The sequence below is a fragment of the Agarivorans gilvus genome, from assembly GCF_001420915.1.
In the GTDB taxonomy this organism is placed as follows: Bacteria; Pseudomonadota; Gammaproteobacteria; order Enterobacterales; family Celerinatantimonadaceae; genus Agarivorans; species Agarivorans gilvus.
In genome coordinates, this window is record NZ_CP013021.1 from 2,965,001 (window position 1) to 3,022,671 (window position 57,671).

48 protein-coding genes and 5 pseudogenes (1 of these 53 cut by a window edge) are annotated in these 57,671 nt (G+C 46.9%); 30 read left to right on the plus strand and 23 right to left on the minus strand.

Annotation, left to right across the window (positions count from 1 at the left end):
- Window positions 1-394: 394 nt before the first annotated feature.
- A complete protein-coding gene (locus tag AR383_RS13930) occupies window positions 395-2,008 on the minus strand; it encodes a methyl-accepting chemotaxis protein (RefSeq protein ID WP_055733679.1) in 1,614 nt (537 codons plus the stop codon).
- 908 nt (window positions 2,009-2,916) lie between these two features.
- Here AR383_RS13930 and AR383_RS13935 point away from each other — a divergent pair.
- The 9 genes and pseudogenes from AR383_RS13935 (at window position 2,917) to AR383_RS13975 (ending at window position 13,252) form a co-directional block, all read left to right on the plus strand.
- The gene (locus AR383_RS13935; RefSeq protein WP_055733680.1) at window positions 2,917-3,198 is read left to right on the plus strand and encodes a flagellar basal body L-ring protein FlgH; all 282 of its coding nucleotides are present in this window, start codon (window positions 2,917-2,919) and stop codon (window positions 3,196-3,198) included.
- Between the two features lie 13 nt (window positions 3,199-3,211).
- Complete coding sequence (locus tag AR383_RS13940) at window positions 3,212-3,442, plus strand: hypothetical protein (RefSeq protein WP_055733681.1); 231 nt, start codon at window positions 3,212-3,214, stop codon at window positions 3,440-3,442.
- A gap of 144 nt (window positions 3,443-3,586) precedes the next feature.
- The gene (locus AR383_RS13945) at window positions 3,587-6,133 is read left to right on the plus strand and encodes a S8 family serine peptidase (protein ID WP_055733682.1); all 2,547 of its coding nucleotides are present in this window, start codon (window positions 3,587-3,589) and stop codon (window positions 6,131-6,133) included.
- 403 nt (window positions 6,134-6,536) lie between these two features.
- A complete protein-coding gene (locus tag AR383_RS13950) occupies window positions 6,537-8,216 on the plus strand; it encodes a DUF342 domain-containing protein (RefSeq protein WP_055733683.1) in 1,680 nt (559 codons plus the stop codon).
- A gap of 42 nt (window positions 8,217-8,258) precedes the next feature.
- Window positions 8,259-9,236, plus strand: a complete 978-nt coding sequence (locus AR383_RS13955) for a D-cysteine desulfhydrase family protein (RefSeq protein WP_055733684.1) — start codon at window positions 8,259-8,261, stop codon at window positions 9,234-9,236.
- Between the two features lie 50 nt (window positions 9,237-9,286).
- On the plus strand, window positions 9,287-9,517 hold the full coding sequence (locus AR383_RS13960; protein WP_055733685.1) for a DUF2789 family protein: 231 nt from the start codon (window positions 9,287-9,289) through the stop codon (window positions 9,515-9,517).
- Window positions 9,518-10,289: 772 nt separating this feature from the next.
- Window positions 10,290-11,361 (plus strand): annotated as a pseudogene (locus AR383_RS13965) (TRAP transporter substrate-binding protein).
- A gap of 72 nt (window positions 11,362-11,433) precedes the next feature.
- Window positions 11,434-11,823 carry a TRAP transporter small permease subunit gene (locus tag AR383_RS13970; RefSeq protein WP_335338340.1) on the plus strand — a complete coding sequence of 130 codons (390 nt, stop codon included), beginning with the start codon at window positions 11,434-11,436 and terminating at the stop codon, window positions 11,821-11,823.
- Window positions 11,824-11,959: 136 nt separating this feature from the next.
- The gene (locus AR383_RS13975) at window positions 11,960-13,252 is read left to right on the plus strand and encodes a TRAP transporter large permease (protein ID WP_055733686.1); all 1,293 of its coding nucleotides are present in this window, start codon (window positions 11,960-11,962) and stop codon (window positions 13,250-13,252) included.
- Window positions 13,253-13,527: 275 nt separating this feature from the next.
- Here AR383_RS13975 and AR383_RS13980 read toward each other — a convergent pair whose 3' ends face one another.
- From AR383_RS13980 to AR383_RS13990, 3 genes are read right to left on the minus strand one after another with little or no spacing between them, the layout of a single operon-like run.
- Window positions 13,528-14,163 carry a tRNA-uridine aminocarboxypropyltransferase gene (locus tag AR383_RS13980; RefSeq protein ID WP_055733687.1) on the minus strand — a complete coding sequence of 212 codons (636 nt, stop codon included), beginning with the start codon at window positions 14,161-14,163 and terminating at the stop codon, window positions 13,528-13,530.
- A gap of 49 nt (window positions 14,164-14,212) precedes the next feature.
- Window positions 14,213-15,001, minus strand: a complete 789-nt coding sequence (locus AR383_RS13985; protein WP_055733688.1) for a LysR family transcriptional regulator — start codon at window positions 14,999-15,001, stop codon at window positions 14,213-14,215.
- On the minus strand, window positions 14,991-15,842 hold the full coding sequence (locus AR383_RS13990) for a LysR family transcriptional regulator (protein ID WP_055733689.1): 852 nt from the start codon (window positions 15,840-15,842) through the stop codon (window positions 14,991-14,993). The genes AR383_RS13985 and AR383_RS13990 overlap by 11 nt, the downstream gene beginning before the upstream one ends.
- A gap of 292 nt (window positions 15,843-16,134) precedes the next feature.
- Here AR383_RS13990 and AR383_RS13995 point away from each other — a divergent pair, with 292 nt between their 5' ends.
- A complete protein-coding gene (locus AR383_RS13995; RefSeq protein ID WP_055733690.1) occupies window positions 16,135-16,344 on the plus strand; it encodes a hypothetical protein in 210 nt (69 codons plus the stop codon).
- On the opposite strand, the gene menE is transcribed toward AR383_RS13995, so the two are convergent.
- The 10 genes and pseudogenes from menE to AR383_RS14045 form a co-directional block, all read right to left on the minus strand.
- Window positions 16,314-17,717: an o-succinylbenzoate--CoA ligase gene (gene menE, locus AR383_RS14000; RefSeq protein ID WP_055733691.1), complete on the minus strand. Its 1,404-nt coding sequence runs from the start codon at window positions 17,715-17,717 to the stop codon at window positions 16,314-16,316. The two genes, AR383_RS13995 and menE, sit on opposite strands and share 31 nt — an antisense overlap.
- A gap of 72 nt (window positions 17,718-17,789) precedes the next feature.
- On the minus strand, window positions 17,790-18,353 hold the full coding sequence (locus AR383_RS14005) for a HupE/UreJ family protein (protein ID WP_055733692.1): 564 nt from the start codon (window positions 18,351-18,353) through the stop codon (window positions 17,790-17,792).
- A 24-nt stretch (window positions 18,354-18,377) separates the two neighbouring features.
- Window positions 18,378-19,013 carry an urease accessory protein UreG gene (gene ureG / locus AR383_RS14010; protein WP_198150154.1) on the minus strand — a complete coding sequence of 212 codons (636 nt, stop codon included), beginning with the start codon at window positions 19,011-19,013 and terminating at the stop codon, window positions 18,378-18,380.
- Between the two features lie 24 nt (window positions 19,014-19,037).
- Window positions 19,038-19,697 carry an urease accessory protein UreF gene (locus AR383_RS14015; protein ID WP_188407580.1) on the minus strand — a complete coding sequence of 220 codons (660 nt, stop codon included), beginning with the start codon at window positions 19,695-19,697 and terminating at the stop codon, window positions 19,038-19,040.
- Window positions 19,698-19,705: 8 nt separating this feature from the next.
- Complete coding sequence (ureE, locus tag AR383_RS14020) at window positions 19,706-20,152, minus strand: urease accessory protein UreE (RefSeq protein WP_055733695.1); 447 nt, start codon at window positions 20,150-20,152, stop codon at window positions 19,706-19,708.
- An 11-nt stretch (window positions 20,153-20,163) separates the two neighbouring features.
- Window positions 20,164-21,869, minus strand: a pseudogene (ureC, locus tag AR383_RS14025) (urease subunit alpha).
- On the minus strand, window positions 21,866-22,189 hold the full coding sequence (locus tag AR383_RS14030; RefSeq protein WP_055733696.1) for an urease subunit beta: 324 nt from the start codon (window positions 22,187-22,189) through the stop codon (window positions 21,866-21,868). The pseudogene ureC and the gene AR383_RS14030 overlap by 4 nt, the downstream one beginning before the upstream one ends.
- Before the next feature lie 22 nt (window positions 22,190-22,211).
- Complete coding sequence (gene ureA / locus AR383_RS14035; protein WP_055733697.1) at window positions 22,212-22,514, minus strand: urease subunit gamma; 303 nt, start codon at window positions 22,512-22,514, stop codon at window positions 22,212-22,214.
- Between the two features lie 23 nt (window positions 22,515-22,537).
- Complete coding sequence (locus tag AR383_RS14040) at window positions 22,538-23,182, minus strand: urease accessory protein UreD (protein ID WP_055733698.1); 645 nt, start codon at window positions 23,180-23,182, stop codon at window positions 22,538-22,540.
- A gap of 20 nt (window positions 23,183-23,202) precedes the next feature.
- On the minus strand, window positions 23,203-23,421 hold the full coding sequence (locus AR383_RS14045) for an urease accessory UreD/UreH family protein (RefSeq protein ID WP_055733699.1): 219 nt from the start codon (window positions 23,419-23,421) through the stop codon (window positions 23,203-23,205).
- 384 nt (window positions 23,422-23,805) lie between these two features.
- Between AR383_RS14045 and urtA the strand changes: the two genes are divergently transcribed.
- From urtA to AR383_RS14080, 6 genes and pseudogenes are all read left to right on the plus strand, one after another.
- A complete protein-coding gene (gene urtA / locus AR383_RS14055; RefSeq protein WP_055733701.1) occupies window positions 23,806-25,101 on the plus strand; it encodes an urea ABC transporter substrate-binding protein in 1,296 nt (431 codons plus the stop codon).
- A 109-nt stretch (window positions 25,102-25,210) separates the two neighbouring features.
- Window positions 25,211-26,821: an urea ABC transporter permease subunit UrtB gene (urtB, locus tag AR383_RS14060; protein WP_055733702.1), complete on the plus strand. Its 1,611-nt coding sequence runs from the start codon at window positions 25,211-25,213 to the stop codon at window positions 26,819-26,821.
- 3 nt (window positions 26,822-26,824) lie between these two features.
- Window positions 26,825-28,030, plus strand: coding sequence for an urea ABC transporter permease subunit UrtC (urtC, locus tag AR383_RS14065; protein ID WP_055733703.1), 1,206 nt, complete (start codon window positions 26,825-26,827; stop codon window positions 28,028-28,030).
- Window positions 28,023-28,781, plus strand: coding sequence for an urea ABC transporter ATP-binding protein UrtD (gene urtD / locus AR383_RS14070; RefSeq protein WP_055733704.1), 759 nt, complete (start codon window positions 28,023-28,025; stop codon window positions 28,779-28,781). Before urtC ends, urtD begins: the two co-directional genes overlap by 8 nt.
- Window positions 28,782-28,789: 8 nt before the next feature.
- Window positions 28,790-29,485, plus strand: a complete 696-nt coding sequence (urtE, locus tag AR383_RS14075) for an urea ABC transporter ATP-binding subunit UrtE (protein WP_055733705.1) — start codon at window positions 28,790-28,792, stop codon at window positions 29,483-29,485.
- A 109-nt stretch (window positions 29,486-29,594) separates the two neighbouring features.
- Window positions 29,595-30,628 (plus strand): annotated as a pseudogene (locus tag AR383_RS14080) (IS110 family RNA-guided transposase).
- Between the two features lie 259 nt (window positions 30,629-30,887).
- Here AR383_RS14080 and AR383_RS14085 read toward each other — a convergent pair.
- Together AR383_RS14085 and AR383_RS14090 are read right to left on the minus strand one after the other, a co-directional pair.
- Window positions 30,888-32,039 carry a lipase family protein gene (locus AR383_RS14085; protein WP_055733706.1) on the minus strand — a complete coding sequence of 384 codons (1,152 nt, stop codon included), beginning with the start codon at window positions 32,037-32,039 and terminating at the stop codon, window positions 30,888-30,890.
- A 10-nt stretch (window positions 32,040-32,049) separates the two neighbouring features.
- Complete coding sequence (locus AR383_RS14090; protein WP_055733707.1) at window positions 32,050-32,682, minus strand: DUF6795 domain-containing protein; 633 nt, start codon at window positions 32,680-32,682, stop codon at window positions 32,050-32,052.
- 320 nt (window positions 32,683-33,002) lie between these two features.
- On the opposite strand from AR383_RS14090, the pseudogene AR383_RS14095 reads away from it, so the two are divergent.
- Window positions 33,003-34,036 (plus strand): annotated as a pseudogene (locus AR383_RS14095) (IS110 family RNA-guided transposase).
- Window positions 34,037-34,295: 259 nt separating this feature from the next.
- Here AR383_RS14095 and AR383_RS14100 read toward each other — a convergent pair.
- Both AR383_RS14100 and AR383_RS14105 read right to left on the minus strand, forming a co-directional pair.
- Window positions 34,296-35,450, minus strand: a complete 1,155-nt coding sequence (locus tag AR383_RS14100; RefSeq protein ID WP_055733708.1) for a lipase family protein — start codon at window positions 35,448-35,450, stop codon at window positions 34,296-34,298.
- A gap of 15 nt (window positions 35,451-35,465) precedes the next feature.
- Entirely contained in the window at window positions 35,466-36,062 is a 597-nt protein-coding gene (locus AR383_RS14105; RefSeq protein ID WP_055733709.1) for a DUF6795 domain-containing protein, read from the minus strand.
- Window positions 36,063-36,478: 416 nt separating this feature from the next.
- Between AR383_RS14105 and AR383_RS14110 the strand changes: the two genes are divergently transcribed.
- From AR383_RS14110 to AR383_RS14125, 3 genes are all read left to right on the plus strand, one after another.
- Window positions 36,479-38,362, plus strand: coding sequence for a methyl-accepting chemotaxis protein (locus AR383_RS14110; protein WP_055733710.1), 1,884 nt, complete (start codon window positions 36,479-36,481; stop codon window positions 38,360-38,362).
- Between the two features lie 893 nt (window positions 38,363-39,255).
- Window positions 39,256-39,876, plus strand: a complete 621-nt coding sequence (locus AR383_RS14120) for a hypothetical protein (RefSeq protein WP_055733712.1) — start codon at window positions 39,256-39,258, stop codon at window positions 39,874-39,876.
- 10 nt (window positions 39,877-39,886) lie between these two features.
- Window positions 39,887-40,579: a hypothetical protein gene (locus AR383_RS14125; RefSeq protein WP_055733713.1), complete on the plus strand. Its 693-nt coding sequence runs from the start codon at window positions 39,887-39,889 to the stop codon at window positions 40,577-40,579.
- Between the two features lie 198 nt (window positions 40,580-40,777).
- Here AR383_RS14125 and AR383_RS14130 read toward each other — a convergent pair whose 3' ends face one another.
- Both AR383_RS14130 and AR383_RS14135 read right to left on the minus strand, forming a co-directional pair.
- Complete coding sequence (locus AR383_RS14130; RefSeq protein ID WP_229711219.1) at window positions 40,778-41,602, minus strand: ion transporter; 825 nt, start codon at window positions 41,600-41,602, stop codon at window positions 40,778-40,780.
- Between the two features lie 150 nt (window positions 41,603-41,752).
- Window positions 41,753-42,937, minus strand: coding sequence for an HIT family protein (locus AR383_RS14135; RefSeq protein ID WP_055733714.1), 1,185 nt, complete (start codon window positions 42,935-42,937; stop codon window positions 41,753-41,755).
- A 197-nt stretch (window positions 42,938-43,134) separates the two neighbouring features.
- On the opposite strand from AR383_RS14135, the gene trhA reads away from it, so the two are divergent.
- On the plus strand, window positions 43,135-43,776 hold the full coding sequence (gene trhA, locus AR383_RS14140) for a PAQR family membrane homeostasis protein TrhA (RefSeq protein ID WP_055733715.1): 642 nt from the start codon (window positions 43,135-43,137) through the stop codon (window positions 43,774-43,776).
- Here the strand turns inward: trhA and AR383_RS14145 are convergent.
- Both AR383_RS14145 and AR383_RS14150 read right to left on the minus strand, forming a co-directional pair.
- A complete protein-coding gene (locus tag AR383_RS14145) occupies window positions 43,768-45,201 on the minus strand; it encodes an MBL fold metallo-hydrolase RNA specificity domain-containing protein (RefSeq protein WP_055733716.1) in 1,434 nt (477 codons plus the stop codon). The genes trhA and AR383_RS14145 overlap by 9 nt on opposite strands.
- 158 nt (window positions 45,202-45,359) lie before the next feature.
- Window positions 45,360-46,607 carry a methyl-accepting chemotaxis protein gene (locus AR383_RS14150; RefSeq protein WP_055733717.1) on the minus strand — a complete coding sequence of 416 codons (1,248 nt, stop codon included), beginning with the start codon at window positions 46,605-46,607 and terminating at the stop codon, window positions 45,360-45,362.
- A gap of 199 nt (window positions 46,608-46,806) precedes the next feature.
- Here AR383_RS14150 and AR383_RS14155 point away from each other — a divergent pair, with 199 nt between their 5' ends.
- Window positions 46,807-47,994: a potassium/proton antiporter gene (locus AR383_RS14155; protein WP_055735058.1), complete on the plus strand. Its 1,188-nt coding sequence runs from the start codon at window positions 46,807-46,809 to the stop codon at window positions 47,992-47,994.
- A 6-nt stretch (window positions 47,995-48,000) separates the two neighbouring features.
- On the opposite strand, the gene AR383_RS14160 is transcribed toward AR383_RS14155, so the two are convergent.
- A complete protein-coding gene (locus AR383_RS14160; protein WP_055733718.1) occupies window positions 48,001-48,930 on the minus strand; it encodes a LysR family transcriptional regulator in 930 nt (309 codons plus the stop codon).
- Between the two features lie 93 nt (window positions 48,931-49,023).
- On the opposite strand from AR383_RS14160, the gene AR383_RS14165 reads away from it, so the two are divergent.
- The 8 genes and pseudogenes from AR383_RS14165 to AR383_RS14205 form a co-directional block, all read left to right on the plus strand.
- Window positions 49,024-50,202, plus strand: coding sequence for a multidrug effflux MFS transporter (locus AR383_RS14165; protein ID WP_055733719.1), 1,179 nt, complete (start codon window positions 49,024-49,026; stop codon window positions 50,200-50,202).
- A 218-nt stretch (window positions 50,203-50,420) separates the two neighbouring features.
- A complete protein-coding gene (locus AR383_RS14170; RefSeq protein WP_229711217.1) occupies window positions 50,421-51,380 on the plus strand; it encodes an ABC transporter substrate-binding protein in 960 nt (319 codons plus the stop codon).
- A gap of 686 nt (window positions 51,381-52,066) precedes the next feature.
- Window positions 52,067-53,217: pseudogene (locus tag AR383_RS22155) on the plus strand (sensor domain-containing diguanylate cyclase).
- A gap of 105 nt (window positions 53,218-53,322) precedes the next feature.
- Entirely contained in the window at window positions 53,323-53,835 is a 513-nt protein-coding gene (locus AR383_RS14185; protein ID WP_157051749.1) for a hypothetical protein, read from the plus strand.
- 178 nt (window positions 53,836-54,013) lie between these two features.
- A complete protein-coding gene (locus tag AR383_RS14190; RefSeq protein WP_055733723.1) occupies window positions 54,014-55,435 on the plus strand; it encodes an ATP-binding cassette domain-containing protein in 1,422 nt (473 codons plus the stop codon).
- On the plus strand, window positions 55,435-56,259 hold the full coding sequence (locus AR383_RS14195; protein WP_055733724.1) for a CLCA_X family protein: 825 nt from the start codon (window positions 55,435-55,437) through the stop codon (window positions 56,257-56,259). The genes AR383_RS14190 and AR383_RS14195 overlap by 1 nt, the downstream gene beginning before the upstream one ends.
- A gap of 193 nt (window positions 56,260-56,452) precedes the next feature.
- Window positions 56,453-57,454, plus strand: a complete 1,002-nt coding sequence (locus AR383_RS14200; protein ID WP_229711216.1) for an extracellular solute-binding protein — start codon at window positions 56,453-56,455, stop codon at window positions 57,452-57,454.
- On the plus strand, window positions 57,454-57,671 hold the start of the coding sequence (locus tag AR383_RS14205) for a diguanylate cyclase domain-containing protein (protein ID WP_055733726.1). Its footprint extends 1,510 nt past the window's final position; only the first 218 of its 1,728 coding nucleotides appear in the window; the start codon lies at window positions 57,454-57,456; its stop codon lies off the right edge, out of view. The genes AR383_RS14200 and AR383_RS14205 overlap by 1 nt, the downstream gene beginning before the upstream one ends.

Sequence of the window (57,671 nt, forward strand, 5' to 3'; positions counted from 1 at the left end):
CGCCAGGTTTCCAATACTAAGCCCCGCTCTTTGAGCGGGGCTTTTTTATTATCTGCGGTCCGTTAAATATCTCTAGAATAAAGCGCGGCTTATCAGGGCGAAGCACAAGTAGTTGTTCCTCCGTAGGCTTTCAATACTAAGGCCCGCTTTAACATGGCCGATTTTCCTCAGCTCAACGAGCGTGGCGTTATTGTATTGGCAGTTGTGTCTATATCACCCACTTGGCCTCTTGTTGTAAAAGCTAGCACTTTACTTGGAAGGCGATGGAGAGACTGTGCTTAAGTGCTTATTACATCAACTTAAGCGCTTGTCGCGAAGAGTGAATAAAGAAGGGATGTTATAGAGGCTGTATAATAGGCTCGAAGCATGCGCATCGAGCCTTTGCATTTTAGGCTTATTGTAAAGTAAAGCGCTGTAGTTTTTCATCTAGTTGATGTGACATTACCGCGAGAGTTTCACTTTCTTGGGCAAGGAAAGAGGAGGCTTCACGCATTTCTTGGGTTGCATCACTAATACCAGAGACATTGCGATTCATGTCTTCAGCTACTGCACTTTGCTCTTCTGTGGCCGTCGCAATTTGCGTGGATTGATCGGCAACATTTTGAATATGAGCCACTATGTCTTGTAAGTCTTGGCCACAATGCTCAGCCGATTGTACGCTGCTATCAGCAAGGCTGGTGCTTTTTTCCATCATATTAGCCGTGTCGATGGCCAGTTTTTGTAAGCGGTTAATTGTGGTTTGGATCTCTTCAGTGGACTGGTTGGTACGCCCAGCTAGGCTTCGTACTTCATCGGCTACTACCGCAAAACCTCGGCCTTGTTCACCGGCGCGAGCCGCTTCAATGGCCGCGTTTAATGCGAGTAAATTGGTTTGCTCAGAGATGCTACTAATAACATTGGTGACATCGCTAATTTCAATGACACCTTCTTTTAACTTTTCTACCTGTAATGAAGCTTGCTTCAACTCACTGGACAAGTTTTTAATGCCAGTCACACTGTCGCTAACATCTTTATTCCCTTTACCCACTTCGGTATTGGCATTCATGGTATTACTGGCGGTTGACTCGGTATAAGTGGCAACTTCGGCAATGCTGGCAGACATTTGATTCATGGCTGTGGCTAGTTGATTTAACTGATCGTGCTGGGCGGTGATAGCTTGACTGGTTTCCTCAGCAGAGGATGCAATACGTGAGGCGGCTTTTGCTAGCTCTTTAGCAGAGCTTACTGATTCATTTAATGCTTCGCGTATTGAAGCGATACTCTCGTTAATGCGTTGTCCTACTAGGCCGATTTCGTCTTTACCAAACGTAGGAACGGTGACAGTTAAGTTTCCTTTGCTGATAGCGAGCATCACATCTTTGATGGAGTTTAGCGGGCTGGTGATAGCGCGGGTAATGACAAAGCCTAAGGCTGCCATGATGAGAATAATCACTAAGGTAGCTAAGGCCATTTTGGTGGTTTGTTGCTGTACCGCACTATCAATATCATTGATTAACATGCCTGAGCCCACGATCCAGTCCCAGCTATTTATATTGTTTAAGTAGGCTATTTTATCTGCGGGTTGGCCCTGCTCATCATGCCAAGGATAGATGACTAAGCCACCTTGTGGCTGCTTACCTGCATCAACCATCTGATACCAGAAAGCTTGGTCGGAATTTCTACCGGCATTGCCCATTTGTTTGCCTTCTAATTCCGGCTGAGTGGGGTGAACAAGAATGTGCCGAGAGCTGTCCATTACATAGATGTAGTTGTTGTTGTCGAAGCGGATGGATTTAATGACCTCGATGGCTCGTTGCTTGGCTTGTTCAGGGGACAGTTGCTGATTAAGTGTGTTGATCTGTGACAATGTTGCATTTACTACCGCGTTGAGTTGGGCTTCGCGTTCGTTGAGAAGGTTGTGCTTTAGGGTATTGGCGGATATTAGCAGCATGCTAATAAAGCCAAGTATGGCGATACCGATGAGCAGTGATAACTTGTGTTTTACTTTAATGTTCTTAAGTTTCAGCATTATTGTTCCTTTGCATAACTAATACTAAACCAAGCAACTTATATTGATTGAGGCGGCTGTCATTGAAGCCTTACACTGATGCGTTGAACGGTGAGATTCATCGCGATAAATAAGACCTTAGTGACAAGGTTAGTATTAATTGGTCGGCTTGCAAATCATACCTATAGTTGAGTGTAGATTTTAACTCAACGAAGATATGCCATTTTTATTTTTTTGTATGATGTTAAATATATTCATATTAAGAGTAGCTGCAATCACTAGGTTGTCGTAGGGAACTGTCAATGTTGACAGTCGCGAGGATGACTAGATCATCAGCAGTCTGCGCATTAGTTAGCTTTCTAGCTATAGCTTATTCGATTTAAAGTGAATATTTTTTGATTTCTACGAAAAAGTAGGTGGATAATCTATTTAATTATTGATTATTCATATGCTTATTAATAATTTATGTTTTGGTGATGTTTTTCTTTATTTTATTGTTGGTGGTTTGTGTTTATATATTTTGAATAAATAACTGCAATTGATTTCTTAGGCGGTGTTTTGTTTGTATCTTGGTTGCTGTAACTCAATAAATCGAAGACATGATGGATTTTTTGTCGTTTGAGTGAGTAATTGTCGAGTCGTTTTTCGTAAGGGCATGTTTCTACTTGTTTTAAAATGTTTTTACTTCATAAATGACAGTGTTAACTCAATTTTATGTTTAAATCGAATAAATTTGAGTTTTATAGTTGGGGTAAATGCTGAAATGTGACTAAACATTCACGTTAGTAGGAATAGACGAATGACATGCAGATTATCGCCGTTGATGATGGTTTCACTGTTATCAGCATGCTCAACCATTGCCGATAGCCTAAGAGAAAGTCGCTGACGATGGGCAGCAACCCCAAGACCGCCAACAACGGCTGGTAACAGTGAGTAGTAATAACTGTTCTCCGGTTCCTGATGACCCGTTTTATGCTCCGATTGAACTCTGCCCCACCGTGGATCCCGTGATTGTGACAGGCTCCGTGTTTAACAGCCAAACATCGCGCTGTTTGTATAGTTACACCCCGCCGTTTGCCTTGGGCGATACCATCACTGTTTTGCTAGAAGAAGAGGCGACAGCGACCAAGTCGGCCAGTTCTAATTTAGCCAAGGAAAATAGCTATCAACTCGATCCTCTTAAGGTACGCAGAGGCAAGCGCTGCACCTGAAGTAAGCTAAACGGTGTCTGATGTTGCCTCCAGCGCCGTTGAATTTGGCTGGGGCTTAGCTACTGCTGATGAGTTGGCGGTTCAAGCGGCTGCGGCGAGTGCCGATATTGTATCGAATAGCAGTAAACAAGTGGCGGCTTTAGGTGATACAACAGCGAGTTATTGGCAAGACATCCGCGGAGAACAAGGGAGCCCAACCAAGGAAACGATATTAAGTCCATCGTGGCTCATAGCGAGTGAGTAACGCGGGCTTAAGGTGTTTCATCTCAATTTTCACAAATTTGTCACTAATCGTGCGCAAGTCATGGCTTTCATGATAAAAATTAAGTCAAATGGTTTTGCTTATGGTATTGAGTAAAGCAAGCTTGTTAGTGAATAAAGGAAAGATATGAAAACAGGGATAGTATTAGTTTTACTGAGTGTTTTGGTGGCCTGCGGTGGTGGTGGAGGCGGTACAGTTGACCAAGTTGAGACTTATTCGCTAAGTGGTGATGCCTATGTATTGGATAATACGGTGGTGGATAGCGATATTAATGATCCTAACGCTTACTACAGCAGTAACAATAGCCCCGCTACGGCTCAATATCTTCCCCCTATAGCAGTGGTTAGTGGTTACTTAACTAGCCATGCCACGGGGATCAGTGGCGACCAATTTGAATTTAATAATGATGAGCTTGATATCTACCGGGTCGATTTAGAAGCCGGGCAGCGCCTATTTCTTGAAATTGCCGATTGGGAAGCGGCTGGAGAGCGTGCCGATTTTGATTTGAGCCTCTTTACGGTAGACGCACAAATTGAGGTAGCCAGCTCCGCAGGGGTGGATAAGACAGAGCTTCTAACGGTGGAGACATCGGGTAGTTATTACTTGGTGGTTAGTGCGCATACTGGAACTAACCAAGCCCTCTCTGCAGGAAATTATACCCTGCGCTTGATTGCGCAAAATGACGCTAGCCATTTAGTTAGCCACCATTTTAGTACTCAACAAGATTTTGTTGCAGATGAAATGATTATTAATCATTCGCAAGCGGCGGCTCGTTCTATTGATGTAAATGCTTATGGTTTATCCGTTTTGAGTAGCGGCCCAACAATGAGCTTGTATCGAGATGATGGCTCGGTTTTAAGCTCCAGCGCCAATGCCAGAGCTTCGATGCTCGGGGCACCGCAATCTACAAAGTATGCGCAAAAGCGCCGAACTTTGATGAAAATTAAGCAGATGGCACATCGGTTTGGGCCTAAAAATGTCTCACCTAACTTTATTTACCATGCTAGTGCGCTCTCCAATGATCCCTTAGTTGAGCGCCAATGGCATTACAAGCAAATTAACCTTGGCGCAGCGTGGCAAGCGATGGCAGGGCAAATTCAAAACGAGGTGGTGGTAGCAGTATTGGATACCGGTATCTACCAGAGCCATCCCGATCTGGCTGCGCAGTTAACTGATGATGGCATTGATTTTATTTCTGATACGAGAATCTCCCTTGATGGTGATGGCATTGATTACGACCCTGAAGATCCCGGTGACCAAAATGGACCCAATGGTAGCTCTTCATGGCATGGTACTCATGTTGCCGGCACTATTGCGGCATACACTAATAATCAACTGGGTGTGGCAGGTATTGCGCCAAATGCCAAGATTATGAATTTACGAGTGCTTGGCTACGAAGGTGGCACTACCTACGACATTGCTCAAGCGATTTTATATGCGGCAGGCCTTGGTAATGACTCCGGTCGCCTTCCCGATAAAGTCGCTAGTGTGATTAATATGAGTTTGGGCGGTGAAAGTTATGACTACGTTTTTGACCAAGCAGTACAACAGGCGATTGCTCAAGGAGTGATTGTTGTTGCCGCAGCGGGCAACGAGAGTACCTCCGCATTATCGTACCCAGCGGCCTTTGCTAATGTTATTGGGGTGAGTGCGGTCGATGCAGATAAGCAGTTAACCAGCTATTCAAATTTTGGAAGTTATATCGATATTGCCGCCCCCGGAGGAGACAGTCGTGTTGACCTCGATGGTGATGGTTATGGGGACGGTGTTTATAGTACCTATGTCAACGAAAATGGTGGTAGTTTGAGTGCGGATTATCAATACCTAAATGGCACCAGCATGGCTTCCCCCCATGTCGCAGGTGTGGTTGCGCTGATGAAACAGCTTAATCCGAATTTAGATACTGATGACTTTGAAAGCCTATTGGTGGCAGGGCGTTTGAGTGATGATTTAGGCAGTAGCGGTTGGGATAGGTCATATGGTTACGGCTTGTTGAATGCAGAAAAAGCGGTGCAGAGTCAAATTGGTATTGATGACCCCGAGCGAAGTTATCTTAGCTTAAGCACCGGCCAAATTAGTTTAAATGCCAACCAAGCCGAAGCCAGCTTTGAGCTAAGTTCAGTGGGTTTGACTCAGCTGTCGGTTATCAGTGTGCAAGAGAATGCGGCTTGGTTAGTGTTAGATGCTAGTGCCACCGATGGCAATGGTTTGGGGACTTATCATATTCAGGTTGACCGCAGTGGTTTAAGTGATGGTACTTACAGTACCGTTATTACCTTAAACGGTTCCGATGGCAGCAGCCTCTTAGTATCGGTGTCGATGATGGTGACAACCCAGCAAGCGGGAGACAGTGGGCTGGTTTATACCTTGTTGGTTGACCCCTTTAGTAATGAGGTACAGTACACTCAGGCAGTTGCAATGGAAAACGGCCAATTTAGCTTTAATTTTGCGGAAGTTGCTGAGGGTCAATACCGTCTTTATGTTGGCACCGACAATGATAATGACTATTTTTTGTGTGATAACGGTGAGTTGTGTGGCGCCTACCCCGTGCGCAACGATATTAGCTTGATCGATGTAAAGCAAAATATAGCGGGCTTAAGTTTGAGCATTGAGCCGATCACCACCGAGGAACTTAGCGCGTTAGCCACAAGTCTTCGTTTAAATGTTAAATAACTGCTATCAGCCACAGCTTAAGTGAGAGCTTAAGCTGTGTCGCTGAATGCGAGTTTATTCATCATGGGTCTTGCCTATTTTAGTCTGCCGCTTCGGGTTTTATATCGCCCGCTGCTTATTTGTCTTTGCGTGGTTTGTGGTGGCAAATAAGACGCAAATAGCGGCAAAATCACGCATTTTATTGATTTTTATGTTTATAGCGGGGCTGATTCTTCCTTCTACGTCCTCTAAGCTAGAGTGTTTTGGGGCTTGTCTATAACGAAAGGCAGATCCAGTTCAATTAGTTGAAAACTAAAGCACCAACTAATCTTGGTTAAGATCTTGTAACAGGGCATAATCGATTTACAAGGCCTATTAGATGTTTAGGTATGATTTAGGTGAAGCGTGTAACTAAGGGGAGTCAATGCTGGATTTAAGTTGTTTACGTTTATCTCAAGATAAGCTGGCGGCATTGATTGAGATCACCCCTCAGGAACAATATGTTAGTAGCACCGATATTACGGCCTTAATTCTTCGTTCTGAATTTAGTCATTATCTTATCGACGACACTGCCATCGAGGAGGCCGTTGCTAAATTCGCAGAGTTACGAGAGAACCCAGAGTTACATGCTCAATGGGGCGATACTTTTGTAAAGCTAGCGTCTATTCGTAATGCCGAAATAGAAATCGACATCTCCGACGATAAGATGGTGGCGCGAGCCACTATCACCGCCGCCTTTGGTGGAAGCCCAATTACTCAAAGTGACTTGGTCACCGCCATGCAGGATGCCGGGGTGTGCTTTGGTTTGCAAAAACAACGCGCTTTGAATTTGTTAAATCTAGCGAAACAAGCTGAGCCCGGAACCAAAATCAAAAAAGTCGTGGCCTTAGGCAGAAAGTCAGAAGATGGCCAAGATAGCCGATTTGAACGTTTTGTTGCTACCCCAACAGAACGCTTGCTCAAGCCTAAAGAAACCGATGATGGTCGCGTTGATATGCGAGACTTAGGTAGTTTAGATACCGTTGAACCGAATACTGAATTAATGCGCCGTCATCCACATACCTTGGGGCGGGCGGGTAAAAACGTTTGTGGTGAGGAATTGCCCTATAAACAGGGACGAGATATCGACATCGTAGTGGGCGAAGGCACTAAATTGTCTGCCAAAGACGCCAACCTATTGCTGGCTGATCGTACTGGTCTTCCCTTAGAAATCGAACACGGCATGAAGGTAGATGATGTTCTATCTTTGAAAAATGTGGATGTGAGCAATGGTCATGTGGATTTTGCCGGTAGTGTATTAATCTCTGGTAACGTAGGCGAAGGCATGAAGGTGAACGCCTCAGGGGATGTGCATATCAACGGTTTTGCCGAGTCGGCTGATATTTCTGCTGGTGGTGATGTGGTAATTGGGAAAGGGGTGATTGGTCACCGTTTAGCCGAAGGCGCTAGCAACTATTCTTGCACGGTAACGGCGGCAGGCGCACTACACGCCACTTTTGTTCAATACTCTCATCTTAAAGCGGGTAAAGATGTCACCGTAACTAGCCAACTATTACATAGTAAAGTCGAATGTGATGGCAAATTGCTGGTGAGTGATGCTAGCGGTTTAAGAGGAACCCTTGTCGGCGGTTCAGTTAACGCTGGCAGTAGTATTACCGCTGTGGTACTTGGCGCCACCGCCGGCACCGCTACCGATTTACGTATTGCGGGTGAGTTTGAAGAGATTCAAGAAGAGCGGCGCAGCCTAAATAACATCAAGAAAAATTTACATAATAAGCTGGGCAAGGTGCTGGATGCGCAAATGAAGCTGAGTTCGGCCAAACCCGAAGAAAGGGAAGAAGGCTTGGCGGAAAAACTGGCCGCTACCCTACACCATACACGCCAAGAGTTAGTGCAGTTAGACTTTGCCTTAGATGCCAATCAGCAGCATGAAGACAATTTCTTCACCAATGCTAAGTTAACGGTGAGAAAAGAGCTTCATCCCAATGTTCGTTTGGATATTGTAGGGCAAAAGCTGTTTACCAACCGTGAATATGGTCCAACTGAAACTCAATATGAAGACGGAAAAATCACTTTTACTCCTCTCGGCGCGGGTAAAAAGTAAGCTGTTTGGCCATATAGCCGTTCACTTTCAAAGGAAGAGCGCATGATTTGGCAGCAAGCTCCAAGACAAGCTTTGGGCATTTTCCCCACTCCTCTGCACCCACTAGATAACCTTACGGCTCGTTTGGCTGGCCCACAAATTTATATCAAACGCGATGATTTGAGTGGCTTAGCCCTGGGCGGAAACAAAGTCCGAAAGTTGGAGTTTTTGCTGGGTGAAGCGCTGCAACAACACGCCGACTGCATTATTACCGCAGGGGCAATTCAGTCTAATCATTGCCGACAGACCGCTGCCGCCGCAGCCAAACTAAACTTACTTTGTTACCTATTGTTAGGTGGCGAAGCGCCGCCACTAGCGCAGGGAAATTTATTACTTGATCAGCTGTTTGGTGCCAAGATTATTTGGAGTGGAGAGCAGCGTAAAGGCGAGGGTATAGAGGCTTTAGTGGCCAGCCTTCGTGAGCAAGGGAAACGCCCCTATGTGATTCCCTATGGTGGCTCGGATCCGCTGGGTTGCTTAGGTTTTGCTGCAGCCTTGGCCGAATTGCAGCAGCAAGGGCCGGTCTTTGATGAAATTATTTTTGCTTCCAGCTCAGGTGCTACGCAGGCCGGTTTAATGTTGGCTAAAGCCGCCTTAAAGCTTGATACCCAGCTGCGGGGGATCCATATCGATAAGGCCAATCATCAGCCCCAACACTTCACTAAGAGCATTGCCGAATTAGCTAATGCAGCTGCCGAGCGCTTTGCTTTAGCGACTCGCTTTAGTGCTGAGCAAGTCTGTTTAGACGATGATTACTTGGGTGAGGGTTATGCTATTTTAGGAGAGGCGGAGCGAGAGGCTATGCACTTGTTGGCGACAAGCGAAGCAATATTGCTGGACCCTGTGTATACCGCAAAAGCGATGGCTGGGCTGATTGCTAGAGTGCGTCAAGGTCATTACTCACCTCAGCAACGCATACTGTTTTGGCACACTGGTGGAACACCTGCGGTGTTTGCCTATGCGCAAGCCTTACAGAGTTAATTTTGGTTGCATGCTATGCTTAAGCTTAGGTACATAAAAGGACCGTCATTATGGAACTTGAAATTCATACCCTGAGCGATTTGTTTGAGCAATTGGGTTTAGACCCGTCAATTGAGGCGATTAGTCAGTTTGTCGCAGAGCATGGGCCAATACCTAGCGAGCAACGCTTACATGAAGCGGCGTTTTGGAGTCCTACTCAAGCCGCCTTCTTACAAGATGCCATACAGCAAGATGCCGATTGGGCTGAACTCGTCGATCAGTTAGATAGTATGCTGCGTTAGCCGTTATTTTTCAGTGAAGCCGCTGTGTTCAATGCAGTGAAAGGCTTGTTCGAGGGTGGCGCTAAAATCACAATCGAGAGAGTTTAGTTGTTGAGCTTGGCAGCTGCCGCTGACAAAACGCACCTGCTGCTTGGGTTTTGGCTTGCTTTGTTGAGGGGGATTTGTTCCACTGGTTTTACTGCCAATGCGTCATCCATAACAAACATCTCGCTCTGGTCATGCTTTATCGCATAATTAATTAACCTACTAGGCTTTAGCCTAGCTATCTACGTTTGCCGCTTTGATAACTTACAGCGCCTTCCCCTATCCTATCAAACTTATCAATTTAAATAGCCTATCACCTTCAAATTACTGACAATATTTGCTTTTCAGTACTATTGGAGGTGTAGCTCCACTTTGCTTGTTTGCTCAAGTGTAAGAGCTTGGATGAAATGGCTTGCTAGTGGAGTCATGGGCCTTGTTTATCTACTGTCAAGCGCGCCCATTTAGCCTTAACTAGGCCAGGCTTGATTCTTGTCAGCTTGCTACTTAGTCGTGAGTTATTATAAATACCATGTTAATCATATGTTTTGTTTTTGTTTTTATTAAATGGTGATCCAGCTCAATCTTATACCAAAGTCTAGCTATTATTAGGCTTTATCTAGTGAAAACAGTGGTTTTGAGAATAGTTATAAACTTAACAATTCGATAACATTGTTCCGACCGTTAAGCAATTGGTTTAAATAATAAACATTGAGCAACAATGGAATACAACATTTAAAGGGAGAACATTATGCTTAAGTCCCTCTGCAGCAAAACCCTGCTGGCTTCGGCATTAATCGCGTTGAGTTCAACGGCGATGGCCGCGGATAAAGTATATCGATTGAAGTTAGCCGAAACCTGGGGGCCAAATTTCCCGGTGTTTGGTGACGCGGTTAAAAACATGGTGAAGATGGCTGAAGAGATGTCTGATGGCCGTTTACAAATTCGAGTGGATTCGGCCAATAAACATAAAGCCCCATTTGGCGTGTTTGATTTAGTCAAAAGTGGCCAATACGACCTTGGTCATAGTGCGTCTTATTACTATAAAGGCAAACTGCCCACCACCATGTATTTCACTACCATGCCCTTTGGTATGAATGCCCCGAACAATACGCTTGGTTCCAATATGGCGGTGGTCAGGAATTAATGGATGAAGTGTATGCCGAGCATAACTTGGTGCCTTTTCCCGGCGGTAATACCGGGGTACAAATGGGCGGTTGGTTCCGTAAGGAAATTAATTCGGTGGATGACCTAGCCAACTTAAAGATGCGCATTCCCGGTTTTGCGGGTGAAGTATTGGCTAAATTGGGGGCGACTCCGGTTAATATTCCCCCGGTGAGCTATATACCGCCTTAGAACGCAATACCATCGATGCTTTGGAGTGGGTGGGGCCTTCTTTAGATTTACGAATGGGCTTTCATAAAATCGCGCCCTATTACTACATGGGCTGGCATGAACCTGCCACCGAGTTGATGTTTATCGCTAACAAGAAAAAGTTAGAGAGCCTACCTAAAGATTTGCAAGCGATCCTGACTACCTCAATGCGTAAAGCGGCTTACGATATGTTTATTCATTCCTACGCCGAAAGCGCTAAAAACTGGCAAACCATGTTGCAAGAATTTCCCAATATTCAGGTAAAAACTTTCCCTGCTGAGGTAATGGCGGCAATGAAAAAGGCCACCGATGACCTAGTGAAGGAGAAGGCTGAAACGGATCCGATGGCGGCGAGAATAATTCAGTCTCAGCAACAGTATATGAAGTTAATTCGTGCCTATACCGCGATTTCAGAACAGGGTTATTTAAACAGTACCGAAGATTTGTAGTCGCTCCAGCGGCTAGCTTATTAGCTAGTCGCTGCTTTTGCTGAGGCAAACAAAGCTATAGGGAGGTTAATCATGTTGCGTTGGCAACAAGCGGTGGATCGGTTTTCTAAGGGAATAGCAGTACTGACAGCGATATTAATGTTGTTAATGCTGGTGAATATTTTTTATGACGTGGTGATGCGTTATTTCTTTCGTTCCAGTTCTATTGGTATGCAGGAGTTAGAGTGGCATTTGTTTGCCGCGATGTTTTTATTAGGCATCGCCTCTACCCTTCAAGCCGAAGGGCATGTGCGAGTAGACATTATTTATGACAAGTTATCGGCGCGTGCTCAGGCTTGGATAGACAGTTTGGGGGTGGTGTTTTTTCTGTGGCCATTTTGTGCCTTGGTGGCTTGGTATGGTTATGATTTTGCGTTGGAATCTTATCATTTGGGAGAAACCAGCGGCGATCCGGGGGCTTAAGCCACCGCTGGATTATTAAATCGATGATCCCCATTTCTGCAGTTTGTCTGGCCGTTAGTGGTTTAGGTATGTTACTTAAAAATCTCATTCAGCTACGAAATAAGGCCTAGCTGCTACTCATTAAAAGGATGTTGTCATGATCGGGATTATCATGTTTTTTGTGGCCTTAGTGATGCTGCTCACTGGCTTTCCTGTGGCCTTTGTATTTGGTGGAGTGGCCTTGGTTTTTGGGGTCTTGTCGGAAGGTTTCGAGCTGTTCGCCTTCATGCCTTACCGCATCATGAGCATCATGCAAAACTCGGTTTTGATGGCGGTACCCTTATTTATCTTCATGGGCATTGTATTGCAAAAGACCCGCCTCGCAGAACAATTACTTGAAGCCATGGGCCAGCTATTTGGCCGAGTGCGCGGTGGCCTAGCGGTGTCCACCATTTTGGTGGGGGCCTTGCTGGCCGCGTCAACTGGGGTAGTGGGCGCATCGGTAGTTGCCATGGGGGTGATCTCCTTGCCGGTGATGCTGAAATATAAATATGATAAGCGCTTGGCTACTGGGGTCATTTGTGCCTCCGGTACCCTTGGGCAGATTATTCCGCCGTCGATCATTTTGATTATTCTGGGTGATGTGATGGGTGTGCCGGTGGGTGACTTGTTTAAAGCGGCTCTCCTTCCTGGAGCCGTGCTGGTGGGTGCCTTTATTATTTATGTCTTGGCGGTGTCCTTTTTTAAACCTAGCTCGGCACCTGCATTACCGGCTAACGAAGCCGCTGGGCATGGCGTACAGCCTTGTTGGAATGCTTTTAAGGCCATTGCCCCTCCCTTAAGCTTAATGGTAGCGGTGTTGGGCTCGATTTTTTACGGAATTGCCACGCCAACCGAGTCATCGGCGATTGGTGGGGTGGGCGCCATCTTATTGTCGATCATCTATCGTCAATTCTCTTGGTCGATTATCTACGAAGCGGCGCTAGAAACGGTGAAGGTGACCGCCATGGTATTTGCTATTTTCATCGGTGCCACGGCGTTTTCAATGGTGTTTTCTTACACCGGTGGTGAAGAGGTCATTGAAGAAGTCATGACTAGCCTTCCCGGTGAAAAGTGGGGATTTTTGATCCTTACCATGCTGGTGATTTTGGTATTGGGTTTCTTCATCGATTTTGTAGAGATCTCATTTATCGTGGTGCCAATGTTATATCCAGTAGCCGATATACTGGGCATTGATCTCGCCTGGTTTGCCATTTTAATTGCGATGAACTTACAGACCTCTTTCCTCACTCCGCCCTTTGGTTTTAGTTTGTTTTATCTAAAAGGGGTGGCACCGCCGCAAGTGCAGACTATGGACATTTACAAGGGGGTGATTCCCTTTATTAGCCTGCAAATACTGGTATTAATATCGATTTTACTCTTCCCCGAGTTTTATGGGTTCACGCCTTAAGTAAGCGGCTGCGAGCTCAGCGCCTTGGTTCACTATTCACTAAGGCGCTGGGTTAAAGTCATAGCACTGAGCCTTTAATTAAAAAGAGGTTTTGCAGGGGAAAGGAGATGAGGAAAATACCAGCAATTAGAAACGGCGCAGCCGGCACCGCTAGCAGAGTGGAAAGGCGTAGCACCCACATTGGGGTGTTGCTGCCAAACATCTAAAAGCGACAACCGGCTTACTATAAGCATGGTTGCCGCCGTCAATTAGGTCAAGTTAATGTTTTAAAAATGTTAACCGGATGTTGCTTTTTGTTTGTTGTAACGATGCCGATAAGCTTCAGGAATGGCCGCTAATTGTTGTTGTTTTAAGGCCGCTAGCGCCTTGAGTAAGGGTTGAGAGTCTAGATTTTCTAACACTTGTAGACTGTAGGCGATGGCTTCAATGGTTGATAGGCCTTTATCTATGGAGGTTTTTCTTATCACATACTGGCCTTCTGGTGGCGCTGCAAAATGAAACTGAGTGATGTGCTGCAACCAAGGGTTAAGGTGCCATAGTTTTTTGGCTTTACGCCAAGTGCCGTCAAGAAAAATCAATTGTAGCGGCTTATTAGCGCTTAGCGCTTTATTCAAGCGGGTTACTTGGTTTTCTATGGCTTGGCTAAGCGGACTCGGGTAGATGAGGGCGAAGGCCTCGGGTTGGCTAAGCACTCGCTGTTTTAGCTGCTGGAAGTCGTCTGGGCTTTCACCAATAATTAATTCGGCCTTGGCTAGCGCCTGATAAGCCAGTAGGGCGGTGCCCTTAGCATGTTGTTGCTCGCTGCTGTGCTGCATAATCAGCACTGGATGTTGATTGTGACAAGGCTGAATATGCGCACAAAGACAGTGGCTTTGCGGGCGTAAGCAGTGGCTGCAGCTGGGACGACTCATTTTTTCTCTTGGTTAATGGCAATGGCTCATTATAACGGCTTGTTGGTGTTTATTCATCGCCACTGGTTTGTTGTAGCAGCCAAGCGTGAATATCTTGCGGACAGTGTTTCGACAAATGTAAGTAGCTGGCCAGTTCGCCAAAAGGCTCGGGCCACGCCTTAAGTTGTCCTTCTGCCAGTCTCGATTCAACACTGATTTCTGGCAATATTGCCCAGCCGAGGCCGGCTTCTAAGGCATCCAGTAACAAGGTTTCGCCAACAAACAATTTATTTTGCTGGTTCTCCCTAATATCGAATAGCTTTAAATAATCATCAAAGGCGTGTCGGTGGTTGGCCAACCTCGGATGGGCCACTTTGATTAGCTTGGCTTTACGCCACGGATACACTTGATAGTCTTGATGATGGGCGCGCGCCGAGAAGCTGAAATGGATGTTGTGTTGTTGGCTATTAGAGAACTGTAATTCTAATAAAGGCTCAAAGCTTTGTAGGTGACAGGCTAATAAGGTTAACCAAGGGCTGGGAAACCAGTGTTGATAGCTAATATTCACGCTAAGGCTTTTCCCCAGTTGTAGATAACGACAATGCTGAGTGAGCTCTTGATAGCGAGCCAATATTAGTTCGGCTTGTTCAATAAGTGCTAATCCGTCAGGGCTAAGCTGGTAAAAGCGCGCAGCGGGTATAAATAGCTGACAGCCCAAAGTTTGTTGCAATGACTGAATCTGCGCCTGAAGCTCGGGTTCACTGCATTTGAGTTGCTGGGCGGTTTTAGCCAGCTCTCCGTACTTGGCTAGGCTAACAAAGGCTAGTAGTGCTTGTTGTTGGGCATTTTCATCCATCATAAGCATTCAGCCCTAGTAGGTTTAGACACTGTGCCACTTGGCTGTCGTATTGCTTGCTCAACCAGAGGATTTCGATTTCCAATTTATTAGCCGAGAAGTAATTGCTTAAATGCAGCTCCACCAAGCTACCATTTCTAAAGCTATGTTCTAGCCAATGTCGCGGGGCCAATGCCCAACCCATGCCCAGTACTAGTAAGTCGTGTAACATTTCGCGGTGGCTAATTTGCCAACGGTTCACTCGATTGAGTTTTAAGTCTACTGGGAGCTGGCTTAGGCACAGTTGTCGCTGCGCTTGCAGTTGCTCGGCGCTGAGCTGTTGGTGCTTGGTGAGGCTGTGGTTGGCCGAGCAGGCCAAGGCTAGGTTTAAGTTGCAATAGCGTCTAGAGTGGGTTTTTGGCGGTTTTTGCGCTTGTGCCACCCTTAATACCATATCTAGCTCGCCGCTTGCTAATTGCTGTAGTAAGGGGCCGCTGTCTAGTTGTACGATTTGCAGTTGCTGCAAGGATAACTCACTAATAAACCGAGGATAGCTGCGTAATAAGCTTTGGGTGGGCACGAATTGATCCAAGCCTATGGTGATTTTTCGCGCCGCAGGTTTGCTATGGGGGCGTTGCAACAGGTTGCTGATTTGCTGCTGTAATTGTTTGGTGCGTTTATACAGTAGTTCGCCCTGGGGAGTGAGCTTGCTGTAATCGGCATTAAATAGCGAACACCTGAGGCTATTTTCTAAGTCACGAAAGACTTGCTCGTGTTGCCCTTTACTCGACACCTCTGGGTAGTGGTGGCGCTGTTCGTAGGCTTCAATAAAACGGCAGAGTAAGTTGAGATCGGGTTGTTGCATGCGAATGCCAATTTATCCATTTGGTTTAAGGCTAGCAGAATTTGTCTGCTTCGATGAGCTCAGGCCCATATGGTCTAGTGCTTAGGCTGGGGTTTTCGTGGCGTTTAAAGCGCCTGGTGCTAGGCTATCTGCTGCTGGTTGGAGCTAACTTTGATTGGAAAATAAGCAGAATGCCCGCCGCATGAAAATAGCGCTTGTCGCCAAGCAAAACCCGTGATAAATGTAAGTTAAGCGGTAGCTTTTTTGCTTGCTACCCTTGAGCGCTAGCTATTTCTAGTGGTGAGGAGTGCTTATGATAAATAGCAATGATTTCGCAAAAACCGGCTTGCTAAACCGTTATTTGGCAGAACGAGAACAGTATTTTAAGGGAGCATGTTGTTTTGTTCCTGATTCCCATGAAGATCTGCAACAACAGCAGCAAAGTGCCTTACAACACGCCTATCAACAATCTTGGATTAGTATTTCAGAGTTTCAACATTGGTCACAGCAGCTCGGCTTATGATTAGCCAGCTTGCTTAGCTCGCTTCTTGAGGGTTTCAGCGAGAGCTGCTGAGGTAGTTCATAATAGGCGATCGGTAATTTGATCGCCGCTAAACGCTCACGTAAAAATGTTTCTAGTTGCTCCGTCTTAAATGAGGTTGCGTAACGAATAAAGGCCACCGGTCGCTGACCATATTCTGGACTATGTTGAGCCACCACAATGGCTTGAGCAATTGAAGGGTATTGCAGCAAGGCCCATTCTATTTCTTCTGGCTGAATATTTTCACCGGCGCAAATAAACATGTTATTGCTGCGGCCCTGTATCGTTAGCTGGGCGCCGTTAATTGTCCCTAAATCACCACTGTTAAACCAGCCCTCGGCGTCGCAGGGCAGAATGGCCTCGCCATTTTGCCAATAGCCTAAGCACAAGGTTTGGCCACGTAAATAAATCTCACCCCGATGGATCTTGGCGCGACGATGCGGTAGCAGCTGATAGGCGCTTTGTTCGAGGCGGTGACGGCGGGTGGCAATTTGTGAGCTCATCTCACTGCTGCCATAAGAGCTGTATACCTCAAAGCCCCGACTCAGCGCTTGTTCGATAAGGTTATCGTTGCAGGCCGCGCCACCGACTAGAATGTGTTTTAGCTGCAAACAGTGAGCCCAAAATTTTTGTTCGGTCAGCAAGCGGTACAACTGGGTTGGCACCAATGATACATGACTGGCTTGGTTACTGTTTAAATCAGCAAATAGCTGGCCTTTATTTTGCGCCACTACAATTTGCGCCCCCGCTAACAAACAGCGCCAGACAATGGCTTGCCCGCCAATATGGTAAAGCGGTAGCGACAATAGCCACTGGTCTTGGTCATCGAGCGGGATCATCGCTTGTGAACCCAGAGCGCTGTAGTAGTGGTTACGCCAGCAATGTACCACCGCTTTGGCTGGGCCGCTGCTACCCGAGGTAAATACCACGCTCATTGGCCGTTCACTGTCTAGGGCTATGGGCTGGTGGCTCAGCGCCAAATGAGGGTCGAAATTAATTCGTCGAGGTCCCTCTAACTTGAGTTCAGAATCGCTCCAATAGAATTGGCAATCAAGCTGCTCGCTTAATTGCTGCAATTGGCTGAGCGGGTGATGGTGATTGATTGGGCAAAATAAATAACCCAAATGTAAGCTGCAGAGTTGCAATAGCAGTATTGGCAGCGGATCAGCAGAAAAGCAACATAGTCGGCTGCCCTTGGTAAGCCCTTGTTGTTGTAACTGGGCGGCGGTGGACGCGACCATGTTATAGAGCTGTTGATAGCTAAATTGCTGCCCATCAATGCTTAAGGCAATATGTTTCGGCCTTAGTTGGCATTGCTGGAAAAGTGGCTGTTGTGAGAGAGGTATCGCTGTCATGGCGGCATTATGCCGTAGTTTCCTAAATTTGTCGCCGCCGCAAAGGGCTTTGCGGCGGCGACCGTATCTGGCTTAAGCGATTAGTGCGCTAAGACCGAAGGCACCCGCTACACCAGCAATGGCACGAGTGAATTTTTCGCCGTATTGGCTGCGCTGTAGTTGTTTACCAATGAAGTAACCACTACAGATTAGCGCTACTGAGCTGCTGATGAAGCCAGCAAAGAACAGTTTAAGATCGGCCGCTGCCGGTACTTCGTTGCCGTGGGCAGCACCGTGTAAGGCCGCCACTAAACACACGACTAGGCTAGCGATGCCAGCCGAGCGCGGCAGTACTTTGGCTACCAATACCGCCATCACTAATAGCGAGATAGCTAAACCAGTTTCTAACATCGGTGGCACAAAGCCCATGTTGGCTACGATGGCTGCCAATACCAAAGCGAATAAACTCTGGGCTAGGCTCAGCTTTAACTTGCCGCTCTGACTGGCAAGTAGACCAATTAAGCTTAAAGCGATTAGGTGATCTAAGCCGGTAAGTGGATGCAATAAGCCGTCGCTTAGTCCGTGGTGATGACCTTCGTGAGCGAAGCTGGGTAAGCTGATTAATAGGCCAGCGGCCAGAGCGAGTAGTCTTTTCATGATCAATATCCTTATAAAAATAGATTAGTTAGCGGTGGTGGCTGCTTCTTCGAGCATGCCTTGTTCAATAATAAAGTTGATGATGTCTTGTAAGCCTTCGTTGGTTTTTAGATTACTGAAGACAAAAGGACGCTCACCGCGCATTTTCTTGGCATCGCGATCCATCACCTCTAGGGAGGCGCCCACATGAGGAGCAAGATCGGTTTTGTTGATGATCAATAAGTCTGATTTAGTGATGCCGGGGCCACCCTTACGGGGGATCTTGTCGCCAGCACTCACATCGATCACATACAGCGTTAAGTCGCTAAGCTCTGGGCTAAAGGTGGCGCTAAGGTTGTCACCGCCACTTTCCACTAATACTAAGTCTAAGCCCTGATGGCGACGATTTAGCTCGGCAATTGCGGCTAGGTTCATCGAGGCATCTTCGCGAATGGCGGTATGCGGACAGCCACCGGTTTCAACGCCTAGAATACGATCTTCAGCTAGGGCGTTATTACGCAACAAAAACTGGGCATCTTCCTTGGTATAAATATCGTTGGTGACCACGGCTAGGTTGAAGCGATCTTTTAGCTCGCGGCAAAGGGCGGTGAGTAGGGCAGTTTTGCCTGAGCCCACTGGACCACCAACACCAACACGTAAAGTTTGTTTTATGCTCATCATTGTTCCTCTTATCTGCAGCTGCTCTTAAGAGCGGAACAGCCGACAATACTGGGTTTCATGTAGGGCGCTAGCCAAGCTCAAGGCTGGTAGCGACCCGCTTATATTTTCAAAAGGCAAGGCCAAACCTGCTTGGCGCGCTCGTGGTAGCAGCGGCAGTAATTGGCTGAGTAGCTGTTGGCAGGCGGTTTGCCCCAAAGGCAGGGTTTTACCGGCTACCGCTAACTGGTTCTCTAGCCAAGTCCACAGATAACCATCGGCTAACTCTGGCAGCGTTATTTGCCAATGCACACCAGCCAAGGCAAACATGCTGGTCCAGCTCATGGCTTCATCGCTCAGAGGCGCGGTGATGCCTTCATCCAGCTGGCTTAGCAAGGTGCGTAGCGCATTGCCCATTTGAATGTCTTCAAGTTCTAACTCGTGAGTTTCTCGGCTGGCGATCAGTTCCAGATTTAAGCTTTCAAATTTAGCAAAATCTTGCTCTGAGCAAGCCTCGTATAAGGCCGCCAGCATTGGAATGTCCAAGCAGGCGAGGCCCGCTTGTAATACCCCAGCAATCCACGTTTTTAGTTCTTTGGGATTGTTTACCCAGTTGTTTTCTATGGCGTACTCCAAGCCCTGCGAATAGGCAAAGCCGCCCACCGGTAAGCTGGGGCTAACCAGTCGCATTAACTGTAATTGCGCCATACTACTCATTAGTGACTATGCCCCGGTAAATGGCTGTGGTAAGCACCGGTTTCTGGGTCGAAGGGCGCTTGATGCTGTTCAACCCGCAGGCCATACAGTTCCACTAAGTCTTGCAGTACGTGATCCGGTTGAAAGCGTACCCAGCCCTCACCAATTTGCAGTGGCGTATGGCGGTTACCTAAGTGGTAACAGACCTTGGCAAACATCAAGGGATCATCACTGTAGGCGGTGGTTACTTGCTCATCGGCGCTTTTAATTTCTACCACTTCGCCGTTTTCAGCTTCTAGCAATTGGCCATTTTGTAGCACTTGGCCGCGCTCTAAAAAGAAACCAATGTCTTGTTGGGCTTCGGTTTGTGCCTTAATCCGCGCTTTTTTACGCAGTTCATAGCTCAACACCACCTGATGATGAATAGGCCCATGGTAATGATGGAGGGTTTGATACACCTTTAACATTCATTCTCTCCTTAAAATAAAAAGTAGCGCTGAGCCAGCGGTAGCTCGGCAGCCGGTTCACACTCTAACAATTGGCCGTCGGCGCGCACTTCATAGGTTTGCGAATCGACTTCCATATGCGGTTGATAATGGTTGTGCACCATGTCTTGCTTTCTGATGTTACGGGTATTTTTACAGGCCACTAAACGGCTGCTTAAACCCAAGCTTTCATCAATTTTGGCGTCAATGGCCGCTTGGCAAACAAAGGTCACTCGCGTTTCGCTCATGGCCTTGCCGTAGGCGCCAAACATGGGGCGGTAGTGTACTGGCTGGGGAGTGGGGATTGAGGCGTTTGGATCGCCCATCGGCGCGGCTGCAATTACACCACCTTTAATAATCAGTGAGGGCTTGGCGCCAAAGAAGGCCGGTTTCCACAATACCAAGTCGGCCAGTTTGCCTACTTCGATAGAACCCACTTCATGGGCGATACCGTGAGTGATTGCCGGGTTAATGGTGTATTTGGCGATGTAGCGTTTAGCACGGAAGTTATCGCAGCCGATTTCCTGGTCTTCGGGTAATAGGCCACGTTGTACCTTCATCTTGTGCGCAGTTTGCCAAGTACGAGTAATCACCTCGCCCACCCGGCCCATGGCTTGGGAGTCGGATGCAATCATCGAGAAGGCACCTAAGTCGTGCAGAATGTCTTCGGCGGCGATGGTTTCTTTGCGGATCCGCGAATCGGCAAAGGCCACATCTTCGGGAATGGCCGGATCGAGGTGGTGACATACCATCAGCATGTCCAAGTGCTCATCTACGGTATTTATCGTATAGGGGCGGGTTGGGTTGGTCGATGACGGCAATACGTTGTCTAAACCACAGGCGGTAATGATGTCGGGGGCATGGCCGCCACCGGCACCTTCGGTATGGTAAGTATGGATAACGCGGTCTTTAAAGGCGGCAATGGTGTCTTCCACAAAGCCGGATTCGTTCAGGGTGTCGGTATGGATCGCCACCTGCACGTCGTATTTTTCGGCCACCGTTAAACAGTTGTCGATGGACATGGGAGTGGTGCCCCAGTCTTCGTGTAGCTTCAAGCCCATGGCGCCTGCTACCAATTGCTCTTCTAGCGGGCGTGGCAGGCTGGCATTACCCTTACCCAAGAAACCTAAGTTCATCGGAAAACTGTCGGCCGCTTGTAACATTTTGCCTAAGTGGAAAGGCCCCGGTGTACAAGTCGTCGCATTGGTGCCGGTGGCAGGCCCGGTGCCGCCGCCTAGCATGGTGGTGGTGCCCGACATTAAAGCTTCTTCAATTTGCTGAGGGCAAATATAGTGAATGTGTGAGTCGATACCCCAGCGGTGACAATTTGACCTTCACCAGCGATGACTTCGGTGCCCGCGCCAATTTCAATATCAATGTCGTCTTGAATGTCGGGGTTACCCGCTTTACCAATGGCTTGAATGCGCCCTTCTTTTAATGCGATATCGGCTTTAACAATGCCCCAGTGGTCGAGGATCAGGGCGTTGGTAATCACCGTATCCGGCACCATGTTACAACCAGCTTGGCTTTGCCCCATGCCATCACGAATTACCTTACCGCCGCCAAATTTTACTTCGCTGCCGTACTGGGCGTAGTCTTTTTCTACTTGAATGATCAGTTCGGTATCGCCAAGGCGTACCTTATCGCCAACGGTGGGGCCAAACATTTCGGCATAGGCGCGTTTATCCATCTTACTCATGCTTGTTCCTCATCTTCTAGGTGACCCATTACTTCGCCTCTAAAGCCATAGACTTCGCGTCTGCCGCTTAGTGCAACCAGCTCGACTTGGCGGCTTTGGCCGGGTTCAAAACGTACCGCAGTGCCGGCGGCGATGTTAAGGCGAAAGCCGCGAGCGGCTTGGCGGTCAAAATGCAAGGCCGGATTGGTTTCGGCAAAGTGGTAGTGAGAGCCTACCTGTACCGGACGGTCTCCGCTGTTGGCCACATCGATGGTGATGGTGGCTAAACCGACATTTAGCTCGATTTCGCCATCCTCAATAATCAGTTCTCCAGGTGTCATATTCTGTTCCTCTGTACTGGGCCTAAGGGATCGGGTTATGCACGGTGACAAGCTTGGTGCCATCGGGGAAGGTGGCTTCAACTTGTACTTCATGAACCATCTCGGCGATGCCATCCATCACATCGTCACGACTTAGCAGGGTGCGGCCCCAGCTCATTAATTCGGCAACACTGCGTCCTTCGCGAGCGCCTTCTACGATGCTGGCTGACAGATAAGCCACCGTTTCTGGGTAGTTGAGCTTTAAGCCTTTTTGTTTGCGTCGCTCGGCGACGAGGAAGGCGGTAAACAACAATAGCTTGTCTTTTTCTCTTGGGGTTAATTCCATATTGGCCTCGTGATCGGTTTAAATTAGGTATTCCAAATGCGTGGGGCTACTGCTTTCAAGCCCAAGGTACAGGGGCGAATAATGGCCCATGCTTGTTCAAACTGTTTTCTTACTTGCTCGGCGTTATTACCCAGATAACGCAATACCAGTAAACCTCTGAGTAAACTTAAGCCCAATTGTGGGCAGTCCAATTGGCTACGCAGGCTTTCCAGTAGTTGTTTTTGCTGGGCTTCGCTAAGTTGGTCAACGGTGGCCAGCATGCAGGCGTATACCGATTGCCCGGCTAAGGCCGCAGGGTTGTTGGCAGTCACGGCATTGTCGATACGGGTATTTTCGATCAGTAGTGGACGCTGCTCGCGATACACTTTAATCGATTGCAATAATTCGCCATGCTCAAATTCTTCGTCGCTGGCTTGGCGGCCTAGACAGGTGATTTCCCAAGCAATGAGCTGGGCATTGCCTTGCAACATGAAATGGCTGTCTAAACGCCCTTGCGCACCGTTAAACACGATGGTTTCTGGCGGTAGCCATTCTAAGCTGCTGTTATTTTCTAGGTGAAAGCGTTGCTGCTGGGCTTGTTGTTGGCGGGCCAAGTTAGAGCGATAAAGTTTGCCCGAGGCGGGGGTGGTGAGCACCACTTTACTGCCCTCTAAACACTCTACGTTCATTAGTAGCTGGTCTCCAGCCACTAAGCCCCCGGTGGATGCAGCAAATAAACATGGCAGCAGTCTGGTGCTTCCAGCTCTGGGTGAAAAGGGCGTTGAACCCGCAGTGGGCCAAAACTGCGATTTAAGCTTAAGCGGGTTTTGTTGGCGATGGGGGCAAAGCCTAGCTCGAGCTTGGCTAACCAACCTTGCTTAATGGGGGCATCCTGCGCTGAAGGCGTTATTTGAGTCTGTTGGCTCACACTGATCCTTGTAAGAAGCTAGGGTTTAAATTTATTGCATTATTAACAGCAAAAAACAAACCAGTTTTGGCAATCTATCCTACATGCCTGTTTCTAGGTACCTTTTGATGAAACGTTTGTTACATAGCGATCTATCATGGTGCGCTTGCTTTATATTGGTGCATTGTCTTGGGGGTTATTTATTCACCTCTTATTTTGGTGCATCTTTTTGGGGCAAACGCTCGGCCACTGTGCATTTTGTGAAGCCTTTATTTTTCTCTACGTTATTTAACGTATTGTTTTTTCGTTGTTTTATTTGTTTGGCATGGTCAATGCTGTAGTTAGTTCAGCACTGCATGAGGTATCGCATGCTTTAAAAAGACTATAAAAATAGGAAACAGCACAATGACACAACAAAGCAAATGGAAAAAGCTCGCTACTGTCGCCAGTGGCGTTGCGCTAGCCTTCTCTCTTAATGCAGCTCAAGCAGCAGAAACCATTAAAGTAGGCGTATTGCACTCTTTATCTGGCACCATGGCCATCAGTGAAACCACACTGAAAGATACCGTATTAATGATGATTGAAGAGCAAAACAAAAAGGGTGGTTTATTAGGTAAGAAATTGGAGCCGGTGGTAGTTGACCCTGCGTCAAACTGGCCATTGTTTGCCGAAAAAGCCCGTGAATTGCTCGACAAAGAAAAAGTGGATGTGATTTTTGGTTGCTGGACTTCAGTATCACGTAAGTCGGTATTACCGGTAGTTGAAGAGCTAAATGGCATGTTGTTCTACCCAGTTCAATACGAGGGTGAGGAAAGCTCTAAAAACGTATTCTACACCGGTGCTGCGCCAAACCAACAAGCCATTCCGGCGGTGGATTACTTGATGAATGAAGAAGGTGTAGAGCGTTGGGTATTAGCTGGTACTGACTATGTTTACCCACGTACCACCAACAAGATCCTTGAAGCTTACCTAAAAGCGAAAGGGGTAAAAGAAGCTGACATCATGATCAACTACACCCCATTTGGTCACTCTGACTGGCAAACCATTGTTTCTGATGTGAAGAAATTTGGTAGCACGGGTAAGAAAACCGCCGTTGTTTCAACTATTAACGGTGATGCCAACGTACCTTTCTATAAAGAGCTAGCCAACCAAGGCATCTCTGCTGAAGACATTCCTGTTGTTGCGTTCTCAGTGGGTGAAGAAGAACTATCTGGTTTTGATACCGCACCACTAGTGGGTCACTTAGCTGCATGGAACTACTTCCAAAGCGCCGATAGCGAAGCCAACGAAGCCTTCATCGAAGCTTGGAAAGCCTACACTGGCGATGACAAACGAGTGACTAACGACCCAATGGAAGCTACTTACATCGGTTTCAAGATGTGGGCTGAAGCGGTAGAAAAAGCCGGTACAACCGACACTGACGAAGTACGTGATGCAATGTATGGCATTGTGGTACCTAACCTAACTGGCGGTTACGCAGTAATGAACACCAACCACCACCTCACTAAACCAGTTCTGATTGGTGAAATCCAAGCTGATGGTCAATTCGACATCGTTTGGCAAACCATGGGTGGCGTAATTGGTGATGCTTGGACTGACCACCTAGAAGAATCTGCCACCATCGTAGCCGATTGGACTGCGCCCATTAAGTGCGGCAACTTCAACATTAAAACGGGTCAATGTTCAGGTCAAAACTACTAGTTTAGTTCGCGCACCTCACAAAGTGCCCTAGGGCACGCCTTTAAAAAGGCGCGACTGACAGAGTTAGCCGCGCCTTTTGTACAACATCAATTAAAAAGTAGGGATTGTTTTGAGCATATACATATCTCGTCTTTCACACTTGTGGCTAAGCGCTTTGCTACTGTTAATCGCATTACCCGCTGCGGCAAGTGATTGGAACCAGGTCGTACAGGCCTTCGCCAGCGCTAAAAATAATAATCAAAAAGAAGTGCTAATCGAACAGCTCATCGACATCGATGATGAGCGTAATCAACTCATTTTTCAAAGTTTACTCGACGCCAACTTGTATTATCGAAAATCCGACCGACTGGTGGTAGTGGCCATAGAGAAAGACGGCCAATATCAACTCAGTTCGGTGCTTGACGGTAGTGAACTCGGCGCTGTTAGCAAATCTAAAATTAGAAAAATCACAGTCAACAACAGCATTCGTCGTCAGCTGCGCAGTGGCTTAGCACAAATTAGTTTAAGTGCTGCCGATCCAGCGGAGCGCATTGCCGCAGTACGCTCGTTAATGAATGAAGCAGACGAAAGCTTCATGCCGATGATAGAAAAGCGCTTGGTGGCGGAGTCAGATAAGGCGGTGATTGCCAAGCTAAAAGAAATGCAGGCGATCATTGTGTTGCAAAACGGTGAGCCGCAAGCGCGTATCGCCGCGGCTCAGCTGTTGTCAGGGCAATTGGACCAAGCCTCCAGAAACGTACTCAATCAACAGCAGGCCAAAGAGCAAGACCCACAAGTGCTGGCCGCGATTGATAAAGCGGTAGCCACTAACCAACAGTTGGTGCAAATTAATGGTATAGCCGAGAATATCTACTTTGGTTTGAGCCTTGGCGCAGTATTGCTGCTGGCTGCCGTCGGTTTGGCGATTACCTTTGGGGTAATGGGCGTGATTAACATGGCCCACGGTGAAATGATCATGTTGGGGGCCTATACCACCTACGTGATTCAGCAGCTAATGCCCAACAGTATTGAATGGTCACTATTAGTGGCAGTACCAGCCGCCTTTGTGGTATCTGGTTTAGTGGGGGTACTGATTGAGCGTGGCATTATTCGCTTCTTATATGGCCGCCCATTAGAAACGCTATTGGCCACCTTTGGCTTAAGCCTGATCTTACAACAAGCGGTGCGCAGTATCTTTGGCCCTCTAAACCAAGCGGTAATTACCCCGCAGTGGATGAGTGGCTCCTTAGAAATTAATGGCGTGCTGTCGCTAACCTACAACCGTCTTTACATCATCGTCTTTAGTTTCTTGGTGGTGGCACTGTTGTGGACGATTTTACGTAAGACCTTCTTTGGTTTGCAGATGCGCGCCGTAACCCAAAACCGCGCCATGGCTAACTCCATGGGCATTCGCTCTAGCTGGGTGGATGCCATGACCTTTGGTTTAGGTTCGGGCATTGCCGGCATTGCGGGTGTGGCCTTAAGCCAGTTAACCAACGTTGGGCCAAACCTTGGCCAGAACTACATCATCGATTCCTTCATGGTGGTGGTATTTGGCGGCGTGGGTAACTTGTTTGGCACGGTGATTGGCGCCTTAACTCTAGGGGTCGCTAACAAACTAGCAGAACCCTTTACTGGCGCGGTATTAGCCAAAATTCTGGTATTGGTATTCATCATTCTATTCATTCAAAAACGTCCCCGCGGCTTGTTCGCCTTAAAAGGCCGTACGGTGGAGGATTAAGTCATGCCAAAGTCTCTATTAGTTAGATTTTTAGTTAAAGACAAAGTAGGCAATACGATGTTGCTGGCTTTGTTAGTTTCAGCCATCTTAGTGCCCTTGATGAGTTTGGCGCTAAGCCCGGAGAATCCTCTACACTTGAGCTCTTACTGGGTCACTCTGCTAGGCAAGTACCTGTGTTATGCCTTGCTAGCGGTAGCGGTGGATTTAGTCTGGGGTTATTGCGGCATTCTTAGCTTGGGCCACGGGGCCTTCTTTGCTCTGGGCGGTTATGCCATGGGCATGTACTTGATGCGCCAGATTGGTGACCGTGGGGTATATGCTAACCCTGAATTGCCCGACTTCATGGTGTTCCTCGATTGGTCAGAATTACCTTGGTATTGGCTAGGCTTTGATATGTTCCCCTTTGCCATGTTAATGGTGTTTTTAGCGCCGGGTATTTTAGCCTTTGTGTTTGGTTACTTGGCCTTCCGCTCTCGCGTTACCGGGGTGTACCTATCAATTATTACTCAGGCACTAACTTACGCCTTAATGCTGGCCTTCTTCCGTAACGACATGGGCTTTGGCGGTAACAATGGTTTGACCGACTTTAAAGACATACTTGGCTTTAACTTACAGGCCGATTCCACTCGTGCAGTGTTGTTTGCCTTAAGTGCCTTGGCGCTAGCGGGCGCGTACATTCTATGCCGCTGGATCGTGAATTCTAAGTTGGGGCGCGTATTGATTGCGGTGCGTGATAGCGAAAGCCGCACGCGTTTCATCGGTTATCGTGTCGAGCGCTTCAAGCTGTTTGTATTTGTGGTATCGGCAATGCTAGCCGGTGTTGCTGGAGCCTTATATGTACCGCAAGTGGGCATTATTAACCCGGGCGAATTTGCGCCACTTAACTCCATTGAAAGCATTGTGTGGGTGGCCGTAGGTGGTCGCGGTACGTTGTTTGGGGCGATCTTCGGGGCACTATTGGTGAACTTTGGTAAGTCTTGGTTTACTGGGGTATTCCCTGAACTGTGGCTGTTCTTCTTAGGCGCTTTGTTTGTGATTACTACGCTGTGGCTACCTAAAGGGGTGGTGGGTTTGTATGGCAGCATCAAGGCTAAACGCCAAGAGCGTGCAGCTATGGCGGCGCAGCCGACTTCGTCAGCTTCGTCAGAGCCTAGTTCGTCTTCATCTCAGTCTGAACCTTCAGCCAAAGGAGCGGTAAACAATGCGTAGTGTACATATTCCACAAGACACCATTCTCTATGTGGATGGTGTAACTAAGAGCTTCGATGGCTTCAAGGCGCTCAATAGTTTGTCATTGATTCTAGAACCGGGGCAAATGCGCGCCATTATTGGCCCCAACGGAGCCGGTAAAACTACCATGATGGACGTGATTACCGGTAAATTACGCCCCGATGAAGGCACGGTATTTTTCAAAAACGATATCGATCTGACCCAACACGATGAAGCGGAAATTGCCAACATCGGTATTGGTCGCAAGTTTCAAAAGCCCTCGGTGATAGAAAATCTCACGGTGTTTGAAAACTTAGAGCTGGCTTTGGCTGGTCGGCGCGGGGTTTTTGAGTCTCTGATTCACAAGCTCAGCTCTAGCGACAATAAGAAGATTGGCGATACCCTTGCGTTAATCCGCTTGGCCGACAAACAAGACTGGTTGGCTGGCGCGTTGTCGCATGGGCAAAAACAGTGGTTAGAGATAGGCATGCTGATCATGCAAGAGCCGCAGCTGCTACTGATTGACGAGCCCGCAGCGGGCATGACCGACGAAGAAACCGCACTCACCGCCGAGTTATTTAAAGAGCTGGCGAAGAAGCATTCGCTGGTGGTGGTAGAGCACGATATGGATTTTGTTAAAGCGCTAGATTGCCCAGTAACGGTGTTGCATGAAGGTTCGGTATTGGCTCAGGGTAGCCTAGAACAGGTGCAACAAAATCAACAAGTTATTGAAGTTTACTTAGGGCGCTAGGAGGCAAAATGTTAGAACTTTCTCAAGTTGATAGTTATTACGGCGCCAGCCAAGCCCTTTACAACGTGGATTTAAGTGCTGAGCCGGGCAAGATTAGCTGTGTATTGGGGCGTAATGGGGTGGGCAAAACCACCTTATTAAAAGCGCTCGCAGGGCAGCAAAGCATTAGTGCTGGTAGCATCATGTTTAATGGTAAAGACATTAGCAAGATGTCGGCGGCGCAGCGGGCTAAACAGGGCATTGCTATAGTGCCGCAGGGGCGGGAAATTTTTGGTCAGTTAACCGTATTGGAAAACCTAAAAACCGGTTTTTCGGTGCTGCCTAAGTCGGAGCGCTTTATTCCCGATGAGATCTTTCGTTTGTTCCCGGTACTCAAGCAAATGCTCAGTCGCCGCGGCGGCGATTTATCGGGTGGTCAGCAGCAACAGCTGGCAATCGCCCGCGCCTTAATTATGCGCCCTAAGCTATTGATGCTGGACGAACCAACCGAAGGTATTCAACCCTCGATTATCAAAGACATTCAAAAGGTATTAGCCTTGCTACGCGACCGTGGCGAGATGGCGATAGTGCTGGTGGAGCAATATTTTGATTTTGCAGTGGCCTTGGCCGACCATTACACCGTATTAGATCGCGGCAACGTGGTGTTGCAAGGCAGCAAAGCCGAGGTGGATGAAGCCGACGTGAAGCGCTGGATGAGTGTTTAATCGCACTTATTTTCACTGGTAAAAGCCGCTCTAAGGAGCGGTTTAATTAGATGGTCCGCCTCACCTCTAAGCTAGTCTTAGAGTTTGGCAAACAAAGAGGCGAACCATCATGTCTACAATTAAAGTTCTTGGTATCGATTTAGGCAAATCATCTTTTCACGTGATAGGCCGTGATTATTCTGATAACCAAGTTATCCGTAAAAAGTTTTCTCGTTCAGCATTAGTCCACTATCTTCACCAATTAAAGCCTGCACCATTGCTTTCGAAGCTTGTGGCGGTGCGCATTGGCTTGGCAGGCAATGTGAGTTGATGGGACATAAAGTCAGATTAATCCCTCCGCAATATGTAAAGCCCTTTGTTAAAAGTAATAAGAATGACTTCATTGATGCAGAGGCCATATGTGAAGCATCAATAAGACCTAATATGCGCTTTGTCAGCGTAAAGTCAGAAGAAGCTCAAGTTATTTCAGCAATTCATAAGGCGAGACACGGCTATATCAAAGACCGAACGGCCTGCATGTCCCGCATCGGTTCATTACTGCTGGAGTTTGGTATTGCTCTTCCTACAGGCCATAGCGTGATGAAGCAACTGTTCAACTGGCTTGCTCAGCAAAGGCAGGTGCTGCCAATGTTACTCATGCAAGAGCTAATGGAGCTGCATGAGTATTACCTGTTTCTCAATGGCAACATTGAGAAACAAGATAAAAAGCTAAAGCAACTGGTTGAAACGAACTCGATAGGTCAACTCCTGAAAACCATACCGGGTATTGGAGATATGACAGCAAGTCTTTGTCTTGCCAACATCAGCAGTGCTACTGATTTTAAAAACGGTAGAAACATGGCAGCGTGGTTAGGACTTATTCCAGCGCAATACTCAACAGGTGGTAAGCCCAAATTATTAGGAATAAGTAAGCGAGGTAACAAAGCACTTCGAACCTTGTTTATTCATGCCGCCAGAGCCGTGATGTCGAGGCCGGATAAGACAGGTAAGGTTTATGGGGAGTGGCTGATAAACTTGCGAGCGACTAAGCCATTTAATGTTGTCACCGTTGCATTGGCTAACAAGCTTGCCCGAATAGCCTGGGCAGTCATGAAGACGAAACAAGCATTTAACAGTAAGGCGTTAGCACCGAGTTTGCAATGAGAATAGAGATGACGAAAACGGTAGAACCACTGGATTAAAACCTGACATAAAAAACAGCTTATAAAAGCTTTCGGCTTTTTTGAGGATAATCCAGCGCGGAACTCATCGTGGAGCAGGTGGCGAGAGCGCCTAATTAGACTCCGAATACATTAGCGCATAACCAACCCCGTTATCGAAAATTATTATCATTGCAATAACGAGGCGGACCATACATTTTTATGGCTGGATTTGCGCTCACTCGGATAAACGAAGCCAAATATTATTGCTGTTTTAAGGCTTGTCTTGCCGCTGCATAAATGCGGGCAATAGTAATGTTAAATACCCAGCGAATGAACTGCTCGGTGTATTTAATGGCGTAGTTCGCGCCCTTGCCGGCATAAACCAGCATACAGCCGAGTAGACCTTTAACTCGGTCTTGAAGCTCTGCGTTCATTTTGGCAATAGTGGCAACCGATTTCGCCATCACATCGTAAACGGTACCAATTGCGGCTCCTGATGCTTGTAAGGCTCCAACGGTCGCGGCGAAACCGCCATCAACTAATAGGGTCACGATAGCTGCGGCAATTTTATCTGCCCAGCCAGCGGAGTAGGTAGTATGTATACGGTGTTGATAATTAAGTACGACTCGTTTGCGTAGGTTAGCCACGGTTTGACTGTAAACATTATCCCAAGATTGTTGATTGGCTGTATTGATATAGCCTGGCCCGGTAATCATTGAATGAGCGGATAAGCGAATATCTTGGGTTCGCTCTAATAAATATTCTGCCCCGGTAATTGGTGCGTGATAAAAAGGCCAGACTGGAATTTTAGGGACAGGATCTGCGCCATGGATACAGCGAAATATTTTATCAACTCTGCCGGTGGTTTTTGTCGCGAAACCGTTTAACCCTACTCGCGGAGCGCCAAAAGTATATAAATAGACTTTGCCTTTAAATTCAGGGCTTGCTTTAATCCAATCTGCGGTTAAGCCAGCCAAGGCTCCTCCTAAGCTGTGCCCAATACAATGAATTATGCTGTTACCACTTGTTTTAGCTTGGCGTAAGTAGCTTGCTAACTCAGGTTTAAACGATGAGAAGCTTCGTTGAAAACCTATATGTACGCTGCTGCCACTGTCGCTACCGGTAGTGTGAGAGCTGATATTGGTAAGACCGTCTGCAGCGTTAGCCGTACCACGAATAGCGATAACATGATCGTTTTTGTATTGTTGACTTTTCCCCTTGCCTAGCAGCACAAAACCCGTTTGCTTACGCCAAAATAGACCGCCGGAGGTGCCTTGAATAACATCATTTGAGTTAAAGCTAAAATGTTTGCTTACAGCTCTGGGAATATCAATTGGCGAGCTTATTGTTTGTTCAACAGAGTATGCTGTTTCTGCTATACGAGAAGCTATTTGAGGCGAAATGGCTGACATAGGTAGGTCTCTAATTGGCTAAATGTTTGAGATCACTAAATGAAGATATTAAATCATCACCGTAATAAGCTACGTTTAAGTGGTCTGGGTAATAGCAAATGGATGACACGATTTGCATTCTGACTTCAGAAAAAGCGCTTGTATCAATCTCATAGTGAATCTCTTTATTGGTTAGTTCTCCATTAAGATTGATGAGCATCATGGCGACCGGCGTGGCAAGAGGAAGCCAAGGACTTGAACTTCTCCAAAGTTGGTACTTTTTTTCATTCTTTTCATGGTAAACAGCCAAGTGAACCATAGCGTTCTGCCCAAAAATATCTTTTGGATAACGAGACTTAATGATTATTTCAGGAAAGGAAAACTCACCATTTACATTCGTTTGCGTGTAATCCAGTTGTTCTTCTCCTTTTCTGTAGCCTTCATAAGCAAAGCGGCGAGTAATGGTTACATTGGCCAATGGTTCTCCATTCTCAGTTAAACGCCCTTTTATCTCGGGTGACATTTCCACATCTTGCTTAATAATGCCTATACCGAACACGGCTTGTACCTCCTGATGTTGAATAATCATGAAAACAAGGATAATCAGCGTGATTAGCCAAGCCGATTTTTTAGTTATGAGCTTACGAATAAGTATTGGGTTCATTCCAAGCAATGCACTTCCGATGTGATGAATAGTTGGATGATAAGTGAGCAAGCATGCTATTTTATAGTGTCTTTTTTGTCAATAGCGGATGAGCAGTTGATAGTTGGGGCCTTTTTGAGCGGCAGTCACTTTTCATTGCGGCAACGTGGTGTTGCAAGGCAGCAAAGCCGAGGTGGATGAAGCCGACGTGAAGCGCTGGATGAGTGTTTAATCGCACTTATTTTCACTGGTAAAAGCCGCTCTAAGGAGCGGTTTAATTAGATGGTCCGCCTCACCTCTAAGCTAGTCTTAGAGTTTGGCAAACAAAGAGGCGAACCATCATGTCTACAATTAAAGTTCTTGGTATCGATTTAGGCAAATCATCTTTTCACGTGATAGGCCGTGATTATTCTGATAACCAAGTTATCCGTAAAAAGTTTTCTCGTTCAGCATTAGTCCACTATCTTCACCAATTAAAGCCTGCACCATTGCTTTCGAAGCTTGTGGCGGTGCGCATTGGCTTGGCAGGCAATGTGAGTTGATGGGACATAAAGTCAGATTAATCCCTCCGCAATATGTAAAGCCCTTTGTTAAAAGTAATAAGAATGACTTCATTGATGCAGAGGCCATATGTGAAGCATCAATAAGACCTAATATGCGCTTTGTCAGCGTAAAGTCAGAAGAAGCTCAAGTTATTTCAGCAATTCATAAGGCGAGACACGGCTATATCAAAGACCGAACGGCCTGCATGTCCCGCATCGGTTCATTACTGCTGGAGTTTGGTATTGCTCTTCCTACAGGCCATAGCGTGATGAAGCAACTGTTCAACTGGCTTGCTCAGCAAAGGCAGGTGCTGCCAATGTTACTCATGCAAGAGCTAATGGAGCTGCATGAGTATTACCTGTTTCTCAATGGCAACATTGAGAAACAAGATAAAAAGCTAAAGCAACTGGTTGAAACGAACTCGATAGGTCAACTCCTGAAAACCATACCGGGTATTGGAGATATGACAGCAAGTCTTTGTCTTGCCAACATCAGCAGTGCTACTGATTTTAAAAACGGTAGAAACATGGCAGCGTGGTTAGGACTTATTCCAGCGCAATACTCAACAGGTGGTAAGCCCAAATTATTAGGAATAAGTAAGCGAGGTAACAAAGCACTTCGAACCTTGTTTATTCATGCCGCCAGAGCCGTGATGTCGAGGCCGGATAAGACAGGTAAGGTTTATGGGGAGTGGCTGATAAACTTGCGAGCGACTAAGCCATTTAATGTTGTCACCGTTGCATTGGCTAACAAGCTTGCCCGAATAGCCTGGGCAGTCATGAAGACGAAACAAGCATTTAACAGTAAGGCGTTAGCACCGAGTTTGCAATGAGAATAGAGATGACGAAAACGGTAGAACCACTGGATTAAAACCTGACATAAAAAACAGCTTATAAAAGCTTTCGGCTTTTTTGAGGATAATCCAGCGCGGAACTCATCGTGGAGCAGGTGGCGAGAGCGCCTAATTAGACTCCGAATACATTAGCGCATAACCAACCCCGTTATCGAAAATTATTATCATTGCAATAACGAGGCGGACCATACATTTTTATGGCTGGATTTGCGCTCACTCGGATAAACGAAGCCAAATATTATTGCTGTTTTAAGGCTTGTCTTGCCGCTGCATAAATGCGGGCAATAGTAATGTTAAATACCCAGCGAATGAACTGCTCGGTGTATTTAATGGCGTAGTTCGCGCCCTTGCCGGCATAAACCAGCATACAGCCGAGTAGACCTTTAACTCGGTCTTGAAGCTCTGCGTTCATTTTGGCAATAGTGGCAACCGATTTCGCCATCACATCGTAAACGGTACCAATTGCGGCTCCTGATGCTTGTAAGGCTCCAACGGTCGCGGCGAAACCGCCATCAACTAATAGGGTCACGATAGCTGCGGCAATTTTATCTGCCCAGCCAGCGGAGTAGGTAGTATGTATACGGTGTTGATAATTAAGTACGACTCGTTTGCGTAGGTTAGCCACGGTTTGACTGTAAACATTATCCCAAGATTGTTGATTGGCTGTATTGATATAGCCTGGCCCGGTAATCATTGAATGAGCGGATAAGCGAATATCTTGGGTTCGCTCTAATAAATATTCTGCCCCGGTAATTGGTGCGTGATAAAAAGGCCAGACTGGAATTTTAGGGACAGGATCTGCGCCATGGATACAGCGAAATATTTTATCAACTCTGCCGGTGGTTTTTGTCGCGAAACCGTTTAACCCTACTCGCGGAGCGCCAAAAGTATATAAATAGACTTTGCCTTTAAATTCAGGGCTTGCTTTAATCCAATCTGCGGTTAAGCCAGCCAAGGCTCCTCCTAAGCTGTGCCCAATACAATGAATTATGCTGTTACCACTTGTTTTAGCTTGGCGTAAGTAGCTTGCTAACTCAGGTTTAAACGATGAGAAGCTTCGTTGAAAACCAATATGCACGCTGCTGCCACTGTCGCTACCGGTAGTGTGAGAGCTGATATCGGTAAGCACGTCTGCAGCGTTATTCGTACCACGAATAGCGATAACATGGTCGTTTTTGTATTGTTGACTTTTCCCCTTGCCTAATAGCACAAAACCCGTTTGCTTTCGCCAGAATAGGCCACCGGAGGTGCCTTGAATAACATCATTTGAGTTAAAGCTAAAATGCTCTCTAATAGCTCCATCAATAACAAGTCGTGACCCTTTATGATGATGTTGAGTACCATAAGCGGTTAACGCTAACTCGGAAGCCATACTAGGTGAAATACTTGTCATAACGAGTTCTAACTCCTATTCGTTTATTGCAAATGAATTACTGATCCATTGGCTATTTAACTTGCTGATAGAGATTACAAGTTGTTTCTTTTCGTCAGAAAAATCAGCTGTATCAAATTCATATTGCATCTCTTGATAGCTGAGATCGCAATTTAATTTAGTGAGTTGTGTAGCGACTGGTTTCGCTAATGGCATCCAGCTACTTGATGAGTACCATAATTGATACAATTGATTATTTCGTTCCGTATAGATCCCCAAACTGACGCGTGAGTTTTGACCTAAGATATCTTTTGGGTAACGAGATTTAACTATCATCTTTGGAAAAGAAAATTGGCCGTCATCATCAGTAACCGTGTGTTGTAGTTGCTCTTGTCCCTTTCTGTAACCATCGTAAACAATGGTGCGTGCAATGGTTGCTCCTACAATAGGCTCTCCATTCTCAGTTAAACGCCCTTTTATCTCGGGTGACATTTCCACATCTTGCTTAATAATGCCTATACCGAACACGGCTTGTACCTCCTGATGTTGAATAATCATGAAAACAAGGATAATCAGCGTGATTAGCCAAGCCGATTTTTTAGTTATGAGCTTACGAATAAGTATTGGGTTCATTCCAAGCAATGCACTTCCGATGTGATGAATAGTTGGATGATAAGTGAGCAAGCATGCTATTTTATAGTGTCTTTTTTGTCAATAGTGACTGAGCAGTTGATGGTTGGGGCCTTTTTGAGCGGCAGTCACTTTTCATTGCGGCAACGTGGTGTTGCAAGGCAGCAAAGCCGAGGTGGATGAAGCCGACGTTAAGCGCTGGATGAGTGTTTAAGCCTAAATTTGTACATAAAACAACCGCCTTTAAGGCGGTTTTTTATGTCGCTTGGATTTTTAGCAATAAATTTGCAGCTTGATGCAATAAGGCTTGGTAGTTCACAAGTGTAAATGATTCTGCTTGCTATAGTTAAATCCTTGGTAAGCGGTTTGGTTTACTGCTGTGTAGTGAATGGTTATCAGTATTGGCAAAAGGAAAGCCCATGTTTAAAAGTTGGTCCTTAAAAATCAAGCTTGCGGTGTCGGCAAGTTTAGCAATTATTCTAGGCGGTTTTCTGGTGGAGGCGTTGTCATTTCGTGCCGCGTCAGAACGCTTGGATTTTGATGTGGAACAGCGCTTGATGAGTGCCTCGGCATCTTACAATCAATATGTAAGTGACTGGCTATTATCCAAAGAACGTTCTTTAAGCTCTATATCGGAAGAAGCAAAAGAAGAACAGATAGTGGCGCATTTGGCGCAGGTAAGAGATGCCGCCGCCTTTGATAACGTGTTTCTGGCTTATCCCGACGGCTCACAAAAAAATGCTAATGGCGTTGTTTTGCCACCGGGTAACGATGACCCGCGTAAGTGGGGTTGGTATATCAATGCCTTAAAGGCACCTCAGCAAGTCTTTATGGATAACCCCACGGTGGCCGCGGCAACTGGTGCCAATGTGGTGTCTTTAGGTAAGGCGATAAAGCTGAATGGCAAGCAAATGGTATTGGGAGCGGATGTAGAGATTACCGATATTCTTAACAGCTTGGATAAAGTGATTTTGCCGGGTGAAGGCTACATGTTTATTGTGAATAAGCAGGGTAATGTATTTGTCCACCCCGATGCCAAGTTGTTAAATCAAAGTATCGCCCAGTTGGGGCTTAATTTTAGCGAGATACAACAAGCGGCTTCTTCAGAGCGCTCGCGCTTAATTACTATTGATGGTAAAGAGTTCGTTATTTTTGCTAGCGCCATTAGTGGCAAACCTTTAATTACCGTGAGTGTGATTGACTATGACTCGCTAGTAGCGCCCCTATACGAAGCCGTGTTAGGGCAAATCATTGTGACGCTGTTGGTTGTGGCAGGCTGTGTGATTTTATTCAGCCTATTGTGTAATGTGCTATTTAGGCCTTTGGCTACAGTATCAGCGGCCTTGGCGCAGTTCGCTCAGGGTAATGGTGATTTAACCCAGCGCATTGAAATTGATGCTAAAGATGAAGTGGGCGAATTAGCCAGTAACTTCAATACTTTTGTAGCGACCTTACAGCAATTGATCAGCCATATTCAGCAGCAATCTAATCAGCTCGCCGAGCAATCGGATATTGGCAGTAAACGTGCGACCCAGTCGGTTGCTGAGATTGAAGGCCAACAGCAAGAAATTGCCATGGTGGCTACCGCAGTAACCGAAATGGCCTCGGCGACTCAAGAGATTGCCTCGCACGCAGACCGTACCGCTCAAGCCGCGCAGGACTCAACCCATAGCACAGGTAGTGGCCATGAGTTAGTGATGAATACGAAAAACTCGATTAACTCCTTGGCCGATGAGGTGAATGAAGCGGCCCTAGTTATCGCGGAACTTAGCAAGCATGCGGTAGAAATTAGCACGGTATTGTCGACCATTCAGGGCATCGCCGAGCAAACCAACTTGTTAGCTTTAAATGCAGCGATTGAGGCGGCCCGTGCCGGTGAACAAGGACGCGGTTTTGCCGTGGTAGCCGATGAAGTGCGAGTATTATCACAACGCACCCATACCTCTACCGAAGAAATTAAGAGCACCATTGAGACTCTACAAAAAACTACCGACCGCGCTGTTGCCTTAATGGAAAGTAGCTCTCGACTCGCGGGTGGCTCGGTGGAAGATGCCGATAAAGCATCTAACGCTTTAGCAGAGATTACTAATTCGGTATCGGTGATCAGTGATATGGCAACGCAAATTGCTACAGCAGCACAAGAGCAAACCCATGTGACCGGTGAAATTTCGCAAAACATCGTATCGATTAAAGATGTAAGTGACCAATTAACCGAAGGGGTAAGTGAAAACTTGGCTCAGTCACAGGAGTTAAGAAAGCAAGCTGAAGAGTTACAAAGTAAGGTGAAAACCTTCAAGATCTAAGGTTTTGTTTCACCATTAATAGGCGCTGTTGAACAGCGCCTTTTTTGTTGGGTTTAGCGTTTATCTAATGGTTTGGGTTTTAAGCCATTTGAATGTTTATAAAATAAGAACTTTCGCCAGCGGTGGCTTCATGCGTTTTTAAATAGCAAAAGCTTTCGCCTACGGCGATATACTTTTCTTTGCTGGCCAAAGAAAAGTATACAAAAGAAAGGCCACCCCGCATCTTCTTAGATCCTGCGTTGCTCATGCCCAAGGGCGTTGAAGTAACTCGCTACGCTCAAACAGACTTCAACTTTAATCCCTTGTTCATTTGCGCTACTCGGCGAAGATGATGGGGAAATATTCTGGTAGCCATTCAGCTTAGTTTTGCTTTTCAACACTCTGCGAATTTGTCGCTTAAAACATCACCACCAGTAAACACTTTACTCAATGCTTTTAAATCCCTTCATTATCGCCGAGCAACGCCGTTGACAAGCGGTGAAGCCGAGCACTGTTTGAGCGTAGCGAGTTGCGCAGGCGCGCTAGGGACTAGGTGAAAGCTTGGCTTTAAACAAAGCATCGCTTTGTAAGCTTGAACACAGGATAAAGATAATGCAGGGCGAGCTTTCTTTTTGCTTAGCTAAGCTTTTCTCGTTGAAGCTTAATGACGTCGCCGTCAGGGCGAAATCTGCACTATCAGCTAACTCTGTAAATCGACCAGTACCAAATACTCTCCACAAAGGCTTGCATATTTTCATGCTGATGCTTTTATTATTTATCGAGCTAGGTGGCTGATGTTGCTTAGGAAAGGTGATAATCTTGATTTTCCTCTTAATAAGTTGTTAGACCAGTAAATTAACCGGTGAACCCCTACACATCAAAAGCAATTTAAAATCTAGAAAAGGAAATAGTTAATGCCATTGAGTACAATAGTAAAAACGGAAGTTAGTAAAAACATTGAAAAATACGAAGGGCGTATCCCGCATTTGTATTTGGATACGGTCGGCAAGGTCACCGTCGGTATAGGCCATATGGTACCAAACAAAGCGGCGATGAGCACTGTCACAATGTATAAAAAAGGTGCCAACAATCTACTCATATTAGCAACCGCAGCCGAAAAGAATGCCGAATACGATGCGATAAAAAAACAGCCCTTTGGCAGGAGTTACGGAGCGTCCTCATTCAAGAAGCACACTACACTGATAATGAAAGACGCAGATATCAATGCACAGCGTGATAAGCACATCCAATCTTTTTACAAAGAACTCACTGGCTATTACACCACGGTTAACGGGTTCAATAAAACCTTTGATGCCATGCCCACCGAAGTGCAAAAAGCCTTGTTTGATATGGTGTTCAATCTGGGTATTACCAAACTCAAAAACCAATACATCAAATTCAATGGATTTGTAAAATCAGAAAATTGGATTAATGCTGCCAAGCAGAGTAATCGAATCGGTATTTCACCGATAAGAAACAAGTATGTATTTGACCTCTTTAAAGCCGCACAAAACAAAAAGCCAAAAACACCATAAGGATATAATTATGAAGCTAAAAACTTTGTTCTGCATTCCAATTGCCGCAATAGTTTTGGTCTTATACGCGTGCCAAACAACCAACACACAAACAGAGGCAGCAAAGCAGGAAGCGCGCTGGTATAACGTGAATGATTTCAAAGGCATTGATTCAATTGGAGCCAACCCTTACGACTTAGAGTTTGATATCGCATATTCAGGTATTGATGGTGATATCGTTCGAGTTAAAAACTGTTTAGAGGTATCGTTCCAAGGTGATAGTAAAATAGCAGAAAGGGAGTTTGCGCGTTGGGATTTGCTTAAATCCGACTGCGAGGCGGCAAAGCGCTTTTATGGTGCACCTGAAAATGCGGTTAGTTACTGGCCACCAACATTCGATTTGTCACTACTCAAAACATTCCCTTCTACGTCCATTCCTTACCTCGGTGGCCAAGGCTTACATGGCCGCAGTGGAAATTTGGCTGAGCATGAATCAACCTTGACCTTGATAGAATCCGGCGAGCACAGTGTTAAAGTATCTTATGATGGAATAGTAGTAAATTATGTGGTGGTGGCGCGAGGAGACTTCAATCGTGATGGCTATCAAGACTTATTTGTGCGAATGGACTGGTATATTGAGGATGCCTTTGGTGATGGTCACGATTGGGTGGCATTAACCAAGTTATCACCCAATGCAGCACCCATGATGCTGTGGCGAAAATAGCATACAGTATAATGGTTATTCTGGTCTAACAATTGCTTGCACCCGGAAAAAATAAAGCAGGCGTTAACAACCCCACCATAAAGGGGAATAACTTGAGCAATACTGAGTATCCTATTTCCTCCCATGCTTACTTAACGCTTGGCCGCTTACGCGAGCGTTAAGCGGGTAGGTTAGCTAGAGAGTACTCGCTACTAGCGTTTAAGTTTTGTGCTTAAGCAGCTGTTTTATTTCATCCAATTGCTGTTGTAATTCGCGCAAGCTGGGTTCTTGAGTACCGGCGGCTAGCTGGTCTTCTTGACGAACTTTGGCGTGTTCTTGCTCCATCACATTCACCACGATGCCAATTACCATGTTAAGAAAGGCAAAGGCCGAGAGAAAGATGAAGCTGAGGAAGTAGATCCAGCTAAGGCTATAGACTTGCATGGTCTCATACATCACATCGGTCCAATCTTCGAAGGTCATCACCCGAAATAGGGTGAGCATGGAGATGGCGATGTCGCCCCACAGCTCTGGGTTAATGGTTTCAAATAAAGTACTGCCAATCGCCGCATAAATATAAAAGATGATGAACATCAGCAGCATCACATAGCCCAGTTGCGGCAGTGCCTTAACCAGCGAGGTCAGTAAAATCCGCAGCTCAGGAATAATCGAGACCATCCGTAGCACTCGAAATACTCGAATCAAGCGGCCTATTACGGCCAACTCTGAGTTTTCTATAGGTACTAGGCTAACCAGCACGATTAAGCTGTCGAAGACATTCCAGAAACTCTTAAAAAACAGTTTTTTATTGGCTTCGGCGATAAAGCGGATGCTGATTTCTACGACAAAAAACAGGGTGATTAAGTAATCCAGTACCACCGTAGCGGTGACGACTTTTGGTGGTAGGGGATAGGTTTTGGCACCAATCAGCAAGGCTGAAACGAGGATCACCGAAATAACAAACAGTTCAAATAGTTTGTTGGCTTTCAGGCGTTCAAAATGGTGTTGCAAGGTTTGGCTATTTGTTAGCAAAGTTTGATTCACGAGTTAATAAGAGCTTAAGGAAATTTTGCCCTATTCTGTTCACATAACTCAAGCAACAAATGATAATTTGCCGCTGGTATTGCTGGCTTAGGGATTGGTGACGCTGTTGCTCTAAGGATCCGCCGTTTGCCGAGTAGCGAGTTTTAGTGCTTATTCTGTTTGCCCGTTGGCGCTGGCATCAGCGGGCGTATGCTCAGACGTTAAGATCTCTTGCCTTAGTAGCTGGGCTGAATCGCTGGCATTGGCTTGACACACAAATAGACCGATTTGTTCATAACCTCCCATCATTTGGGTTTTCGGTAAAAATTCTAAATACAAGCCGCAACCGGGACCATTATTGACGATCATGTTGTAGGCGGGCGGTAGGCCCATTTGTTCCATTAGAGCCAAAATAGCGGCGATGGTTTGTTGAATGGCCTTAACCATTTGCTGTTGTTCTTGCGCAGTGAGTTGATGTAAATAGCGATGTTCGCTGTTTTTCACGATTAGCAGCATATCTAGTGGGCGTTTCATAAAATAAGGCACCATTAGCTGCATTTCGCCGTAGTCTTTGATTAGCAGCTGTTTGGGGTTTTCCTCAATCATGTATTGGCTGAAGGCCTTATTGTGGCGCTGGCGAAAGCGCAAATTATTAAAAAAGTGCTGCGGTAAAATATTGCTATAGGCGATTTGTTGGTGGCCATGAACCAAGGACGCGCCAGCGCTGGCGCCATAGTTTTTAATAATCGAGACATAGCCACTCACCACGTCTTGCTGTTTAAGGTGCGTTTCTGAACTGGCCATGAAATCACTGGGTTGATGCAGTAGATCCTTTTCCAATTGAGCCAAGCGCTGAAAGCTAATTAGGGCATCTTCAAAGGGCATGTTATGCCAATCGCGATGATGTAAGGATGAGGTCCACTGTAAGAGGTGAAAGCCATAGGAGGCACGGCCAGTGTGAAAGGGATCTTGATGTAAAAAATAGTCGGCGTTTTCTTTGGGGATCTGCTCGATTGGGTGAAAAATGGGGTAGAGGTTTTTATTGATGAAGGTAAAGCCTTCGCTATGTTCCGCAATGTCCAAAATGTCGGCGCTTTTACCATCACAAATCGGGCAATAGTCATCTTGGCTGGTTTGGGTGGGTTTGGCGGTGGTATGAATGCGTTTGGCGCGCGCCGAGTTGTAAATGATTAAATTACCGTTGCGTGGGTCGATATGACAAACCCCGTCGGGGGCAAATTGCTTCAGTTGGGGATCCTCACTAATGTTTCTTAGTAAGTCGCGAAATTGCAGTTGGTCTAGGTGTTCACTAATGGCTAAGGCTTTGGCGGCACTTAGAGCAAGTTGTTGAGTCATAGGGGCCTCTTTGCTTTTCAACCCTGCCATTTGAGTATAGATGATAGCCGTTAAACATCGCAGCTGGATGATTGAGCTAGCTCAGCTATTGGGCTTTTTGACTTAATTTTACTGGGTCATAAGTGTTAATTAATTTCAGTGTACAAGTGTACGCTGAAGGCTTAAGCTAAGGTTATTATTCTCGCCAAGGAAAACCGATGGCTGGGTCAAGTTCTTATAGTAAAACTGAACAATTACTCAACGTGCTATCACACCTATTGGGTTTTATGGGGGCGCTGTTAGGCCTCGTTTTATTATTAGCCAAAGCGGAAGGCGGCTTAGCTGTGTCGGCGGTGGCCATTTATGGTGGCTCAATGGCCTTGTTGTTTTTGGCCTCTTGTTTATACCATGCTGTGAGCGAGGTTCGTTGGCAGGCACGGCTAAAATTGTTTGACCATGCCGCTATTTATCTTTTGATTGCCGGAACTTATACACCTATTTTGTTATTGGCCTTTGATGGTTGGCTGTCTTGGCTCTCGATGCTGGTGATTTGGTTATTAGCCGCTGTAGGCATCGCCTTTAAGCTGCTTACCGGCGTGCGTTTTCCCAAGTTGTCGCTAGGTACTTATTTGGTGATGGGCTGGTTGGCGCTAGCGTTGGCCTATCCGATGTATTTACATATTCCACCGGCAGGCCTCGCTTATTTACTGCTTGGCGGTGTGTTATTTAGTATTGGCGCCCTATTTTATGTGGCCAAGCACAAGGCTTATACCCATGCTATTTGGCATCTATTTGTGGTGGCCGGCTGTGCTTGTCATTTTATTAGCGTTTATCGCTATATTGTTCCTGTTTCAAGGTAGCCAAACCAGTTCGGGTAAGCTGTCTAAGGCCAATTTATCACCACGCTGCACCGCCAGTAGCGAGCTGGGTTGGCGTATCGAGCTGGCTTTAATGGCTTCGATTAAGCCCTGCTGAGCTTCTGGTTCACCATGTACCAATAGCAAGGGTGGTGCCGATTTAAATTGTTGATACCAATGAATGAGTTCCTCTTGGTCGGCATGTGCCGACAAGCCCCCGACGGTGTGAATGGAGGCCGCCACTTTAACCGGCTTGCCATTGATGGTGAGTTGGGAGGCACCATCAACTAACATTCTTCCGGGGGTGCTTAGCGCCTGATAGCCGCAAATAATCACATCACATTCACTACGCCATAGGTTGTGCTCCAAGTGACAGCGGATCCGCCCACCGTTGCACATGCCACTGCCGGCGATAATGATCAAACCTTCGCTAATCTCATTCAGCTCCATGGACTGCTCGGTGGTTTGAATAAATTCTACATTCGACAGTAAGGGGTGCTCTCCTGGGTGCTGGCGGGTAAAGCGCTTAAAGTCATCATCCATTATTGGGTAGTTGTTTAAGTAAACCTTGGTCGCCTCTATCGCCATTGGGCTATCGAGGCAAATTTTCCAGCGAGAAAGATCCCATTGCTTAGCATATAGGTGAAATAAATAGAGCAGCTCTTGAGCACGCCCCACCGAGAAGGCGGGCAGCAAAATATTGCCGCGACCGCCGCTGATGGTAGCGGCGAATATCTCGGCTAACTCATCGATGGTTTGCTGCCACGAGCGGTGTAGCCGGTTGCCGTAGGTGCTTTCCATTAATACTAAGTCGGCTTCTTCAATGGCCACAGGGTCATTGAGAATGGGCATGCCCTCGCGACCTAAGTCGCCACTAAAGACAATCTTCTTGTTGATGCCTAGCAACCACAGTTCCACTAATGCTGAACCTAGAATATGCCCGGCATCGTTTAAACGAAGCTTTAGCTGTGGCAATGGCTGTATTTGCTCGTCGTAATTAAGCGGCACAAATTGTTTTACGGTCCGCAGTACATCTTGCTCGTCAAATAAGGGTTCTAAAGGAGGCAGTTGCTGTTTTATGCGTTTCTTATTGAGGCGCTCTACATCGCGCTTTTGCAACATGGCGGCATCTTTAAGCATGATTTCACACAGTTCAGCCGAGGCCTTATGGGTGTAGATGGGGCCGCTAAAACCGTTTTTTACCAATTGCGGAAGCCGCCCAGAATGATCGATATGGGCATGGCTGAGGATCACCGCATCGATTTGCGAGGGCTCAAAAGGAAAGGGATCAAAGTTACGCATTGCATCACTTTTACTGCCTTGAATCAGGCCGCAGTCGAGTAATACTTGCTTATCACCTAAGTTGAGTAAATGGCAGGAGCCGGTGACTTCTTCGGTGGCACCAAAAAACTGTAAGCTAATGGTCATGCGGGTAACCTCCCCAAGTGGTGAGCGGGAAATAAATAGACGCGTTATTATCAGTTTAGCTTAGAGATCAACGCTAAAGGGTGGGGTGCTTCACGAACTATAAGGGCGAGTAGTAAATGCCTGTCGTAAAGGCTTACGACAGGCATTTGCGAGCGGCTTTAGGCCTTTAAGGTGGATAGCTGTTGGTTGAGCAACTGGGCAATGCTCGACAGTTCAGCGCTGATGTTTTCGATATCATGGGCCAATTGGTTTTGTACCCCTAGCGCCTCGCCTATGCCATTAATATTGCTGTTAATTTCTTCGCTAACATGGCTTTGCTGGTGGGCGGCGGTAGCCACTTGAGCGGTATGTTGATTAATCGCCGCGATACTGCTGACCACCTCGTTAAGCTGTTGATAACTGGCCTCGGTATTGAGCGCGGTATGGTCGACTTGCTCTCGGCTAGAGGCGATGGAATCCACGGTGGCACTCACATCATTTTGCAAGGCTTGGATCAATTGGTTAATTTCTTCGGTTGAACTTTGGGTGCGTCCCGCTAGGTTTCTTACTTCGTCGGCTACCACTGCAAAGCCGCGGCCTTGCTCACCGGCGCGAGCCGCCTCAATGGCCGCATTTAGCGCAAGCAGGTTGGTTTGTTCTGCGATGCCGCCAATGGTTTCGAGGATGCTATTAATGTCTTGGCTGCGTCCCGCTACTTGGCTAATTCGCTGACTAATGCCCTGCATGTTATTGGCAATGTTGCGAATTTGCTCAACTGACTGTTGGAACTCTTGCTGGGTTTGCAACAATTGTTGCTCGGCATGTTGAGCGTTGCTGGCGGTACTATTGGCCAGTTCTGCCACTTCACTGGCCGAAGAAGACATTTGGTTAACAGCGGCGGCCACATTGTCGGTATCAATTCTTTGAGTTCGGCCTGCTTGACCGGCGGCCTCGGCATTCTTAGCTAAATTTTTTGAACCGATGTTTAGTTGGGCCGCTTGCTGCTGTAATTGATTGACGATGTTACGTAACTTTTCAGTAAAGTTATTAAATTGACGGCTCATTTCAATTAACTCTTGGTGTTCATTCACCTCAAGCTGCATGGTTAAATCGCCATCTTTTCCCGCAAGGTAGCTGATGCGTCGAGTGATTTGGCTGAGGGTGCGCATAAAGCTTTGCACTATCATCGCGATTAGCGCTAGGCCGACGATCGCTATCACTAGCGAGCTCAGCAGCATTTTGTTGCGCGCTGCCGCGGCTTGCTCGGCAAATAAGTTTTGCAGTTGGTTGGCATTAAGTGCGCTGGCGGCGGTGGCTTGCTCCAGGCTCAATGTGGGGGCAGCGAATAGCCCGATGCAGGCGAGCATGGCGATGAAAACCAAGCTAATGGTGATGAAAAGTTTTAATTTAAACGACAGCGTTGCCATGAATGTTCCTCCTAGAGCTGGCCGGCTCATAGCTTCGCACACTCGCTCTGGCTTGTCGCTAAACTTATGTCACAAATGTATGATAATTAAGAAAATCAATAAGGGCATTGAAGAGGAAAAATCAGCCCTAAATTAGCCTATGCAGACGGCTGCTAAAGGTTATTATATGGCTAACCGTGGTTGGTTTATGGAGTGCGCGATGTCTTATCAGTTAGTTTTATTGGGCCTAGCTGGCCTTATTGCCTTGGGGATCTTACTGCATCACCCTTCGCGCACCCTTGGCATCCCTTCACTGCTGATTTTCATGGGGGTTGGTCTGGCCATCGGTAACGGCGAATTTAGTTTTATTTATGACGATCTTAGCTCAACCTCGCTGGTGGGCGGCTTTGCCTTAAACGTGATTGTATTTGTCGGGGGAATTAATACGCCTTTGCAGAGTATTAAGGTGGCGTATAAAGAAGGCGGGGTGCTGTCGTCTGTTGGGGTGATTTTCACCTCGTTGATTTTTGCCGTGGTGTTTTATCTATTATTTGATTATGACTTTGTTTACTGCCTGTTGTTTGCTGCGGTGTTGTCTTCTACCGATGCCGCTGCGGTATTTTCGATTCTTGAATCAAAGAAACTCAAACTGAAAGAGAGTACCGATACGGTATTGGAGTTTGAATCAGCCACCAATGACCCGGTGGCCTTGATTATGGTGGTGATATTAACACAGTTGTCTTTGTTTCCCGATGTCGCCATTAATCCCTTGGAGATCAGTCAAACCTTAGCCTTACAGCTAGTAGGAGGATTGCTGATTGGAGTGGTGGTTGGCAAGGTTTGTGTCTTGGCGCTGGCCCGCATTAGTTTGCCGGAATATGGCCTAATTCCGGTGTTTGTTTTGGCCTGTTTTATTTTTGCTAGCTTTGGTAGCGAGCTGTTGGGCGGCAATGTGTTAATTGCTTGCTATGTCTCTGGGGTATTAATTGGTAATGGTTTGCAGCGCGGGCGAGAAGTGAGCAAGCACTTTTTTAACAGCTTGTCATGGCTCGCTCAGGCGGTGATGTTTGTTATTCTTGGCTTGCAAATTTTCCCGCAGCAGTTGTTTGGGGTCTTTTGGCAAGCGCTTGTTCCCAGCGCTATCTTGATGCTGGTCGCGCGGCCCTTGGCGGTACAATTATGTTATCTGCCCTTTATACGAGCTTCCTGGAAGAAGCGGCTGTTTATTTCTAGCATCGGCCTGAAAGGCGCCACTCCCATCGTGTTTGCCTTAATTCCCGCCGCCGCGGGAGTAAATGGCGCCTTAGAGATGGTACACATGGTGTTCTTTGTGGTCTTGTACTCGGTATTGATTCAAGGCGCGGCTATCGAACCCTTGGCGAAGCGTTTGGGTCTAGCCAAGAACTAGCCGCGCTTAGCCTTGGCAGTATTCAAGGATTAACTGGCGTAACCAGCGGTGGGCGGGATCTTCTTCAAGGTGTTCCGGCCAAGCTAGTAGGTAACTAAAAGGAGCCATCTCAACGGGTAGGGGGAGCTGGGCTAATTTGTGGGTATTCACCACTTCTTGGGCGAAACTACGGGTACAGGTAAAGACTAAATCGCTGGACTGACAGAGCATGGTGGCGGCAAAAAAATCGGCGGTAAGCGTACTGTTTTCTATATGTAAGCCTTGCTCGGCTAGCACGGTGTGCAGCAGCCAACGTTCTCCCACTTCACATTCACAGCTTAAATGGGCCTGCTGGAGATAAGTGTTTAAATCCCACGCTTGTTGCAGCACCGGGTGGCCTTTACGTACCAAGCAAACGTGGTCTTCTCGATAGAGTTCCAAGCAGCGTACTTGTTTGGGTAAGTGTTTTACTTGCAGGTGGCTGGGGGCGCGCGGGTCGTTGTCACGAGTGAGGATGGCGAAGTCGTATTCACCGTGCTGTAAGCCCTCAATACTGCCGGCACTCAGTTTGTGAGTGGCCAATTTCAGCCCTGGCGCTAGACGGCTTAGTTTGCCAAAGAAGCGCGGCAAGAGTGTGGCAAAACAGGTTTCATTGACGCTGCAACGAAAACTGCGCTGGCTGCTGCTAGGCTCAAAGCCTTCGGCTTCAAGCATTTGATTGGCGGTTTGTAGCCATTGACGTAGTGTGGGAGCTAAGTTGCGCACCCTAGGTGTGGGGCTGAGGCCACCTGCATGGCGCACAAACAACGGGTCGTTCAGTTGTAAGCGGAGCTTGGCTAATTGCTTGCTTACCGCAGATTGAGTTAAGCAGAGCTTTTCAGCGGCTCGGGAAACACTGCGCTCTTCGAGTAGGCATAATAATACGCGCAGTAAATTGAGGTCATAGGACGTTGGCATATATTCCTCTTAGGACTAAATCTTGTGCCAAAACATCATTATGATTCATATTGCTAGGCACTTACAATGGCTCGCTTGTATCAGGAGTCCAACATGTCGTTTACCACTAAGCCCTTGCCCTTATTCATGTTAATGGTGTTATTTTCACCTTTGGCGATAGATATTTTCTTGCCGGCGATCCCGCAAATGACGGAGGCTTTTGCTGTACCTCTGGACTGGATGACGCAAACCATTCCAGTATTTTTGTTCGCCTTTGGTGTTGGCCAGCTAGTTGTAGGGCCGCTGGCCGATCGCTTTGGTCGACGTCCCACCGCCTTGCTGGGGGCGTTGCTCTATCTGTTGGGCTCAGTGGTGGCTGCGCTGTCTGTGGATTTCAGTTGCTTGATGCTGGCGCGTTTAGTTCAGGGTTTGGCGGCCAGTTGTTTGTCGGTGGCGGCCTTTGCCGGGGTCAGAGATGTCTATGGGGCGGAGCGCTCGAAAAGCATGTTTAGCTACCTAAATGGCGTTATTTGCATCGTTCCTGCGCTGGCTCCTTTATTGGGCGGAGTGCTTACTCACTATTGGTCTTGGTCGGCAAACTTCTGGTTTATGGGGCTGTATGGCTTGCTGGTGGGTTTGTTCTTATTGTTCGGCTTGCAAGAAACCCAACATGCGGCCCATGTTGCCAAGGGGCGCTTGTTCTCGTGGTCTCGTTATTTCAGTGTATTGCGGGTTCCGGCTTTTATTTATTACGCTAGCTTGGTGATGTTGGCTATGGCGATGATCATCGCCTATGTTTCCCAATCTCCGGGGCGCTTGATGGTGGACATGCAGCTGTCTAGCGCTCAATACGCCTTGTGGTTTGGCAGTAATGCCTTGCTTAATATTATTGCAGCTTTTGTCGCGCCATCGCTGATTAAGCGCTTGGGGCAAAACCAAGGCTTATGGTTGGGAGCCGGTTTGATGGCGGCAGCGGCGCTGGGCTTAATCTCTAGCCAGCAATTTGCCCATCCCTTGGCCTTTATGTTGCCCATTTATGTGTGTAGCGTGGGTTTCTGCTTGTTAATTGCGGTGGGGGCGGGCAGCGCCTTAGCGCCTTTTGCAGAGCGGGCGGGCACCGCTGCGGCTCTACTTGGCTTTATTCAGATGACCGGCTCAGCCAGTTTAGTGGCGTTGCTGGCATTAAGTGGACTATCGAGTAGCGAGCAATTGGCCATCCTCATGGCCTTGCCATTGTTGGTGATGGCCGTGGTCGCCGGACGCGCGGGTTTGCTGCTGGTGAGCAAACAGTAGTTATTTGAATTTGTTGTATTACTTGCCAAAAAGCGCCTCGCGGCGCTTTTTTATTACTAAAATATTGTTGGGGGCTGTTTTTTGGCAATTAAACGGGCTAAATCGAGCCCGTGGTTTATAGTTTTAAGTAATAGAATTAGCTTCTTTAGGACCATAGTTAGGTGAATTTTCTGCCCTTTTTGTTGCTATTTTGTAGCCTAGCCTGGGGACAAACTTCAGTGGTTTTTTTTAACCCGGGTAAGTCCGACGAGAGCTTTTGGCATGATGTTGATAGCTTTGCTGGCGCGGTGGCGGAAGATTTAGCGCTCGACTTTCGAACCTTTCACGCTCAGCGCAAGTATTATTCAATGATTCGTCATTTAGAGCAGATGATTGCCCAGCAGCAACTTCCCGACTACTTGATTTTGGTGAATGAAAAGCAAATTTTGCCAAAGATGCTGCGCTTATTGGAGGGCCAAAATGTCTATGTATTGGTAGCGCTGAACGATATCGATGTGCAACACCAAAGTATGCTCGAACAGCCTTATTGGCAGCAGCACTTACTCTCTAGTTTAATTCCAAATAACTATTGGGCCGGCTATCAGGCGGCTCGTGCTATGCATCTTGCTAGCGGTGAGCTAGCTGGGGAAGTGGCGATTATTTCTGGAGATAAACTTACCCCAGCCTCTATTCAGCGCGAGGCGGGAGCGAAGCATTTTTTTCAGCAGCAGCCGCAGTTAGAGTTAAAGCGAGTGGTTTATGCTGATTGGAATGAGCAACAAGGCTACCAACAAACACTGATGTTGTTGCGACGCTACCCAAACTTGAAGTATTTATGGGTGGCGAACGATGAAATGGCTTTTGGCAGTATTCAGGCCAGCAAAGAGCTAGGCAGACAAGCCGGTAAAGATTTGTTTATCGCCACCTTTAATACATCTGAGCGAGCCTTAAATTTACGCGAACAAGGGCAAATTAGCGCATTAGCAGGAGGCCATTTTGCCACCGTGGGCTGGGGTTTAGCGATGATTAAGCAGCATAGTCTTGGCGAAGTATTAGCTAAGAAGGTGGATGCGCCCTTGTTTATGCTGCTAGAACCCCATTCTGCCACCTTTCAATTAATTAAGGATAAAAATTGGCAACAGCTGGATTTTAGTAATTTGTCGTTCGATTTTGCGCATCCTTTTGGCTTCATTCAGTAAGCGTGGAATGTAACATGGCAGGCCGATTTCAATTGAAAACTCCGATCGCTAAACGTTTGGTGATTTTGATCATCAGTGCCAGCACCTTGTTTGCCTTACTCTCGGTGGCGATTCAGCTAGCTTTTAACTATATGGGGGCGGTGAGACACGCTGAAAGTTGGGTGGATGATTATAATCGCGCTAACTTAGCAACGATTGAACGGGCTGTTTGGCAGAGCGATCAGCAGCTACTGGAGAAGTTATTACGAGGCTTGGTACAACAGCAATACGTCGCCGCGGTGGAATTAAACTCAATAGGCGGCGTTGATGTGCAGCTTGGACAGCAGGTGGCTAAGCAAAAATCTTATCTCTACCCACTCAATTGGCATGGAGTGGTTTTGGGCGAATTAAGGATAGGTTTAGATCTGTCCTTAATTAAGCAAGATATTACCGCGCAGGCTTTGGTGATTTTATTCACTAATGGCTTAAAAACCTTTCTGATGAGTTTGATTATTTTATTGTTGGTGGGCTATCTGGTAACTGGCGATCTGCGTTTGTTGGCCGATACTGCCGATCAAATCTTTACCGAGCAGCAAGAGCTTGTGCCCTTGCCCAGTCGCTTGTTACAGCGCAGTGATGAAATTGGCTTGGTGGCCAGTTCTATGCAGCAATTACAACAACGTTTGCAAGTGGGTTTAGATGCACGAATGAAAGCCGAGCAGGCGTTGCAGCAATATCATCAGGAACTGGAAGAAAGTGTTCAGCAGCGCACCGAAGAGCTTAACTGGCAAACCGACGCCAACCAATTGTTATCCGAGATTTCCTTGGCGTTTTTAAATCAAAAACCTAATAACACTAAAGCCTTGTTGCAACGGGCAAGTTCAGCCATTGCTAGTTTATTTCCAGTTGAATTAGTGGCGGTGCTGGAGTTTGAGCGCCAGCAAGCGGTGTATCGTGATGTTTGGGCCTTGCCCGGGCAGCAAAATCCCTTTGAAAGTATAGATTTAAGTCCCCTTGGGCAACTCAAGCGGCGGATGGTTAATGTGGCACCGATAGTGGTGAGAGATGTTGCCAAACTGCGGCGCATTGCCCCCAATGAGTATGCTTTGTTGAAAAAAATGAAGATTAACTCCTTCATTGGCGTGCCGTTGAGTGATGGTAGAAAATCCTTTGGTTTGTTGGCCTGCGCCAGTCTAAAAAGTTGCGTCACCATGGATGAACATCAAGTGATTTTGCTGAGTCAATTTGCCGCTGCGGTTAGCGGTTTACTGATTAGCGAAAAAAACCATATTGCTATGGCGCGCTTACAAAACGAACTACTGCAAGTGAATGAACGGCTACAGGTATTGGCCGAAACCGATGAGCTGACCGGTTTGGTTAATCGGCGGCCGTTTAAGCGAGAGTTAAGTCGAGCCGTTACCGGTGCGCGCCGGCGTAAATCGCAATTTGCGGTGATGATGGCCGACATCGATTTTTTTAAAGCGTATAACGACCACTATGGGCATGTGCAGGGGACCAAGCACTTAAGCAAGTGGCCCAAGCCCTATCAAAAGTGGTACAGCGTAGCGACGATTGTGTGGCGCGAGTAGGCGGTGAAGAGTTTGCCATTTTGCTGTCTGACGCCAACAAACAAGAGTTGCCTCTCATGGCGCAACGAATAGTGGATGAGGTGGCCGCTTTACAGATAGAACATCTAGGCTCGAATATCGCCAAGGTGCTCACCATCAGTTTGGGGGCGGTGCTAGTTGAACCGGATGATGTATTAGAACCGGCTAAGTTATTGGAAATGGCCGATGCCTGTTTATATCAGGCCAAAAATCAGGGGCGTAATCGCGCGGTATTCGATCTCGATAGCTAAAGCTTTATTAGAAGCTGTTAGCTAGCTCACGCTTGCTATGATGATACTCAAACGCATCATATCGTATACTTAAACTAGGGTGAAGAAGTACAGAAGGGCTTAGCCGTGACACATACCAAGATGCTGAAATGGGCTATCAATGGTTACGTAATGTGTGCATTATTGGCCTTTCTCGCGACCGCTTTTAGCGGCGGTTATTCAGACAATCAGTTAGCACCGCGAGTATGGATATTTCCACTGCGTTTTGAATTTGCACTCGCTTTGTTATTCCTCAGTTTACTGGCCAGTTACTCATTATTATTTAACAGTTTGCACGGTCGCCTTCTGTTGGTAGCTATCGCGGTGGTGCATATTCTTAATATGATTTTCACTAGTACCTTGGTTGAATCTTCACTTGCGGCAATGTTCAGTACCGCTAGTATGCTCAGCCTAGGTGTGCTGTTGTATATCGCTTGGACCGACCCGTTACAAGACAAAGTGAAACGCTTACGCGCTTATCAACAGCAACGGCTTTATGAAAAACAGCAACAGGACAAAATCGATTACGCTTATTTACATACCGCCTTAAATAAAGAGCTACCGCATCATCAGGATAATAGCCACAAACACTCTTCCTAAGCTTGCCGCGTTTATGTATTGGCAGCATGGTTTGCCACGCCTGCCATGCTTTTGCTACTCTGCCACCACTAAAGCCCCACATTTCTCTGCTCTTAGGGGCACTTCATTGCATTAATACACCAGGCTGTGTATTGGCTGAGGCGCTATTTCGCTAAGCCAAGTTAGGATGTCACGATAGATGATTATTGAGAATGTATTGTTGCTTGCCGGTCAACGCCAGTTAGCCATAAAACACTGGCAGTTAGCGCCCTCTCAACACTGGGCCTTATTTGGTCATAGTGGTAGTGGCAAGTCCTTGTTAGGTGCCTGGTTAAATGGTGAGCTCAAGGCCGAACGCGGCCAGCTGAGTCAGCGGCCTGAGCGCATAGCCCTAGTGTCATTAGAACAGCAACAGGCCTTATTGGAAGCCGAGTTGGCCGATGACGATAGCGATTTTAGCGACGTGCAAGACAGTGGCCACAGCGTAGCGGAGCTGCTAGCCAAGGCCTCTACGCAAGTTGAGCAAATCGAGCGAGTCGTGCAGCAGTGTGATTTAAGCGCTTTGTTACAACGAGGATTTCGTTTGTTGTCCACTGGTGAAACCCGCCGGTTAATGCTGGCTTTGGCCTTATTGAAGCAGCCGCAATTGCTGATCCTAGATGAGCCATTTGCTGGTCTCGATTTTGCTCATCAACAGCAACTACTTAAGCTATTGGACGATCTTGCCAAACAATGTCAATTATTGCTGATTACCTCGCGAGACGAAGAGCTACCCAAGGTGATTACTCACGTGGCGGTGCTTGATGAGCAGGGGATAAACCAGCAGCTTAGTATCGAGCAATGGCGACAACACCCCGAGCGCCAACTATTGCAGCAGCAAGCTGAGCAACAATCACAAGCCATTGTGGCCGCCTTGCGCCAATTTCAAGCGCCAGAGTTGCCCGATCCATTATTTGCGATCCATGATGGTCAGGTGAGTTATGCCGGTGAGGTTTTGTTTAGCGGTTTAAACTGGCAAATTCATCCCGGCCAACATTGGCAGGTGCGTGGCCCTAATGGCTGTGGGAAGAGCACCTTATTAAATTTAATTTTTGGTGACCACCCCCAGTGTTATAGCAATCATATTGAGGTTCTAGGTTATCGCCGAGGTAGTGGTGAAAGCATTTGGCAAGTGAAACAACGCATAGGCATGGTATCGGCCAGCTTACATCTGCAGTATCGGGTTAATTGCAGCGCCTTAGAAGTGGTGTTATCGGGACTTTATGATTCAATAGGTATTTACCAACAGCCCAGTGAGTTAGAGTTACAGCAGGCGCGTTTATGGCTCAGTTTATTTGCCATGCAAGATCTTGAAAAACGCGACTTTAAGTCGCTGTCTTATGGCCAGCAACGGGTATTAATTATTGCCCGCGCCTTGGTAAAAGCCCCTAGTTTGTTATTGTTAGATGAGCCCTGTCAGGGCTTAGATTTCTTAGCCCGTAGTACCGTACTTAAAGCCTTAGAGCAAGTCGCTAAACATCAACTTAGCCACTTGGTTTATGTGACTCACCATCAAGAAGATAGCTTGCCCAGCATTAGTCATTTTGTGGACTTTGAGGCGGGCAAGGTCTGTATTAGCTGATGACGCGCAGCGCAGAAGATAAGGCGGCTTTAGCGCAGCAAAATAAGTCATCGTCGCTGTTTCGTGATTACTATCGGCGCGGCCCGGATTACCGGCATGGCGATAAGGTTGATTTTGCCGACATTAAAGATACCTTTGGTTTCGCCAGTTTAACGGTAGGAGCTTGGGTATCTCAGCAGGAGAAGGTACGCGCAGCAGAGCTGGTATTTGATGCCTTGGCTGATTTGGCCTTTTTATTAAATCTACCTCCTAAGGCCTTGGGTTTACGTGGCAGTTTAAGTTTGGCTTTTGGCAGCGGCGGGCAGCGTAATGTGCAGGCGCATTACGCACCGGCTCGGCGTTGTTTAGCCTTAGCCAAAAATGCCGGCGCTGGTGCGCTAGCCCACGAATGGTGGCATGCCTTTGACCATTACATGGCGGATAAATTGTTTGTTACTCCGGCTCAGGGTTTAGCGTTTGCTTCTAGCCGCTGGTTGGCCGATGAGCCGCAGCGCTCGCATCCTTTGAATCAATGCTTAGATCAAGTATTCGCCAGTGCCTTTCTTAGCCAGCAAGGCGAGCAGGCTCACGACTACGTTCGGCGCTCGGTGGCTTTAGATAAGCGCCTAGCACAACGCTATTTTAGTGTACCTACAGAGATGATGGCGCGAGCATTTGAAGCATGGATACAGGCCAATGATTTACTTAAAAATAGTTACCTAGTGGCGGGAACGAAGCAAAGTGAATTGGCTAAAGCTGGCGCCTACCCCGACTCTCAGCATTTGGCGGAAATCGGCCAAGCGCTGCAGCGCTATTTCAAGCTACTCGCTCAATTGTTAGCATAAGGTTAATTTTTTCGAGCAGAGCTTAACAAATTTAGCTATACCTTAATGAGCGAAAATCCACTTTAATCGCGGTACAGTTGACGGTACTTATAATAATTGACATTCTTGTTACTTTATCAGCATGGATAGACAGATGATGGAACATCGGCACACAAGATGGTATCTAAGCATAACGATGTGGGCTTGCTTGGGCTTGAGCGGGCTCGTTAGCGCTGCCGAATCTATCGATTTGAGAATCTTAACTTGGCCAGGTTACGCTGACCCTGACGTGGTAGCTAAATTTGAAGCGCGTTATCAGGTAAAGTTAAAAGTCAGTTATATCACCAATGACGATGATATGTGGCAGCGAATGCAAGCAAATCAGGCGGCGGATTACGACGTATTTGCGGTGAATACAGCAGAGCTGCAACGTTATATTGACCAGCAATTGGCGCTGCCAATTACTCCAGAAAACATTCCTAACTTAGCTCAGCAATTACCCCGTTTTAAACCTCTTAGTACCATTCCGGGTATAGTGCGTGAGCAGAAGCTGTATGCCATTCCTTATACCTATTCGGAAATGGGACTGATTTATAACTTAAATTACTTTGTTGAGCCGCCTCGTTCTTGGCGAGTATTGTGGGACCCACAATATCAGGCAAAAATTTTAGCCTACAATGGCAGTGCCCATAACTTTAGTTTGGCGGCCTTATACAATGGTTTAAGTAATCCCTTTCAACTTGAACCGCAGCAATTTGCCGAAGCCAGCCAGAGTTTGGTGGCCTTACGCCGTAATATTTTAACCTTTTATAAGTCACCAGAGCAGGCGCAGGACTTATTTCTGCAAGAGGATGTAGCCTTGTTGTTTGCCAACTACGGCACGCAACAATTAAAAATGCTACTCGATAGTGGAGCGGCGGTGGGTTACACCATTCCTGAAGAGGGCGCGCTGGCGTGGTTAGACTGTTGGGCAATAGCTAAAGGTGTGAGAAACAAGAGTTTAGCCGAAAAGTGGATCAACTATAGTTTGGAATCTTGGGTGAGTCAGCAGTTGACCTTGCGCCAAGGTTTGGCAAATACCATCGTGCCAGCGGCTCATTCCTTAGCCGAAGACAAAATTATCTGGCTGCAACAGGTCGAGGACCAACAGCTGCGTAGTCAATATTGGCAGAAGATCATCAGCGGCAAGCAAATAGCTAAGGTGCCGCCGTTGTGATGAAGAGTATCGCTCTTAAATATGGAATGTGGTTTGCCTTGTTTGGTGTGATTGCCTCGGTTGTCACCGCCACGGTCAGCTATCATCAGAGTCGCGGCTTATTGGCTAAAAGCGCCGAGCGCGAGTTGGCGACTACTACCCAGTTATTGAGCCGCAAATTTACAAACGATATTGCCGCGATTGCCAAAGATGTCGCCTTTCTTAGCCAAATTCCTGC

What these genes read in the sequence shown, in the direction of transcription:
- AR383_RS13930 (WP_055733679.1), bottom strand. Translation starts at nt 2,008, where the DNA reads ATGCTGAAACTTAAGAACATTAAAGTAAAACACAAGTTATCACTGCTC.
- AR383_RS13945 (WP_055733682.1), top strand. Translation starts at nt 3,587, where the DNA reads ATGAAAACAGGGATAGTATTAGTTTTACTGAGTGTTTTGGTGGCCTGC.
- AR383_RS13950 (WP_055733683.1), top strand. Translation starts at nt 6,537, where the DNA reads ATGCTGGATTTAAGTTGTTTACGTTTATCTCAAGATAAGCTGGCGGCA.
- AR383_RS13955 (WP_055733684.1), top strand. Translation starts at nt 8,259, where the DNA reads ATGATTTGGCAGCAAGCTCCAAGACAAGCTTTGGGCATTTTCCCCACT.
- AR383_RS13960 (WP_055733685.1), top strand. Translation starts at nt 9,287, where the DNA reads ATGGAACTTGAAATTCATACCCTGAGCGATTTGTTTGAGCAATTGGGT.
- AR383_RS13970 (WP_335338340.1), top strand. Translation starts at nt 11,434, where the DNA reads ATGTTGCGTTGGCAACAAGCGGTGGATCGGTTTTCTAAGGGAATAGCA.
- AR383_RS13975 (WP_055733686.1), top strand. Translation starts at nt 11,960, where the DNA reads ATGATCGGGATTATCATGTTTTTTGTGGCCTTAGTGATGCTGCTCACT.
- AR383_RS13980 (WP_055733687.1), bottom strand. Translation starts at nt 14,163, where the DNA reads ATGAGTCGTCCCAGCTGCAGCCACTGCTTACGCCCGCAAAGCCACTGT.
- AR383_RS13985 (WP_055733688.1), bottom strand. Translation starts at nt 15,001, where the DNA reads ATGATGGATGAAAATGCCCAACAACAAGCACTACTAGCCTTTGTTAGC.
- AR383_RS13990 (WP_055733689.1), bottom strand. Translation starts at nt 15,842, where the DNA reads ATGCAACAACCCGATCTCAACTTACTCTGCCGTTTTATTGAAGCCTAC.
- AR383_RS13995 (WP_055733690.1), top strand. Translation starts at nt 16,135, where the DNA reads ATGATAAATAGCAATGATTTCGCAAAAACCGGCTTGCTAAACCGTTAT.
- menE (WP_055733691.1), bottom strand. Translation starts at nt 17,717, where the DNA reads ATGACAGCGATACCTCTCTCACAACAGCCACTTTTCCAGCAATGCCAA.
- AR383_RS14005 (WP_055733692.1), bottom strand. Translation starts at nt 18,353, where the DNA reads ATGAAAAGACTACTCGCTCTGGCCGCTGGCCTATTAATCAGCTTACCC.
- ureG (WP_198150154.1), bottom strand. Translation starts at nt 19,013, where the DNA reads ATGATGAGCATAAAACAAACTTTACGTGTTGGTGTTGGTGGTCCAGTG.
- AR383_RS14015 (WP_188407580.1), bottom strand. Translation starts at nt 19,697, where the DNA reads ATGGCGCAATTACAGTTAATGCGACTGGTTAGCCCCAGCTTACCGGTG.
- ureE (WP_055733695.1), bottom strand. Translation starts at nt 20,152, where the DNA reads ATGTTAAAGGTGTATCAAACCCTCCATCATTACCATGGGCCTATTCAT.
- AR383_RS14030 (WP_055733696.1), bottom strand. Translation starts at nt 22,189, where the DNA reads ATGACACCTGGAGAACTGATTATTGAGGATGGCGAAATCGAGCTAAAT.
- ureA (WP_055733697.1), bottom strand. Translation starts at nt 22,514, where the DNA reads ATGGAATTAACCCCAAGAGAAAAAGACAAGCTATTGTTGTTTACCGCC.
- AR383_RS14040 (WP_055733698.1), bottom strand. Translation starts at nt 23,182, where the DNA reads ATGAACGTAGAGTGTTTAGAGGGCAGTAAAGTGGTGCTCACCACCCCC.
- urtA (WP_055733701.1), top strand. Translation starts at nt 23,806, where the DNA reads ATGACACAACAAAGCAAATGGAAAAAGCTCGCTACTGTCGCCAGTGGC.
- urtC (WP_055733703.1), top strand. Translation starts at nt 26,825, where the DNA reads ATGCCAAAGTCTCTATTAGTTAGATTTTTAGTTAAAGACAAAGTAGGC.
- urtD (WP_055733704.1), top strand. Translation starts at nt 28,023, where the DNA reads ATGCGTAGTGTACATATTCCACAAGACACCATTCTCTATGTGGATGGT.
- urtE (WP_055733705.1), top strand. Translation starts at nt 28,790, where the DNA reads ATGTTAGAACTTTCTCAAGTTGATAGTTATTACGGCGCCAGCCAAGCC.
- AR383_RS14085 (WP_055733706.1), bottom strand. Translation starts at nt 32,039, where the DNA reads ATGTCAGCCATTTCGCCTCAAATAGCTTCTCGTATAGCAGAAACAGCA.
- AR383_RS14090 (WP_055733707.1), bottom strand. Translation starts at nt 32,682, where the DNA reads ATGAACCCAATACTTATTCGTAAGCTCATAACTAAAAAATCGGCTTGG.
- AR383_RS14100 (WP_055733708.1), bottom strand. Translation starts at nt 35,450, where the DNA reads ATGACAAGTATTTCACCTAGTATGGCTTCCGAGTTAGCGTTAACCGCT.
- AR383_RS14105 (WP_055733709.1), bottom strand. Translation starts at nt 36,062, where the DNA reads ATGAACCCAATACTTATTCGTAAGCTCATAACTAAAAAATCGGCTTGG.
- AR383_RS14110 (WP_055733710.1), top strand. Translation starts at nt 36,479, where the DNA reads ATGTTTAAAAGTTGGTCCTTAAAAATCAAGCTTGCGGTGTCGGCAAGT.
- AR383_RS14120 (WP_055733712.1), top strand. Translation starts at nt 39,256, where the DNA reads ATGCCATTGAGTACAATAGTAAAAACGGAAGTTAGTAAAAACATTGAA.
- AR383_RS14125 (WP_055733713.1), top strand. Translation starts at nt 39,887, where the DNA reads ATGAAGCTAAAAACTTTGTTCTGCATTCCAATTGCCGCAATAGTTTTG.
- AR383_RS14135 (WP_055733714.1), bottom strand. Translation starts at nt 42,937, where the DNA reads ATGACTCAACAACTTGCTCTAAGTGCCGCCAAAGCCTTAGCCATTAGT.
- trhA (WP_055733715.1), top strand. Translation starts at nt 43,135, where the DNA reads ATGGCTGGGTCAAGTTCTTATAGTAAAACTGAACAATTACTCAACGTG.
- AR383_RS14145 (WP_055733716.1), bottom strand. Translation starts at nt 45,201, where the DNA reads ATGACCATTAGCTTACAGTTTTTTGGTGCCACCGAAGAAGTCACCGGC.
- AR383_RS14150 (WP_055733717.1), bottom strand. Translation starts at nt 46,607, where the DNA reads ATGGCAACGCTGTCGTTTAAATTAAAACTTTTCATCACCATTAGCTTG.
- AR383_RS14155 (WP_055735058.1), top strand. Translation starts at nt 46,807, where the DNA reads ATGTCTTATCAGTTAGTTTTATTGGGCCTAGCTGGCCTTATTGCCTTG.
- AR383_RS14160 (WP_055733718.1), bottom strand. Translation starts at nt 48,930, where the DNA reads ATGCCAACGTCCTATGACCTCAATTTACTGCGCGTATTATTATGCCTA.
- AR383_RS14165 (WP_055733719.1), top strand. Translation starts at nt 49,024, where the DNA reads ATGTCGTTTACCACTAAGCCCTTGCCCTTATTCATGTTAATGGTGTTA.
- AR383_RS14190 (WP_055733723.1), top strand. Translation starts at nt 54,014, where the DNA reads ATGATTATTGAGAATGTATTGTTGCTTGCCGGTCAACGCCAGTTAGCC.
- AR383_RS14195 (WP_055733724.1), top strand. Translation starts at nt 55,435, where the DNA reads ATGACGCGCAGCGCAGAAGATAAGGCGGCTTTAGCGCAGCAAAATAAG.